37 protein-coding genes (2 of these 37 running past the window's edge) are annotated in these 57,671 nt (G+C 73.2%); 14 read left to right on the top strand and 23 right to left on the bottom strand.

Annotation, left to right across the window (positions count from 1 at the left end; genetic code table 11):
- From ABEB06_RS06595 to ABEB06_RS06580, 4 genes are all read right to left on the bottom strand, one after another.
- Nucleotides 1-1,017, bottom strand: the 5' portion of a protein-coding gene (locus ABEB06_RS06595) for a sensor histidine kinase (RefSeq protein WP_345695844.1). It extends 216 nt beyond the left edge of the window; 1,017 of the gene's 1,233 nt are visible here — the first part of the coding sequence; the start codon lies at nt 1,015-1,017; its stop codon lies off the left edge, out of view.
- 5 nt (nt 1,018-1,022) lie between these two features.
- On the bottom strand, nt 1,023-1,712 hold the full coding sequence (gene cseB, locus ABEB06_RS06590) for a two-component system response regulator CseB (RefSeq protein ID WP_345695843.1): 690 nt from the start codon (nt 1,710-1,712) through the stop codon (nt 1,023-1,025).
- A 226-nt stretch (nt 1,713-1,938) separates the two neighbouring features.
- Nucleotides 1,939-3,513: a carbohydrate-binding protein gene (locus ABEB06_RS06585; RefSeq protein WP_345695842.1), complete on the bottom strand. Its 1,575-nt coding sequence runs from the start codon at nt 3,511-3,513 to the stop codon at nt 1,939-1,941.
- Nucleotides 3,514-3,790: 277 nt separating this feature from the next.
- Nucleotides 3,791-5,092, bottom strand: coding sequence for a serine hydrolase domain-containing protein (locus ABEB06_RS06580; protein ID WP_345695841.1), 1,302 nt, complete (start codon nt 5,090-5,092; stop codon nt 3,791-3,793).
- 136 nt (nt 5,093-5,228) lie between these two features.
- On the opposite strand from ABEB06_RS06580, the gene ABEB06_RS06575 reads away from it, so the two are divergent.
- Nucleotides 5,229-6,647 carry a NarK family nitrate/nitrite MFS transporter gene (locus ABEB06_RS06575; RefSeq protein WP_345695840.1) on the top strand — a complete coding sequence of 473 codons (1,419 nt, stop codon included), beginning with the start codon at nt 5,229-5,231 and terminating at the stop codon, nt 6,645-6,647.
- A gap of 46 nt (nt 6,648-6,693) precedes the next feature.
- Here ABEB06_RS06575 and ABEB06_RS06570 read toward each other — a convergent pair whose 3' ends face one another.
- The 5 genes from ABEB06_RS06570 to ABEB06_RS06550 form a co-directional block, all read right to left on the bottom strand.
- Nucleotides 6,694-8,547 (bottom strand): IPT/TIG domain-containing protein, encoded by a 1,854-nt coding sequence (locus ABEB06_RS06570; RefSeq protein WP_345695839.1) that lies wholly within the window; start codon nt 8,545-8,547, stop codon nt 6,694-6,696.
- A 173-nt stretch (nt 8,548-8,720) separates the two neighbouring features.
- The gene (locus tag ABEB06_RS06565) at nt 8,721-9,500 is read right to left on the bottom strand and encodes a class I SAM-dependent methyltransferase (protein WP_345695838.1); all 780 of its coding nucleotides are present in this window, start codon (nt 9,498-9,500) and stop codon (nt 8,721-8,723) included.
- Nucleotides 9,501-9,590: 90 nt separating this feature from the next.
- Nucleotides 9,591-11,039, bottom strand: a complete 1,449-nt coding sequence (locus tag ABEB06_RS06560) for an MFS transporter (protein ID WP_345695837.1) — start codon at nt 11,037-11,039, stop codon at nt 9,591-9,593.
- A 76-nt stretch (nt 11,040-11,115) separates the two neighbouring features.
- Complete coding sequence (locus tag ABEB06_RS06555; protein WP_345695836.1) at nt 11,116-21,123, bottom strand: non-ribosomal peptide synthetase/type I polyketide synthase; 10,008 nt, start codon at nt 21,121-21,123, stop codon at nt 11,116-11,118.
- An 18-nt stretch (nt 21,124-21,141) separates the two neighbouring features.
- Nucleotides 21,142-22,659 carry an alpha/beta fold hydrolase gene (locus ABEB06_RS06550; RefSeq protein ID WP_345695835.1) on the bottom strand — a complete coding sequence of 506 codons (1,518 nt, stop codon included), beginning with the start codon at nt 22,657-22,659 and terminating at the stop codon, nt 21,142-21,144.
- Nucleotides 22,660-23,432: 773 nt separating this feature from the next.
- On the opposite strand from ABEB06_RS06550, the gene ABEB06_RS06545 reads away from it, so the two are divergent.
- A complete protein-coding gene (locus ABEB06_RS06545) occupies nt 23,433-24,728 on the top strand; it encodes an MFS transporter (protein WP_345695834.1) in 1,296 nt (431 codons plus the stop codon).
- 2 nt (nt 24,729-24,730) lie between these two features.
- Here ABEB06_RS06545 and ABEB06_RS06540 read toward each other — a convergent pair whose 3' ends face one another.
- Nucleotides 24,731-25,966 carry a PucR family transcriptional regulator gene (locus ABEB06_RS06540; protein WP_345695833.1) on the bottom strand — a complete coding sequence of 412 codons (1,236 nt, stop codon included), beginning with the start codon at nt 25,964-25,966 and terminating at the stop codon, nt 24,731-24,733.
- A gap of 182 nt (nt 25,967-26,148) precedes the next feature.
- On the opposite strand from ABEB06_RS06540, the gene ABEB06_RS06535 reads away from it, so the two are divergent.
- Nucleotides 26,149-26,751, top strand: coding sequence for a helix-turn-helix domain-containing protein (locus ABEB06_RS06535; RefSeq protein ID WP_345701754.1), 603 nt, complete (start codon nt 26,149-26,151; stop codon nt 26,749-26,751).
- Here ABEB06_RS06535 and ABEB06_RS06530 read toward each other — a convergent pair.
- From ABEB06_RS06530 to ABEB06_RS06510, 5 genes are read right to left on the bottom strand one after another with little or no spacing between them, the layout of a single operon-like run.
- Complete coding sequence (locus ABEB06_RS06530; protein WP_345695832.1) at nt 26,748-28,409, bottom strand: class I adenylate-forming enzyme family protein; 1,662 nt, start codon at nt 28,407-28,409, stop codon at nt 26,748-26,750. The two genes, ABEB06_RS06535 and ABEB06_RS06530, sit on opposite strands and share 4 nt — an antisense overlap.
- A 35-nt stretch (nt 28,410-28,444) precedes the next feature.
- Entirely contained in the window at nt 28,445-29,194 is a 750-nt protein-coding gene (locus ABEB06_RS06525; protein WP_345695831.1) for an SDR family NAD(P)-dependent oxidoreductase, read from the bottom strand.
- Entirely contained in the window at nt 29,191-30,261 is a 1,071-nt protein-coding gene (locus tag ABEB06_RS06520) for a phosphotransferase family protein (RefSeq protein WP_345695830.1), read from the bottom strand. The genes ABEB06_RS06525 and ABEB06_RS06520 overlap by 4 nt, the downstream gene beginning before the upstream one ends.
- 4 nt (nt 30,262-30,265) lie before the next feature.
- The gene (locus ABEB06_RS06515; RefSeq protein ID WP_345695829.1) at nt 30,266-31,447 is read right to left on the bottom strand and encodes an acyl-CoA dehydrogenase family protein; all 1,182 of its coding nucleotides are present in this window, start codon (nt 31,445-31,447) and stop codon (nt 30,266-30,268) included.
- Nucleotides 31,440-32,909: an APC family permease gene (locus ABEB06_RS06510; protein ID WP_345695828.1), complete on the bottom strand. Its 1,470-nt coding sequence runs from the start codon at nt 32,907-32,909 to the stop codon at nt 31,440-31,442. Before ABEB06_RS06510 ends, ABEB06_RS06515 begins: the two co-directional genes overlap by 8 nt.
- A gap of 234 nt (nt 32,910-33,143) precedes the next feature.
- Between ABEB06_RS06510 and ABEB06_RS06505 the strand changes: the two genes are divergently transcribed.
- The 9 genes from ABEB06_RS06505 (at nt 33,144) to ABEB06_RS06465 (ending at nt 44,548) form a co-directional block, all read left to right on the top strand.
- Nucleotides 33,144-34,679 carry a flavin-containing monooxygenase gene (locus tag ABEB06_RS06505; protein WP_345695827.1) on the top strand — a complete coding sequence of 512 codons (1,536 nt, stop codon included), beginning with the start codon at nt 33,144-33,146 and terminating at the stop codon, nt 34,677-34,679.
- Nucleotides 34,672-35,607 (top strand): alpha/beta fold hydrolase, encoded by a 936-nt coding sequence (locus ABEB06_RS06500; protein ID WP_345695826.1) that lies wholly within the window; start codon nt 34,672-34,674, stop codon nt 35,605-35,607. Before ABEB06_RS06505 ends, ABEB06_RS06500 begins: the two co-directional genes overlap by 8 nt.
- Nucleotides 35,591-36,985 (top strand): flavin monoamine oxidase family protein, encoded by a 1,395-nt coding sequence (locus ABEB06_RS06495; protein ID WP_345695825.1) that lies wholly within the window; start codon nt 35,591-35,593, stop codon nt 36,983-36,985. The genes ABEB06_RS06500 and ABEB06_RS06495 overlap by 17 nt, the downstream gene beginning before the upstream one ends.
- Complete coding sequence (locus ABEB06_RS06490) at nt 36,982-37,686, top strand: transporter (RefSeq protein WP_345695824.1); 705 nt, start codon at nt 36,982-36,984, stop codon at nt 37,684-37,686. The genes ABEB06_RS06495 and ABEB06_RS06490 overlap by 4 nt, the downstream gene beginning before the upstream one ends.
- Nucleotides 37,687-37,712: 26 nt before the next feature.
- Nucleotides 37,713-39,104 (top strand): NAD-dependent succinate-semialdehyde dehydrogenase, encoded by a 1,392-nt coding sequence (locus ABEB06_RS06485; RefSeq protein ID WP_345695823.1) that lies wholly within the window; start codon nt 37,713-37,715, stop codon nt 39,102-39,104.
- Nucleotides 39,101-40,216 (top strand): Zn-dependent alcohol dehydrogenase, encoded by a 1,116-nt coding sequence (locus tag ABEB06_RS06480; protein WP_345695822.1) that lies wholly within the window; start codon nt 39,101-39,103, stop codon nt 40,214-40,216. Before ABEB06_RS06485 ends, ABEB06_RS06480 begins: the two co-directional genes overlap by 4 nt.
- A 17-nt stretch (nt 40,217-40,233) precedes the next feature.
- Complete coding sequence (locus ABEB06_RS06475; RefSeq protein WP_345695821.1) at nt 40,234-41,490, top strand: aspartate aminotransferase family protein; 1,257 nt, start codon at nt 40,234-40,236, stop codon at nt 41,488-41,490.
- A gap of 70 nt (nt 41,491-41,560) precedes the next feature.
- On the top strand, nt 41,561-42,910 hold the full coding sequence (locus ABEB06_RS06470; protein WP_345695820.1) for an NAD(P)/FAD-dependent oxidoreductase: 1,350 nt from the start codon (nt 41,561-41,563) through the stop codon (nt 42,908-42,910).
- A 72-nt stretch (nt 42,911-42,982) separates the two neighbouring features.
- The gene (locus ABEB06_RS06465; protein ID WP_345695819.1) at nt 42,983-44,548 is read left to right on the top strand and encodes a long-chain-fatty-acid--CoA ligase; all 1,566 of its coding nucleotides are present in this window, start codon (nt 42,983-42,985) and stop codon (nt 44,546-44,548) included.
- Nucleotides 44,549-44,579: 31 nt separating this feature from the next.
- Here the strand turns inward: ABEB06_RS06465 and ABEB06_RS06460 are convergent, their stop codons facing one another.
- Complete coding sequence (locus tag ABEB06_RS06460; RefSeq protein ID WP_345695818.1) at nt 44,580-46,982, bottom strand: SpoIIE family protein phosphatase; 2,403 nt, start codon at nt 46,980-46,982, stop codon at nt 44,580-44,582.
- Nucleotides 46,983-47,530: 548 nt separating this feature from the next.
- Here ABEB06_RS06460 and ABEB06_RS06455 point away from each other — a divergent pair.
- Entirely contained in the window at nt 47,531-48,436 is a 906-nt protein-coding gene (locus ABEB06_RS06455; RefSeq protein ID WP_345695817.1) for a tyrosine-type recombinase/integrase, read from the top strand.
- 343 nt (nt 48,437-48,779) lie between these two features.
- A complete protein-coding gene (locus ABEB06_RS06450) occupies nt 48,780-49,313 on the top strand; it encodes a phospholipase D-like domain-containing protein (RefSeq protein WP_345695816.1) in 534 nt (177 codons plus the stop codon).
- A gap of 84 nt (nt 49,314-49,397) precedes the next feature.
- Here ABEB06_RS06450 and ABEB06_RS06445 read toward each other — a convergent pair whose 3' ends face one another.
- From ABEB06_RS06445 to ABEB06_RS06415, 7 genes are all read right to left on the bottom strand, one after another.
- Nucleotides 49,398-50,153 carry an ABC transporter permease gene (locus tag ABEB06_RS06445; protein ID WP_345695815.1) on the bottom strand — a complete coding sequence of 252 codons (756 nt, stop codon included), beginning with the start codon at nt 50,151-50,153 and terminating at the stop codon, nt 49,398-49,400.
- Nucleotides 50,154-50,162: 9 nt separating this feature from the next.
- Nucleotides 50,163-51,104: an ABC transporter ATP-binding protein gene (locus tag ABEB06_RS06440; RefSeq protein WP_345695814.1), complete on the bottom strand. Its 942-nt coding sequence runs from the start codon at nt 51,102-51,104 to the stop codon at nt 50,163-50,165.
- Nucleotides 51,101-51,811, bottom strand: coding sequence for a helix-turn-helix transcriptional regulator (locus ABEB06_RS06435; protein ID WP_345695813.1), 711 nt, complete (start codon nt 51,809-51,811; stop codon nt 51,101-51,103). The genes ABEB06_RS06440 and ABEB06_RS06435 overlap by 4 nt, the downstream gene beginning before the upstream one ends.
- Nucleotides 51,812-51,951: 140 nt before the next feature.
- On the bottom strand, nt 51,952-52,899 hold the full coding sequence (locus ABEB06_RS06430; RefSeq protein WP_345695812.1) for a thiopeptide-type bacteriocin biosynthesis protein: 948 nt from the start codon (nt 52,897-52,899) through the stop codon (nt 51,952-51,954).
- On the bottom strand, nt 52,896-54,515 hold the full coding sequence (locus ABEB06_RS06425; RefSeq protein ID WP_345695811.1) for a hypothetical protein: 1,620 nt from the start codon (nt 54,513-54,515) through the stop codon (nt 52,896-52,898). Before ABEB06_RS06425 ends, ABEB06_RS06430 begins: the two co-directional genes overlap by 4 nt.
- Nucleotides 54,512-56,443 (bottom strand): TOMM precursor leader peptide-binding protein, encoded by a 1,932-nt coding sequence (locus ABEB06_RS06420; protein ID WP_345695810.1) that lies wholly within the window; start codon nt 56,441-56,443, stop codon nt 54,512-54,514. The genes ABEB06_RS06425 and ABEB06_RS06420 overlap by 4 nt, the downstream gene beginning before the upstream one ends.
- Nucleotides 56,440-57,671: the 3' portion of a hypothetical protein gene (locus ABEB06_RS06415; RefSeq protein ID WP_345695809.1), read on the bottom strand. Its footprint extends 424 nt past the window's final position; the window shows 1,232 of its 1,656 coding nt (coding positions 425-1,656); the start codon falls outside the window, past its right edge; the stop codon is at nt 56,440-56,442. Before ABEB06_RS06415 ends, ABEB06_RS06420 begins: the two co-directional genes overlap by 4 nt.

Below are 57,671 nucleotides of genomic sequence, written 5' to 3'. Positions count from 1 at the left end.
GTCCGTGACGGTGACGCGGACGGGCGCGGCGCCGTGCCGGTGGGCGTTGAGGACGAGGTTGGTGACGATCCGTTCGAGTCGGCGCGGGTCGGTCTCCACGGTGTCGGAGGTCGCGGCGGTGTCGAGTTCGGTGTCCAGGCCGGTGCGGGCGAGCGCCTCGGCGACGACGGCGCCGAGCGGTACGCGGGCGCGGACCGGCTGCTCGGAGCCGGCGTCGAGGCGGGAGATCTCCAGCAGGTCCTCGACCAGGGCGCGCAGGTCGCGGACGCGGGCGCGCAGCAGGTCCTCGGTCTCGCCGGGTGGCAGCAGGTCGGCGGCGACGAGCAGGCCGCCGACGGGGGTGCGCAGTTCGTGGGCCACGTCGGCGGTGAACCGGCGTTCGGTGCGCAGGCGGTGGGAGAGGCTGTCGGCCATCTTGTCGACGGTGGCGGCGATGTCGGTGACCTCGTCGCGGCCGCCGACCTGGCCGGTGCGGGCGTCGAGGTCGCCGGCCGAGATGAGGAGGGCGGTCTCCGAGACGTGCCGCAGGCGGCGGGCGAGGAGTCCGGCGCCGTACGCGGCGAGCGGGACGGCAACGGCGAGCGCGAGCAGGGAGGCCACCGCCATGGCGAGGTCGAGGCGGGGCAGGTCGGAGAGTTCCGGGCCGAGGTTGACCTGGACGGCGAGGACGGGGCTGCCCGGTCCGCCGGTGCGCTGGGCGGCCCAGACGGTGGGGCCGGCGTTGCCCTCCACCCGACTGTCGTACGCGGTGTGCCGGTTGCCGTCGGCGGGGTCGCGGAGCGCGGCGGGCAGGTCGGGCGGGTCGAGTTCGGCGCCGTCGGCGAGGGTGCCGGTGCGGCGGTAGACGTCCATGGCGGAGTAGACGGTGTTGAAGGCGCGCGCTTCGGCGCGGCTGCGGATGTCGTGCGCGGTCCACAGGTGGACGAGCACGCCGACCGCCGCCGCGACCAGGCAGGCGGTGGCGGCGGCCAGGGCGGCGATCTTCCAGCGGAGCGAGGCACGGGCGGGGCGGCGCATGCGGCTCAGCGCCGGAACTTGTAGCCGAAGCCGCGGACCGTCTCGATCCGGTCGCGGCCGATCTTGCGGCGCAGGCGCTGGACGCACAGGTCGACCACCCGGCTGTCGCCGTCCCACCCGTACTCCCACACGTTGCGCAGCAGGGTGTGCCGCTCCAGGACCACGCCCGGGTGGGTGGTGAACTCCAGCAGCAGCTTCAGCTCGGTCGGGGTCAGGGCGACCGGGGCTCCGGCGAGCGTGACCTCCAGGCCGACCGGGTCGATGCGCAGGTCGCCGAAGGCGAGGCCCTCGTCGGCAGCGGGTTCGGGCGCGGGCGACCAGGTGGCCCGGCGCAGCAGGGAACGGATCCGGGCGACCAGGACGTAGGTGTCGACGGGCTTGACGACGTAGTCGTCCGCACCGGCTTCGAGTCCCGCGACGACGTCCAGCCCGTCGCCGCGCGCCGACATCATCAGGACGGGCACCAGGCTGGTCTCCCGTACCCGGCGGCACAGGCCGATGCCGTCCAGGCCGGGCAGCATCACGTCGAGGACGAGCAGGTCGTACGTGCCGTCGCGGAAGCGTTCGAGACCGGTCAGCCCGTCGGCGGCGGCCGTCACCCGGTAGCCGTACCGCTCCAGCGCGACGGCGAAGGAGTGGCGCATCAGTTCGTCGTCCTCCACCAGCAGCACGCGGACGGGGTGAGGCGAGGACACGGGCGGCAACTCCTGGCGGCGGGCGGGCGGGCACGGGCGGATTCGGGACGGCTCGGGCACCGCCGGAGGGCCGGTGACCTGCTGTGAACCATACGGCAGGGGTCCGCCTGAGCGGCCGTGTCGCGCCGGTCCGGCGGTGGTTCGACGTCCGATGGAGCGTCCGCGGATACGTGACCGATACAGGCCCGGCCCGCCCCCGTGGGCGGGCCGGGCGCCGGGCGACGGGCTAGAGGGTGACGGCCTTGCCGCCGATGGTGACGGCGAGGTGGCCGTCGGAGGCGAAGGACCAGGCGAGGGCGCCCGTGTAGGGGGCGCAGCGGGAGCCGTTGGAGCCGGCCCAGAACTGGTTGGTGGAGTCGGCGTCGCCGATGGTCTTGTCGTTGGAGCCGCTGACGGTGAAGCGGCAGGAGGTGTTGGAGCGGAACACCGAGGTGCCCGCGTCCCACGAGTAGTTGCGCTGGGCGTTGTCGATGCTGAGGTTGTTGGAGACCGCCATCGTGCCGGGGTTGCTGTTCCAGGTGAAGCCGTGCTTGCCGTTGTGGAACGCGATGCTGCGGCGGACGGTGTGGTTGACGGCGATGTCGTCGCCGCCGAGCTTGTAGCCGTTGCGGTCGCCGTTGGCGTTGACGGTGCCGTTGGAGAGGGTGCCGTTGTTGTAGGAGAGGGAGTCCTCGATGGTGACGGGGCCGATCGGGCCGGTGTCGGTCTTGGTGTAGAGGTCCCAGCCGTCGTCGATGTTGTTGTGGGAGACGGCGTAGCGGAAGACGTTGCCGGGGCCGACGGTGAGCTTGGCGGCGAAGCCGTCCGCGTCCTCGCCGTCGGAGTCGGCGTTGTCGTGGGACTCGGCGCTGAGGACGAGGTTGTTGGACGGCCACTGGGCGGTGGGGGTGGTGGAGGAGATCCGGCCGAGCTGCAGGCCGGAGTCGCGGTTGTAGCGGGTGACGGTCCGTTCGATGACGTTGTTGCTGCCGCCGACGTAGATGCCGTTGTCGCCGGCGCGTTCGACGGTGATGCCGTACACGTGCCAGTAGTTGCCGTTGACGGTGAGGCCGCGGTTGGCCGGGTCCTCGGTCATGGCGGAGAAGTTGAGCACCGGGGTCTCGCCGGGGTAGGCGGAGAGCGTGGTGCGGGCGGAGGCGGTGCCGTTGTTGCCGGCCGGGATGGTGATGCCCTGGGTGTAGGCGTAGGTGCCGCCGCGCAGGTAGATGGTGCCGCCGGGGGTGATGCGGGCGATCGCCGAGGTGAGCGTGGTGGGGGCGGACTGGGTGCCGGCGGCGCCGTCGGTGCCGCCCGGCGCGACGTAGAGGGCGTTCGCGGTGGGCGGGGTGGTGGTGGACGTCTCGACGTCGAGGTAGTCGAGGTTGGGCAGGCCGGCCGCGGTGGTGGGGGTGAACCGGATCGTGTTGCTGCCCGAACGGACCGGCACGGTCAGGGTCTTGGTGGTCCAGCCGGTCCAGCTGCCGGTGCTCTCGAAGCTCACCGTGGCGGTGGTGGTGCCGTTGACGACCAGGTCGGCGGGACGGGCGGTGGTGGTGCCGTTGGCGAACCGGACCTGCAGGGTCGCGGTGCCGGCGGCGGCCGCGGTGACGGTGAACTGGGCGTGGGCGCCGGTGGCGTTGGTGCCGTTGCAGAAGCCGGCGCCGGAGAAGCCTGTCCAGTCGGAGTCGACGGTGCCGGTGCAGACGGCGGGGGAGGCCTCGGCCTCGTAGCGCGTGGTCGCGGCCTGGGCCGGGCCGGTCGACAGCACGGTCACGGTGCCGGCCAGCAGGGCGGCGGATGCTATGACGGACCTCAGGTGCACGTTCGTCTCCAGGTGGGGTGGGGGTGAAACGAGCGGGAGGAGCAACTGCCCGGCAGAGGCTGGCGGGATCCATGATTCATGGATGTGAACTCCGCCTGAGGGTGGGCTTCTGACGGGCCGAAAGGTTGCGCGCTCAAGGACAGTAGGGGGCGTTTTCGGGTGCGTCAATAGACTGTCATGTGATTGCTGTTCGCATATGTGAACCGAGAGAGGGTGGAGCGGCCGAGAATGCGACGGCGCCCCGGACGCGGGGGTCCGGGGCGCCGTGACTGCGGACTCATGCGGCCGGTTCGACGTCGTCCTGGTCGGATGCCGCGCCGTACACGTTGTCCGGGCTGATCAGCTGGGTGATCGCGCGGCCGAACAGGGTGCTGGGATTCTCTCCGCCCGACTGGATGTCGGTGTTGGTCAGGATGACCACGCTTGCCTTCAGGCTCGGCAGGTAGATGGTCAGGCTCTGGTAGCCCGGCAGGGACCCCGCGTGCCCGATCCAGCCGTGGTTGATGTCGATGCCCAGGCCGTAGAAGTCGCCGGGGGCACCGGTGGGGAGGGCGTCGAGGCGCTCCGCCTGGGTCTCCGGCTTGAGGAGCCTGCCCGTCGCCACGTTCTCGGCCCATGCGTGCATGTCGTCGAGGTTCGAGATCATGGCGCCCGCCGCCCAGCCCCAGCTCGGGTTCCAGTGCGTCGCGTCCGTCTCGGCGCCGGTCGCCGTCAGGTCGGTGTACCCGTGGGCGTACGGCCGGGGGAGCTCCGCGGCCTTCGGGAGGAAGGTGTGGGGCAGGTGGCTCGGCTTGGTGATCATCTCCTTGAACGCGCGCTGCAGGGAGTGGTGGGTGAGCTTCTCGACCACCAGGCCGAGCAGGACCGTATTGGTGTTGGAGTAGTCGAACTGCGTTCCCGGCGCGAATTTGTTCTCGTGCGAGAATGCGACCTGAAGGAGTTCTTCGGGCTTCCACTGCCGGTACGGATCGTCCAGGAAGGCCTGCTTCTGCCACTCCGGGTCCTGCGTGTAGGAGAACAGGCCGCTGCGCATGTTGGCGAGCTGGCGCAGCGTGATGTGGTCGCCGTCCGGAACCCCGGGGATGTAGCGGGAGATCGGATCGTCCAGGCCGACCTCGCCGCGGTCCACCAGCTGCAGCAGCGCCGTGACGGTGAAGGTCTTGGTCTCGCTGCCGATGCGCATGTTCAGGTCGGAGCGCATCGGGTCGCAGTCGCTCTTGTCCGCGACGCCGAACGCGCGTACGTAGCTGAGCTGCCCGGGGATCCACACGCCCGCGATCACGCCGGGGGCCCCTGCGCTCTGCAGGGTCGCCTGAATGGCGCGGTCGAGCTCCTCGACCACGACCGGCGACCCCGACACCGCTTCCGGTGCCGGATTTGCCTCCGAGGAGGGACGCGCCGACCGGGCGTTCTGCGAAACGGCCGATGCTCCGGCCGGCGTTACCGCCACGGCAATGGCCAGACACGCGCACGCGAATGTCGCGGCGGCTTGCGCAATTACTCGGCGAATATGATTTTTCACCGTTTTCTTATACAACCCGGTGCGGATGCCGATCTGCCGCCACGCCCGCAGCCCCACCCTGCGTCCCCCGGTCGGCGAGGGGCGTGGGTGTCGGGACTTTGGGCCGGTGCATTGGCGACGCAGGACTCTCGGTGGGCCGCAGATCGAGGAGCAGGGTGGAGAGGTCTGGACCACTCGACTCCAGGGACGCACCATGAGTTCCACGCTCGACCGCGCAGCACGCCGCCCCGCCGACGGCGGCCCCGATCCGGCTCAGTACCGGCCCGGCCGGACCGTCACCGACTGGGACCCGGAGGACCCGGTCTTCTGGCGGTCGGTCGGCCGCCGGGTGGCGACCAGGAACCTGTGGATCGCGGTGCCCGCGCTGCTGGTGGCCTTCGTGGTCTGGCAGGTCTGGTCGGTCACCGCGACGAGTCTGACGGACGTCGGGTTCGGCCTGACCACCTCGCAGCTGTTCTGGCTGACCGCCATCCCCGGCCTGACCGGCGGCACCGCCCGGATCCTCTACACCTTCCTGGGCCCGCGGATCGGCCAGCGCCGGTTCACCGCGCTCTCCACCCTCGTGCTGGTCGCTCCGCTGCTGTGGCTCGGCATCGCGATCCAGGACACCTCGACCCCGTACGCCGTGCTCGCGGTCATCGCCGCGCTGTGCGGCTTCGGCGGCGCCAACTTCTCGTCCTCACTGGCCAACATCGGCTTCTTCTTCCCCAAGCGGGAGAAGGGCAGCGCCACCGGCATCAACGGCGGCCTGGGCAACCTCGGCGTCTCGGTGGTGCAGCTGCTCACGCCGGTGCTGATCACCTCGTCCGTGCTGGCGATCGGCTCGGCCCAGCACAAGGCCGACGGAACGCCGGTGTACCTGCAGAACGCGGCGTTCGTGTGGATCCCGGTGCTGGTGCTGCTGGCCGCGGTCAGCTGGTTCGGGCAGAACGACCTCAAGGTCGCCTCCACGCCGTTCCACCGCCAGAAGGTGATCTTCAAGCGCAAGCAGACCTGGGTGATGACCTGGCTGTACGTCGGCACCTTCGGCTCGTTCATCGGCTTCGCCGCCGCACTGCCGCTGCTGATCAAGACCGCCTTCCCCGCGTACTCGGTGGCCGCCTATGCCTGGATGGGCCCCGCGCTCGGCGCGCTCGCCCGCTGGGGCGGCGGCTGGATCGCCGACCGGCTCGGCGGTGCGAGGGTCACCCTGATCTCCTTCGCGGGCATGGCGCTGTCGATCGTCGGGGTGATCGCCTTCCTGCCGTCCGGCGGCGACGGCGGGTCCTTCTACGGTTTCTTCGCCTGCTTCCTCGCCGCGTTCTTCTTCTCCGGCATCGGCAACGGCTCCACCTTCCGGCAGATCCCGGTGATCTTCCGCAGCCGCCACCTGCGGGGCCTGGCGGAGGGGACGGCGGCGCACGACCAGGCGCTGAAGCAGGCCGAGACGGAGTCCGGCGCGGTCACCGGGTTCACGGCGGGGGTCGCGGCCTACGGGTTCTTCTTCATCCCCGCGATGTTCGCCAACTTCGCGGTCACCAGCGCCATGTGGGGCTTCGTGGTGTTCTACGCGAGCTGTCTGGTGGTGACCTGGTGGTACTACGCCCGGAAGGGCGCCGCGTACCCGAGCTGAGCGGACCGGGCGGCCGCCGCCGGAGACCGGTGGCGGCCGCCGGAGGTCAGCCGACGCGGATCAGCGCCGCCTTGGCGGTGGCGGGTTCGAGGGTGGGGCTGCCGCTCCACGTGGCGGTGTAGCCGAGGTTGAGCAGGACGGCGACGACGGGGCAGGGGCCGGTGCAGGTGGCGGTGCCGGCCGCGTTGGTGACGGCGGTGCACACCGTGGTGGTGCCGACGGCGAAGGAGATCGTGGCACCGGGGACGGGCCGCCCGGTGGTGGTGTCGGTGAGCGTGGCCGACAGGTTGAGGTTGACGCTCAGCTGGCCGGGGGCGATGGACAGCAGCAGCGGGTCTGCCGTCAGCTTGCTGGTGTCCTTGGCGTAGGCGTACCGGTCGGCGGTCACCGTGGTGCTGGTGCCGCCAACCGTGGTGACCGTGATGTCGACCGGCCCCGCGGAGGGTGCGGACGGGGCGGTGGCGGTGATGGTGGTGTCGTTGACGACGGAGAACGCGGTGGCGGGCACGGTGCCGAAAGCCACCGCGGTGGCGCCGGAGAGGTGGGTGCCGGTCACCGTGACGGCGGTGCCGCCGGCGACGGGGCCGCGGTCCGGGGCCACCCCGGTGACCGAGGGGGCCGGGACCTGGTACGTGAAGGTGCCGGCCGGGACACTGCGGCCCTTGGCGGTCAGGGAGACCCCAGCGGTTCCGGCGGCGTGCGGCGGGGCGACGGCGGTGACGGTGGTGCCGTCGACGACGGTGACGCCACTGGCGGGGGTGCCGTCGAAGGTGACGGCGGTGGTGCCGGTGAGGTTGGTGCCGGTGAGGGTGACGGTGGTGCCGCCCGTGGTCGGGCCGTGGTCGGGAGCCAGGCCGGTGACGGCGGGCAGGGCGGGCCTGCCGATCGCGAGGCCGTACGGGCGGGAGCCGGTGGGGACGGTGGTGGTGACGGTGTGCGTCGCGGTGTCGATCACCGACATGGTGTCGGAGAAGGAGTTGGCGGCGTACACCCGGGTGCCGTCCGGGTCCGCGAGGACGCCGCTGGTGCCGGCGCCGACCGCGACGGTGGCCGTCACGGTGTTGGTCGCGGTGCTCAGGACCGAGACGGAGTTGCCCAGCCGGTTGCCGACGTAGACGGACGCGCCGTCCGGGGTGACGGCGATGCCCTGCGGCTGTTGGCCGACCGGGACGGTGGCCGTGACCGTGTTGGTGGCGGTGTCGATCACCGTGAGGGTGTTGTTGTTGTAGTTCGAGACGTACACGTGGCCGCCGTCCGGGCTGACGGCGAGGCCTGACGGGTCGTTGAGCGGGACGGTCGCGACCACGGCGAGGGTGGCGGTGTCGACCAGCGACACCCTGCGGGCGGTGAAGCTGCCGACGTAGAGCAGCCCGCCGTCCGGGGACACCCCGAGCGCGGTCGGGTAGCCGCCGACCGGGACGGTGGCGGTGACCGCAAGGGAGGAGGTGTCGATCACTTCCACGCCGCCGGAACCGCCGGTGTGGGCCACGTAGACGCGAGCGCCGTCCGGAGAGATGATCACCGGCGAGGGCGCATCGCCCACGGGGACGGTGGCCGCGACCGAGTTGGTGGCGGTGTCGATCACCGACACGGAGTCGCTGCCGTTGTTGACGACCCAGGCCTGCGAGCCGTCGGGGGTGAGCGCCACGCCCATCGGCGAGGAGCCGACCGCGATGGTCGCGACGGTCGCCCCGGTCGCCGAGTCCACGGCGGAGACGGAGGCGCCGGCCTGGTTGGCGACGTAGAGCAGCTGTCCCGGGCCGGCCGCGTGCGCGGGCACAGCCGGAAGCCCTGCGGCGGCCGCACCCAGGAGCGCGCTCGCCAGCGCGCCCGCCACACCTCGCCGAAGGCGGCGCAGCCGCCCGCCGGGTGCGGGTGGGTTGTCGAGGGCCAGTGGCATGGGTTCCACCTTTCGGAGGGAACTGACCGGATGTCGTCGATCCGGTTTCAATTCATCCTAGGAAAGGCTTGTTTGATGATTCGTCAGATGATCGGATCTGATTGGAGGTGGCTCTTCGGGGGTCACATGGTGACCGATCCGGACCGGCCCGAGCCTGTGGATCACCGCTCGGCTCAGCTGCGGCGGGCGAGGAAGAGGTAGGTCCGCCAGGGGAGGGTGAGCCGGCCGCCGAGCTCGGTGGTGACGGTCTCCTCCAGGTCCTTCACCAGGTCGTCGCGGACGCCGTCGGGCAGGACCAGGAGCTGGGAGGTGGTCGCGCGGTAGGACGCGAACTCGGCCGCCTCCCACTCCTGGTGCCAGTCGTAGGTGAGCAGTTCCAGGCCGTGGAAGCCGTAGTGCGCGGCGGTTCGGGCGGTCGGCCAGACCTCGGGGCCGAGCCCGCCGTCGTCCCGGGCCTCCTGGCCGTGCCGGGCGAACGCCGCCTCCACGGCCTCGTGTCCGGGCATCGCCTCCCACTGCTCGACGTTCCACAGCAGGGCCAGCAGTCCGTTGGGCGCGAGCGCCTCCGCGGCCTTGCGCCAGCACCGGTCCTGGTCGAACCAGTGCCACGCCTGCGCGCAGACCAGCCCCGAACCGCGGAACGGTGGCCGCCACTCCTCGAACGGCTCGACGTGGACGCCCAGTCCGCGGAGCCCGGCCTCCGCGTGGGCCCGCAGCATCACCGTCGCCATGCCGAGGTCCGGCTCCACGGCGGTGACCTGCACTCCGCGGGCCGCCAGCAGGCGGGTCGCCTTGCCGGTGCCCGCGCCGGGCTCGACCACGGTCGTCCCGGGCAGCCGGTCGACGATCTCCTCGATGGCCGGCGCCGGGTAGGTCGGGCGGGCGAGGTCGTACAGCGGCGCGGCCGGGCCGTAGCTGCGGGCCCGCCGGGCCCACATCTCGGGTGCGTTCACTGGGCGTTCCTTCGGGCGGGAGGCGGGAGGCGGGAAGCCGGCCGCGGGGCCGGGCCGGTGGACGGGTGGGACCGATGTGGGTGGGGCGGTCTACGGCTTGGCGGGCCGGTCCGGGCGGGGGACGAACAGGGCGGCGGCCGCCGCGCCGAGTCCGGCCAGGACGGCGGCCAGCAGGGCGATCCGCAGTCCGGCGGCGGACGGGTGCGCGGTGCCGTCCGCGGTCGTGGTGGTCATGGCCGCCAGGACCGCGCTGACCACCGCGCTGGCCACCGAGGCGCCGATCGAACGGACCAGCGTGTTCAGACCGTTGGCGGCAGCCGTCTGGGACTCGGGGGTGGCGGCGACGATCAGCGCCGGCATCGCGGCGAACGCCAGCGCCAGGCCCGCCCCGACGATCACCGCGAGGACGGTCAGCCACCAGCCGCCACCCAGCAGCGGGATCCCCGTCGCGTACCCGGCGGCGATCACCAGCGCGCCGATCACCAGCGTCGCCCGGGCGCCCCAACGCGTCGACACCGCGGGCGACATCAGCGCGACGGCCATCATGACGACACCGGCTACGGACTGCAGCAGTCCGGTCTGCACCATCGAGAAGCCCGCCCCGTACCCGGTGGCGGGCGGTGCCTGGAGGATGTGCGGCAGCACCAGCGAGATCACGAACATCGCGAAACCGACCAGCAGGGTCGCCGCGTTGGTGGCCAGCACCGGTCGGCTCGCCGAGGTGCGCAGGTCCACCAGCGGCTGGGCGGTGCGCAGCTCGTACCGCACCCACCAGGCGGCCGTGGCGGCGCCGAGCAGGGCGGCGGTCAGGGTCGGGGCGCTGGTCCAGCCCCAGCCGCGGCCCTTGGAGAGGGCGAGCAGCAGGCAGACCAGCGCGACCGTGAGCCCCAGCGCCCCCGCCCGGTCGAACCGGCCGCCGTACCGGGGGCCGCCCGGCACGTACCGGGCCGCCAGCAGCAGGTTGGCCAGGCCGAGGCCGGCCACCGCCCAGAACAGCACGTGCCAGTCGGCGTGCTGGGAGAGGAACGCCGAGAACGGGAAGCCGACGGTGGAGCCGACACCGACCGTGGCACTCATCACCGCCAGCGCCCGGCCGAGCCGCTCGCGCGGCACCTGCTCGCGCATGATGCTCAGGCCCAGCGGCAGCGCGCCCGCCCCGCACCCCTGCAGCGCCCGCCCGGCGATCAGCACCTCCGCCGAGCCGGCCAGCGCGCAGAGCACCGAACCGGCCACCATCAGCGCCAGGCACCACAGCAGCACCTGGCGCTTGCCGCGCATGTCGCCGAGGCGTCCGCTGACCGGGGTGCACACGGCCGCGACCAGGAGGGTGGCGGTGACCGTCCAGGAGGCGTTGGCCGCCGAGGTGTCGAGCAGCCTGGGGAGGGAGGGCAGCAGCGGGATGGGCACGGTGTTGACGAGTGCGGCGGTGAAGCCGCCCAGCGCCAGGACGGGGACGGCGATGCCGCTTCCGGTCGCGGCCCCGGCCGTTGGGGCGGGTGGTGTCCCGGTGCCGGCCGGTGCTCCTGCGGTGGGTGCCATGGGGACGACGACCTCCAAGGTGGTGGGGGAGGTGCCCGCCCGCCTCGGAAGGCGGGCGGGCGGATGCTCCGGGGGTTCAGGCGGTCCGTTGGGCGACGGCGCGGGCGACGGCGCGGACGGTCGGTTCGCGCATGAAGTCGCCGAGCGGGTGCTGGTACCCGAACCGGTCGCGGATCCGGCTGAGGATCCGCACGGCCTTCAGCGAGTTGCCGCCGAGCTCGAAGAAGGACCGGTCGAGCGGGACCGACTCCAGCCGCAGCTCGGTGCACCACATCAGGTGCAGGGCCTGCTCGGTCGGGTCGGCGGGGGCGTCGACGGCCGCCGGTCCAGGCTGTGCCGCGACCGGGTCCGGCAGGGCGTCCGCACGCAGCTTGCCGCTGGCGTTCACCGGCAGCCGGTCCAGCCGCACCCAGTGGTCGGGGACGAGGTAGGGCGGCAGGGCGGCGGCGAGTGCAGTGCGCAGCGGCGCGCTCCACCGGCGATCGCGGTCGCGGTCGGTGTCGGGGCCCGGGTCGGTGTCGAGGGCCGGGGCGACCACGTACGCCACCAAGTGGGCCTCGCCGTCGCCGTCGCCGTCCCGGCGGGCGAGGACGGCCGCGTCCTGGACGCCCGGCAGCTGGGCGAGTGCCCACTGCACCTCGCCGGGCTCGACCCGGTGGCCGCGGATCTTCACCTGTTCGTCGGTGCGGCCGAGGAACTCCACCGTGCCGTCGGCGCGCAGCCGGACCAGGTCGCCGGTGAGGTAGCGCCGCCCGGTGTCCGCGTCGTCGGCGAAGCGTCGTGCGGTGAGGGAGTCGTCGCCGAGGTAGCCGAGGGCCAGTCCCGGTCCGCCGAGGGCGAGTTCGCCGACCGCGCCGACCGGCACGGGCCGTCCGGCGGCGTCCACGATGTGCACGGCCGCGTTGTCGACCGGCCGGCCGATCGGGATGCGCGCCTCGTCCAGGTCGGTGACGCGGTGCGAGAGGGCGATGACCGAGGCCTCGGTGGGGCCGTACTCGTTGAACAGCGCGACCGAGGGGTGCCCGTCCAGGAAGCGTCGCAGCGCCGGGGTGGCGACCAACTGCTCCCCTGCCAGCCGGACTTCGCGCAGCGATGGGACGTCCAGACCGTGCTCGACCAGGTAGCGGAACGGGGTGCCCGCCATGTGCAGCCGCTCCACGCCGTGGCGGCGCATCGCGGCGGACAGCTCCGCGGGGTCGCCGCGCAGCTCCTCGGGGACGAGGACGAGGGCGGCGCCGGATGCGAGCGTCCCGAAGATCTCCTGGACGCTCACGTCGAAGCCGGTCGAGGTCCACTGCAGGGTGCGCAGTGCGGGCCCGCTGCGCAGTTGCCAGCGCACCAGGTTGACCGGGCCCCGGTGCGGCACCAGCACGCCCTTGGGTCGACCGGTCGAGCCGGAGGTGAAGATGCAGTACGCCGGGGACTCCGGGTCGAGGGCGCTCTGCGGCCGGGTCACGGGCTGCGAGGAGCGGTCCTCGTCCACCAGGACGGTGGGCAGTGCGTGGGCGGTCGAGTCGGCGCTGTCCGTCAGGAGCAGGGCGGCGTCGGAGGCGGACAGGCAGTGGGCGAGCCGTTCGGCGGGCAGCGAGCGGTCCAACGGCAGGTACGCGGCACCGGACTTGAGGACGGCCAGCAGCGCGACGACCAGCTCGGGACCGGCCGGCAGGCTGACACCGACCAGCGTGCCGGGACCGGCTCCGTGATCGGTGAGCGCGTGCGCGAGCCGATTGGCGGATTCCTCCAACTCCCCGTAGGTGACGGTGAATCCGTCGCCGATCAGGGCGGGTGCCTGCGGGTCGGTGTCGACGCTGCGCTCCACCAGCTGGTGCAGCAGCTCGGTGGACGCGCCGGTGTCCGCGCCCTGGAGGGCCGCGAGTGCCGCCCGGTCGGCGGCGGTCGGCGCGGTGAGCGCCGACAGCGGAGCCGGTCCGGCCTGGCGCAGCACCTGCTCCAGGTAGCCGAGGATCCGACGGACCGTCGACTCCTCGAACTTCGCGGCGTCGTACTCCACCGCGCAGCGCAGGCCCTGCTGGTGGCGGGTCAGGTAGAAGGTGAGCTCGAACGGGGCGCGGTCACTCGGCAGATCGACGGACTCGACGGCCAGCGCGGGCGGGGCGAACTCCAGCGGGGTGTGGTTCTCGTACTCCACCATCACCCCGAACAGCGGGTTGGCGCCCGCGACCCGCTCCGGGTTGAGCGCCGCCACCAGCTCGTCGAACGGCACGTCCTGGTGCTCGTACGCGTGCAGGGACCGCTCGCGCACCCGCCGGACCAGCTCGTCGAAGCCCGGGTCGCCGGCGAGGTCCATCCGCAGGACGACCGTCTCGATGAACATGCCGATCCGGTCCTCGGTGCCTTCGGGCCGGTTGGCCACGGCGGTGCCGAGCATGAAGTCGTCCTGCCCGGCGAGCCGTCCCAGCACCGTGCCGAGCCCGGCGAGCAGCACCATGAACGGCGTTGCGCCGACCGAGCGGGCGAACGCCGAGACGCTGTCGGCGAGTTCCGGTCCGAACTCGTGCAGCAGGCTGCCGCCGCGGGCGCCGGACACGCTTGCCGCGGTCGGGCGGTCGGTGGGCAGTGCCAGGACCGGCGCCCCCGACAGCTCCTTCAGCCAGAACTCCAGGCTGCGGGCGGCCGACGCCGGCTCGGCGGGCAGCTCCGCGGTGAGCGGAGCGAGACCCGTCGGCGGCTGGGGCCATGAGCGGTAATGCGCGGCCAGATCGCGGCAGAACACCTCGGTGGACGCCGAGTCGAAGACGATGTGGTGGGCCAGCAGGAACAGCACGTGCCGCTCCGGCGCCAGCCGGGCCAGCCTGAGCCGGACCAGCGGCCCGGTCGCCAGGTCCAGGACGGTCTCCCGTTCGTCGGCCAGCAGCCGGGCGAACGCCTCCTCGTCCGGCAGGCCGCTCAGGTCGACCAGCGGGCACGGCAGCGGCGCGGGCGGGAGTTCCAGTTGGTGGAGCTCGCCGCCGATCTCGCGGAACACGGTGCGCAGCTGCGGGTGGCGGGCCGCCACCCGGTCGAGCGCGCCGCGCAGCGCCTCGATGTCGAGCGGGCCGGTCAGGACGAGCGCCTTGGGCTCGTGGTAGTCGGTGCGGCCCGGGTACATGCGGTCGACCAGCCACAGTCTGCGCTGGGCGGGCGTGGCTGGTGCTCCCGCGTCCGCGCCCGACTCCGTCGGGGCCGGGGCCGCGGCCACCGGGACGGGCAGGGGCGCGGCGGTGCGCGGCCCCGGGAGTTCCCGGCTACTGGTGACCCGCGAGGGGACGAAGGTCGGGGCGGCCGACGCGGGCGGGTACGAGGGCGTCGCGGAGGCGGGCGTCAGGGGCTTCGCGGATGCGGGCGCGGGAGCGGCGGCGTGGGCGGGGACGGTACCGACCCGGTCCGGCGCGGGCCGGTGGAGGTCGCGCAGCCGGGCCAGCAGGGGGAGGGCCGTCAGCAGACGGTCGGTCGGCACGCCGAAGTCGACGAAGCAGGCGATCTCGTCCGCGCCCGCCGCGACCACCGCCTCGGCGATCGGCAGGCAGCTCTCCGGGCTGCCGATCAGCGCCCGGTCCTCGCAGTAGCGGTCGAACGCGCGGTCCAGCAGGAAATCGACGTCCTCGGGGTCGGCCTGGTCCAGCTCCGCGCCGAGTCCGAGGCTCTGGGCGAAGCCGCCGAGCAGGGACAGCGAGGAGCGCAGGTACGAGCGGAACGGCGCGGCCGCCTCCCGGCGGGCCTGCAGTGCGTCCGCGGCGAGGTAGCTGTGCATCAGGACGACCACCCGGCCGCCCGCCGGGTCGAGCCCGTGCTCGGCGCGGGTGCGGCGGTAGAGCGCGATGTTGGCGGTCAGGTCGGCCACGCTCTGGGTCATCAGGTTGGTGACGATCCCCAGCCCGCCGGCGGCGGCCCGGCGGTAGCTGTCCGGGTTGCCCACCACCGCGACGAACATCGGCGGCTGCGCCTGCACCGGACGGGGGAACAGCCCCACCTCGATCGTCGCGCCGGTGCCCGAGACGGCCTTCACCTGCTCGCCGGCCCAGAGCCTGCGAACCGTGTCGATCCCCTCGTACATCAACTCCCGGTGACGGCCGTAGTTCTGGGGCGCGAGTACGAAGTCGTCCGCGTGCCAGCCCGACGCGACGCCGATGCCGGCCCGGCCGTGCGAGAGGTTGTCCACCACCGACCACTCCTCCGCGACCCGGATCGGGTCGTGCAGCGGCAGGACCACCGAACCGGCGTTCAGCCGGATCCGGGAGGTACGGGTGGCGACCGCCGCCGCGAGGACGGACGGGTTGGGGAAGATCCCGCCGAAGGAGTCGAAGTGCCGCTCCGGCAGCCACAGTGCGTGGAAACCGCTGAAGTCCGCGAACTCGGCGGCGGCGAGGACGTGTTCGTACTTGCCGACGGCCTGCTGGTCCGGGTAGTCGCCGAAGAAGTACAGGCTGTAGTCGCAGGCGGACGGACCGGTTGGCGGACAGGCGGCGGGAACGGCGGCGCTCGGCGCGACGGGTTGCGCGACAGGTTGCGCGGCCGGGGCGGACGCGGCGGTGGGCGTTTCGGCAGATGCGGTGGTGGACGGTGTGACGGGCGCGGCGGTCGCCCAGAGCGAGAGCTGCCGGTCCATCAGGCCGGTTACCTGGGAGAACATGTCCTGAGCGACGCGCAGCTGGGTCTCGCACAGCTGGGCGAGCTCACCGCCGACGGGCTGTGCGGTGGGGGAGGAGGAGGTGGGCACGGCTGGTTCGACTCCCGAGGTACGGACGGGGGCGGCGGGCTCCGGCAGGCCGGTCGGTGCGGCCGGGTGGGCGGAGGCGGCCGGGCGGGTCGGAACGCTCGCGGGTGCGGGTGCGGGTGCGGGTGCGGGTGCGGGTGCGGGTGCGGGTGCGGCTGTGCGCGTGGGCGTCGGCGTCGGCGGGGCGGGAGGCTGGGCGCCGCGAGTGGCGAGGGCCTCGGCCAGGCGGCGCGGGGTGTCCGTCTCGTCGAAGAAGGACCGCATCGGAACGCGCACTCCCCACTCCTTCTCCACCCGGCGGGCGAGGCCCACGAGCGAGAGCGAGTCGCCGCCGAGGGCGACGAACGTCCGGTCGGCGTCCAGGGCGGCCGGGTCGAGACCGAAGCGCTCGGCCGTCAGCCGGTTCACCTGGTCGAGCAGCGCGTCCGTAGCGGGCGCGGTTGCAGGCGCGGGTGCGGCGCCCGTGGCAGGCACTGGCGCGTGCACGGGCAGGACGGCCTCCGGGCGCGGCGCCGGGACGGTGACGGTGGACCCGGACGGCACCCGCCGGGTGAACCTGGTCCGCCGGAAGGGGTACCCCGGCAGCGCGACGTTGTGCCCGCCGTCCGTGAGCCGCGCCCAGTCGAGCGGGTGGCCCGCGCAGTGGAGTTCACCGGCGGCCAGCATCAGCGCCGTGTCCTGCTGCTCGTCGCGCAGCTGGGACGAGGCCCAGGTGAGTTCCGGCAGTGCGCGTCGGCCGAGGCGGGTGAGGTCGTCCTGCGGGCCGAGTTCGAGGACCGTCGCGCAGCCGCTCGCGTGCAGCCCGGCCAGTGCCAGGTCGAAGCGGACCGGCACCCGCGCCTGCCGGACCAGGTACTCGGCGGGCGGGACGGCGCCGGCCTCCAGCCGCAGGCCGTCCGCTGCGGTGATCATCGGTACGGCCAGCGGGGCGAGTGTGCAGGCGGCGACCGCCTCGGCGAGTGGCTGCAGGACCACGTCCAGCATGCCGCTGTGGAAGGCCCGGTCGACCGGCAGTCGGCGTGCCTCCACGCCCAGCCGGTCGAGGACGTCCTCGGCGGTGCGCAGCGCGAGCGGCGTACCCGAGACGACGAACGTCCCGCCGCCGTTGCGGGCGGCGAGCTCCGCCCCGCTCTCGCGGGCCACGCGTTCGGCGACGGCCGTGTCGGCGCGGAAGGCGAGCATGCCGCCCTCCGGCACCGCGGTCTGCATCAGCTGCCCGCGCCGGGCGGCCAGCCGGACGGTGTCAGCGAGCGACAGCGCTCCGGCGGCGTACAGGGCGGAGATCTCGCCGAGGCTGTGCCCGACGACGAGCGCCGGCTGGACGCCCCAGGCCCGCCACTGCTCGGTCAGCGCGATTTGGAGCGCGACCAGGGCGGGCTGGCCGAGCGAGGTCGGCAGCGCCTCGTCCGCGATTCCGTCGGCGTCCAGCAGTGCGGCCAGCAGGCCCGGTTCACCGGTGGCGTCGCGGTGGGCGTCCTCGCAGCGGTCCAGCGTCTCGCGGACGACGGGCAGGACCGCGTACAGCTCGCGGGCCATGCCGCGGCGGGCGGAACCCTGGCCGCTGAACGCGAAGGCGATCGGACCGGGCGTGGCCGCCCCCGGGGTGCCCAGCCGGAAGAGTCGTCCTGGTCCCGTGCTCGCGCCATTGGCCAAGCCGTCCAGGGCGAGAGCGAGTTCGGCGGCGGAGGCACCGGCGACCGCCGCCCGGACGGCGAGGCGGGGCCGGCCCGCGTGGGTGGCCGCGACGTCCGCAGCGGCGGTGTCGGGAGTGCCGCGCAGGTGGGCGGAGAGCTCGGCGGCGGACCGCCGGACGGCGTCCTCGTCGCGGCCGGAGAGCGGCACCACGCGCGCACCGGGCGCCGGGGCACGGTCCCGGGTGCGGACCGGCGCCTCCTCCAGCACCGCGAAGGCGTTGGTGCCGCCGACGCCCAGCGCGTTGACCCCGGCCCGCAGGACGGTCGAGCCGCCGGGTGCGGACGGTAGCGGTCCCGCCTCGGTGGCGAGGTACAACGGGCTTCCTTCGAGGGCGAGTTCGGGGTTGGGCCGGTCGAGCGCACGGGTGGGGACCAGCTCGCGGTGGCGCAGCATCAGGATCACCTTGATCAGCGCGGCCATGCCCGCGCAGCTGTCCAGGTGGCCGATGGAGGCCTTCACCGACCCGACGGCGCAGAACCCGACGGGCCCGTCCGGGGCGTCGGTGGCGAGTGCCTTGGCGAGTGCGGCGAACTCGACCGGGTCGCCGACCGGGGTGCCGGTGCCGTGGGCCTCGACGTAGCTGAGGTCGCTGCCGCGAACTCCGGCCCGCTGCAGCGCCGTTCGGACCACCTCGACCTGGCCCTGCACACTGGGTGCGGTGAAGCCGATCTTCCGGGCGCCGTCGTTGTTCACGGCGGTGCCGGTGATCACGGCGAGCACCGGGTCGCCGTCGGCGAGGGCTGCGGCGAGCGGCTTGAGCAGGACGACGGCGACGCCGTTGCCCCCGACGGTCCCGTCAGCGTCCGCGTCGAACGGCCGACAGGCCCCGGTGGGGGAGAGGACCGACTCTGGGTGGTACCGGTAGCCAGCGCCCTGCGGGAGCTGGAGCGAGGCCGCTCCGGCCAGGACGAGGTCGGCGTCGCCCTCGCGCAGGGCCTGGACGGCGAGGTGCACGGCGACCAGCGAGGTGGAGCACGCGGTGCGCACGCCGATCGCGGGGCCGGAGAGGCCGAGCCGGTACGATACCCGGGAGGCCAGGTAGTCCGGCAGGCTGCCGAGTGCGGCCTGCATGCCGTCGGCGAGTTCGGGGTCGGGCGCGGCGGTGTCGGACTGGTAGCCCGTCAGATTCGCCCCTTCGCCCGCGTAGACGCCGATCCGCGTCCCGGCCGGGGCGTCCGCGTAGCCCGCGCTCTCCAGGGCGTGGTAGCTGCACTCCAGGAACAGGCGGTGGGCGGGGTGGGTGAGTTCGGCTTCGCGTGGGCTCATGCCGAAGAACTCGGGGTCGAACTCGTCGGCCCCGGCCAGGAATCCGCCGACCGGCACCCGGTCGGGAGAGGAGATCTCCGCTTCCGAGAGCCCGGCCGCGCGCAACTGCTCGGGGGTGAACGCGGTGAGATGGCCCGTGCCGGCCCGCAGGTTCGCCCAGTACTCCTCCGGGGTGGCGGCGCCGGGGAGGCGCAGCCCCATGCCGATCACCGCGATCGGCGCACCGGCGGGTACCGGCTCCCCCGGGGAGTCCCCGCGGGCCGCGGGCGCGGCCTCGATACCGAGGTCGGCGAGGTGGTCGGCGAGACCGGCGACGGTGGGGTGCTCGAAGAAGGTGGCGAGGGGCAGGTCGATGCCGAGCCGCTCGCCGAGCAGGCGCCGCAGCCGCACCACCGAGACCGAGCCCAGGCCGAGTTCGTAGAACGGGCGGCGGTCGTCGCCGCCCGCCGGGTCCAGGGTTACGGGGGCGAGCGCGCCCACTTCGACGCGCAGCAGGGCCCGCAGAGCTGCGGGGTCCACCGTCCGTGCTTCCGGCGAAGCCGAAGCCGCAGCTGGGGCTGAAGCCGGGGCGGGATCCAGGGGTGGGGTCGAGAGGGGAGCCGGGGCCGGAGCAGAGGCGGTAGGCGGGGTCGAAGCCGCGGTGGGGGCCGGGGCGGGGGTGGCAGTCGACGACGGCGCGGTGAGCCGGGCGGCGAGCTCGCGCCGCTGGACCTTGCCGCTGGAGGTACGCGGGAACTCCGCCGCCGCCAGCGGGACGATGTGGCGCGGGAAGAGGCCGAGACGGCGCAATACCTCGCGGCCGATCTCCGCGCGGGTCTCCTCGACCGGGCGGTCACCGGTCGGCGCGAAGAACAGGGCGAGCGCCTCCGTCCCGAGCTCCTCGTCGGGTACGCCGCACGCGGCCGCGCCACCGGCGGCGACGCCGGGCACCGCCTCGACCACGGCCTCGATGGCGTGGCACGGGTGGTTCTCGCCGTTGATGATGACGATGTCCTTCTGCCGGCCGATCATCACCGCCTGGCCGTCGCGGATGAACGCCAGGTCGCCGGTGTCCAGCCAGGGTAGGCCGCCGTCCTCGGCGGCGACGAAGGTCCGGGCGTTGGCCTCGGGGTTGGCGAGGTAGCCGGGGGTGTTGCGGATCGACCGGACCTGGAGCAGGCCGACCGTCCCCTCGTCGACGATCCGGCCGTCCGCGTCGACCACGCGCAGGCTGGCGCCCGGGGCGGGCGCGCCGACGGCGACGAAGGTGGTGCACAGGTCGTCCGGGACGTCCTCGCCCGCGGCGACGGTCGCGCCGCCGAGGCTGTCGGTGCGCAGCCGGTGCAGGCTGCCGGGGGCGCGGTAGCGGCTCCAGCTGATCGCGGTGGTGGTCTCGGTCATGCCCCAGCACGGGACGAAGCAGTCCGGGTCGACGCCGTACGGCGCGGTGGCTGCCAGGAAGCCGTCCACCACCCGGTCGGGGATCTGTTCGCCGCCGCTGACCAGGGTGCGGACGTGGGAGAGGTCCCAGGCGGGGGTGGCGCCCTCGGCCAGCACCGAGCGGATCAGCCGGAAGCCGAAGGCGGGTGCCCAGGTGTGGCGCGAGCGGTGCTCGGTGACCAGGTCGAACCAGCGCACCGGGTCGGCCAGCACCAGCTCGGTCGGCACCTGGACGTTCTCGCTGCCCAGGTACACCGGCAGGACGTGGTACAGCAGCAGGGCCGCGCTGGCGTCCACCGGCAGCCAGCTGAGCGTCGAGTCCTCCGCGCCCCAGCCCAGCGCCTGCCGGCTGCCGGGCAGGAAGTCGAGCAGCGCCTCGTGGGTCAGCGGGATGATCTTGGGGGTGCCGGTGCTGCCGGAGGAGAGCATCAGCAGGGCCGGCTCGCTCCCGGCCAAAGCGGGTGCGTCGGCCGAGTCGGAAACGTCCGACTCCCGCAGAGCGGTGGCGTCCAGGGTCCGCAGCCCGGCGGTGTCCGGGTGCCCGGCCAGGTCGGCGGCCCCGGCGGCGTCGGTGAGCACCCGGGGGTCCTCCAGCAGGCGGCAGGCACCGGCGACCCGCTCCACCGAGCGCACCCGGGCCTCGGCCTCGCGCCGCACGTCCACCGGCAGCGGCACGATCCCGCCGAGCACGCACGCCCAGAACGCCGGGAAGTAGTCGGCGAGTTCGAGCCCGTACAGGACGAGTGTGTCACCGGGCCGGCAGCCCTCGCTCCGCAGTGCGCCGAGCACCGCTCGGGCCCGGGCCAGCAGGTCGGGGTACGCCAGCGTGGTGGCCGTGCCGTCGGCGCCGACCACCACCGTGCCCCGGTCCGGGTGCCGCTCGGCGGCCCGCGTCAACACCGCTGCCAGCGTGGGCGGTTCGTCCTGCTCCCGCCGCAACGCCGGACCGTGGCAGATCGCCTGCCCGCGCTCGTCCGTTCGCTCGCTCATCGGTCCACGTCCCCCCGCTCAGCGGGTGCGGCGCCAGAAGGCGCCGTACCCGTCGATGTCCTTGATCTCGTCGTCGATGCCGTTGGCGCGGCGGTAGTCGTGGACGGCCTCGGCACAGACCTTGATCAGGTAGTCGTCCACGATCACGAAGCCCCCGACGGAGAGCTTCGGATAGAGGTTGGTGAGCGCGTCCATGGTCGACTCGTAGAGGTCGCCGTCGAGCCGCATCAGCGACAGGCTGCGCACCGGGGCGGTCGGCAGGGTGTCCTTGAACCAGCCCTGGAGAAAGCGCACTTGGTCATCCAGCAGCCCGTACGCCTCGAAGTTGCGGCGGACCTGCTCCAGCGGCACGCCCATCACGTCGTTGAGCAGGTGGGTCTCCAGCTCCGCGTCCCCGGGGTGGCCCTCGGGACCGACCACCGGCATGCCGCGGAAGGAGTCCGCGGCCCACACCCGGCGGTCCGTCACCCCGTGCGCGCGCAGCAGCCCGCGCAGGAAGATCGACGTGCCGCCGCGCCACACTCCGGTCTCGATGAAGTCGCCCGGGACGCCGTCCGCGAGGATCTGCTCGACGCAGTACTGCACGTTGTCCAGCCGGCGCAGGCCGACCATGGTGTGCGCGGTGCTCGGCCAGTCCAGCCCGGCGTGCCGGCTGATCGGGTCGTACGCGGTGTCCGGGGCCCAGTCGCTGGGCAGCGGCGGGTCCTCGTAGACGGTGTTGGTGAGCGTGCGCTTGAGCAGGTCGATGTAGAGCTCGACGCCGGTGTCCACGGCGGGCCTTCCTGTCGCGGCGCGCGCGGACGGACCGCTGGTCGGTGCGGGCAGCAGGTCCGCCCGGACCAGGTCGGCGGCGCGCGCGGCCTGTTCGGTGATGTAGAGGTGGCCGGCGTCCGGGAGTGTCCGGATGTCCACCGGCCGGCCCGCCGCCTCGCGCCAGTCGGCCGGGTCGAACGCCTCGGTGACCGGGTCGGCGCCGCCCCACAGGACGGTGACCGGGCAGTTCAGCGGTGTGGCGGGCGGCCGGTGTCGGTGGGCGTCCGTCAGGCGGGCGTCCTCGCGGACCAGACCGACGTAGTAGCCCATCGCGTCGCTGCTCGCCGCGATCTCCGGCGGGATGCTGCCGAGGCGCAGCAGGAAGTCGACCACCTGCGCGTCCGACGTCCCGGCGCCCCAGACCGGCCCGAAGCCGTGCTGCGGCGGCGGGCACGCCGAGACCACCAGCCGACGGGCCGGACGGAATCCCCGCTCCTGCAGCAGCCGCACGCCCTCGTACGCGATCAGCCCGCCCATGCTGTGGCCGAGCACCGCCCAATCGGCCCCGCCGGCACCGGCGGTGACGAACGCGGCGAAGTCCTTGGCGGCCTCCCCGATGCTCCGGTAGCCGGGTTCGGCGGCGCGGGTGCCGCGTCCGGCGTGCTCCATCGCCCGCACCTCGACCGCGCCCCCGAGCAGCGCCTGCCACGCGTTGAACGCCGCCGCCGTCCCGCCCGCGTGCGGAACGCAGAACAGCACCAGCCGGTCGCCAGGACCCCCCATGACCGTCAACCCTTCGCATCGGCGCAGCGCCCCCCGGCGCACGTGCTTGATCGGAAACGCCAATACAATGTCACATGCGCAATGTCATGCCAAGGGCCGAGTCGAGCGGAACGACTCTGAGGGGTGGGGAGAGCCCGCGGCCGGGGTGCGGGAGAGGGTGATGTGTTCTCCGGCCATGACGGCGGCGCTGCCGTCATGCGCCGACCACCGTCGATGCGCTCCGGGTGCTCGGCGAGGTCGGGGCCGGGCCCGACCGAGTGGACTCGGGCCGACGCGCCGTGGGCGTTCCGTCCGATGCCTCCGACCAGCGGCGGCGGGCGTGTTGGGCGAATCAGTCACGCATCGGCACACCTGAGGGCAGGCCCGTACCGGCACTGCGGAGGAACGTCTGCGACCGGGCCCCGTCCCCTCGGCCACCCCTGGGGCGCCGCAGGTGGATCCCCCGACGGTCTCTGGCGGGTTCGGGTGAGCGGCGCATGGTGATCGTCTCGGAGGGTCGAGCCCGTGGGTTCTCCTTCTGGCGGTCCGTCAAGGAGGAGTGGTGCGGGGCCCTATGACGAAGCTGAACGCCGGCGGTGCGACGGCCCGTGTGGTGCCGAGTGCACCGGGCGGGGCGAAGGCCGGTGCACCGTGGCGTATCCAGGGGTGGTCCGGATCGTGACAGTGGAGCACCACGATCGACCGAGAAGGACAGTGAGATGCCGGAGTTGTCGACCGCGCGGCGAAGAGCGCGCGGAGTTGCCGCCCTGGGCGTGGGGGCAGTCGCCACCGCCATGATCCGACGCAGTGCCCGCAGGCGCGGCCGGCCCGGCGGCCGTCTCGTGCGCGCCGGGCACGAGGCCGCAGGCGTGGCCGGGGTGACGGCCGCGCCGGTGGCGGAGCAGGCGGTGAAGAGCCGGTGGGTGGTCTTCCTCGCCTACGGGCTGCTGGCGGTCGCGACGCAGGCGCTGTTCGTGAACTACGCGCCGGTGACGCAGGACGCCGCGCGGCACTTCGGCGTTTCGGTGGGCGAGATCGGCTGGCTGTCCCAGGTCTTCCCGCTGGTCTACGTCCTGCTGGCGATCCCGGCCGGACTGGCGCTCGACCGGTTCCTGCGTCCGGCGCTCGTGCTGGGGGCGGTGCTGACCGCGGCCGGGGCGTTCCTGAGGCTGGTGGCCGACGACTTCACCTGGGCGTTCACCGGGCAGGTCGTCGCCGCGGTGGGGCAGCCGTTCATCCTGAACGCGATACCGGGTCTCGCCGTGGGCTACCTGGCGGAGAGGCACCGCGCCACTGGTGTCGCTGCCGCGTCCTCCGCGACGTTCGCCGGCATGGTCGTGGGCTACCTGCTCGGCGCGTGCCTGCCCGGCGAGGGCAACATCCGTACCCTCACCTTCGTGACGGCCCTGGTCGCTCTGGACGCAGGGCTGTGTCTCGTCGCGGCCCTGCGCCTGCGCCCGTACGCGGGCCACGGGTCGGTCCCGGTGACGGGTGGAACGGGCGTCAACCGGTCCTTCCGGGTGGCGTTCGGCAATCGGCACGTACGACGGCTGTGCGCGGTCGCTGTCATCCCGATGGGGACGTTCATCGCCCTCGCGACGTTCGTGCAGCCCCTGCTGGCCCCGGCGGGCGTCTCCGAGCCCACCGCCGGGCTCGTCCTCGCGCTGACGATGATCGCCGGTGTGGTCGGCTGTGCGGTCGTGCCCGTCTGGGCGGACCGGCGCGGCCGCGAGGTCGAGGTCATGGGTGCCGCGATCGCCGTCACCGCGATGGCCTGCCTGCATCTGGCCCTGGTCCCGAGCGCGCTGACAGCGTTCGTCACGCTCCTCGGGACCGGGTTCATGCTGCTTCCCGCCCTTCCCATCGGGTTGTCCTTGAGCGAGCGGCACGCGCCGGGGGCCGAGAGCACGGCGGCCGGGCTGATCTGGATGGCGGGCAACCTGGGAGGGGTCGTCCTGGCGACGGCGGTCGGACTGCTCGTCACCCGCCCCGCGCTCGCCTTCACGGCACTGCTGGGGGCCACCCTGGTCGCCCTTCCGGCCCTCCACTGGTTCCGCAGGCTCGAGCACCCGGTCGATCCCGTGGGGTGAGGTCAGTTCGAGGCGGTCGCGAGGATGCCGGGCGCGATGTCCAGCACGAGGAGCGCTGCCGCAAGATGGGCCGGGTTGTCCTCGACCTTGACCGCCGAGAGCTCGTTCGCGCGCGAGACCCGCCGCTCGACGGTGTTGCGGTGCACGTAGAGAGCGGCGGCGGCCCGGGTGGTGTTGAAGCCGCACTGCACGTAGGTGAGGAGCGCCTGCCGCAGCGCCGGGTCGGCTCCGGCCAGCGGACCGAGGGTGTTGACGACGAACCGTCGGGCGCCGGCCCGGTCCTTGGTGAGCGCGTCGATCAGCTCGACGTCGGCGTAGGCGGTGAACTGCCGGTCGGATGCGAGCCGGACGACCAGTGCCTGCGCCGCGAGGGCGTCCTGGTGGCTGGACCGGAACCCTTCGAGTCCGCGGCCGGGCCTGCCCACCGCGCCGCGGACCCCGGGTGCCGTCGCCATGGCCTGCTCCACCTGGTACAGGTCCGGGACGTCCGCACCGGAGAGCCAGACCCAGCGCGAGGCGGTGCTGCCACGTGCCACCAGGGTGCTGCGCTCCGAGGCCGGGGTGCTCACCGCCGCGACGGCCAGGTCCAGGGCGTCGACGTGCCGGGGGTCGTCGATCCATAGCACGAGACCGGTGTGCCAGCGGCCCAGCCGGTAGTGCAGGCGCCCCTCTGCGAGGTCCTGCGCCATCGGTGCTCCGCCGGCGATCAGCTGGATCAACGCGATCGCCTCGGCGTCCGCGTTGCCCATCGCCGCGGCGAGACTGGCTTCCCGCAGCGCCAGGACGGAGTCGAGGGCGTACTGGACCAATGACTTCGCCGACACGTCCAGGACGTCCACCAGGAGGTCGCGGTCGGTGAACTTCGCCGCGCACTCCTCCAGCCACCGCCGCCAGCCCATGCCCAGGGCCACGCGCCAGGCGCCGGCGAAGTCCGGCGCGATGCCGCGGGAGACGAGGTCGTTGATGTAGGCCGTGGCACGCGGGCCGATGTACGGCTCCACCCGCCGCCCCGGCTGCTGGACGTTCGCCGTCAGCCACTGCACGAGATCGGAGCGGTTGAGCTCGCGGTCCTCCTCCGCCAGGGATGCGTCGGCGAGCAGGGCGGGGTCGTTCTGGGCCACGAGGGTGGGCGGGGTGAGGGCGTCGACCATGGCGTCCGTCTCGCTCATCAGGCGCTGGCACAGGGACCTGATCGCGTCGGCGACCTCGGGGGAAGGCGGGGGCCACAGCTCGTCCATGTCTGAAGTCTGCTCCTGATCTCGAGAAGCCGGTGCACCCGGCGTGCGCCGCGGCACCGGCGGTGGGGGAGGAGGGACAGCGCCCGACATGATCTAGCCTCGTCCTACGGAGGGGCTCGTCGGAGTCGGCCGGCCACCCGCCGGCCGGGCGGCCCCGGCTCTGGGACAGGCGGTGAACGGACATCGACAGCAGCAGGACGACCGACGGGGCGCCGGAGGGCTCGCCCGCCCCCGAAGGCTCCGCAGGTCCGCGGCTGAGGGAGATCAGGGCCGGTCGAGGGTTGTCGTTGACGGAGGCCGCGCACCGGGCGGGCGTCACCAAGGGCTTCCTGAGTCAGTTGGAGCGTGGCCTCACCAGCGTGTCCGTCCCGACGCTGCTGCGGATCTGCGAGGTGCTGCAGATCGGGGTGGGAGAGCTGTTCGACTACCCGGACGAGCCGGTCGTGCAGGGTGGGAGCCGGATCGACATGGGCGGTGAGGGCGTCGTCGAGTACCTGCTGACGCCTGCCGGCACCACGGAGTTCCAGGTCTTCCGCTCGGTGATCGAGCCGGGCGGGGGAACCGGTGGCCCCTACCGGCTCGGCCCGGGAACCGTCTTCGCGCTGGGGCTGAGCGGCTCCACCCGTCTGGTCGTCGGCGGCGAGACCCGGATGCTGTCGCCCGGCGCGTCCACCTCGTTCTCCGGCGGGGTGCTGCACCAGTTCGACAACCCGGGGCCGACGGCGAGCGAGGTCCTGTGGGTGGTGTCGCCCCCGCTCCTGCGTGCCGCTCCAGAGCCGGCCTAGTCCCGTTTGCGCAGCTCCTGACGGCGGATCTTGCCGGTGGCGGTCTTGGGGAGTTCGTCGACGAGGTGGATGCGGCGCGGCCGCTTGTACGCGGCCAGGCGGCCGCGCACGAAGGCGTGGAGCTCGTCCGCGGTCGCGGTGGCCCCCGGTTTGAGGGACACGTGGGCGACGACGGCCTCGCCGCGGTAGGCGTCCGCTTCCCCGACGACGGCGGCCTCGAAGACCGCGGGGTGCTCGTAGAGGGCGTCCTCGACCTCGCGAGGCCAGACCTTGTAGCCGGACGTGTTGATCTGGTCCTTGAGCCGGTCGACCAGGTAGACCCAGCCGTCCGGGTCGAGGACGGCGACGTCGCCGGTGCGCAGGCGCCCCTGGGGGAGGGCGGCGGCGGAGCTGTCGGGCTTCTGCCAGTAGCCGGAGATCACCTGGGGTGCGGAGATCTCGAGCTCGCCGGCGGTCCCGCACGGCAGGCCGGTGCCTTCGGCGTCGACGACGCGCACGACGACGCCGGGGGTGGGCACGCCGACCGAGAGGGTGCCGTCGGCGGCGTGGAGGCGCGCGCGGCGTCCCGGGGGCACGGCGATGCCGCCCGCGGTGGTCTCGGTCATCCCCCAGACGTTGTGGAGGTAGTGGCCGAACCGCTCCTGGAACGCCTCCACGGTGGCCGGCGGTACGGGAGCGCCGCCGGAGTAGAGCAGCCGCACGCGGCGCAGGTGGTCGGCACCGGCGTGTTCGAGCGCCATCAGGGCGTTGAACGCGGTGATCGATCCGAGGGTGAAGGTGACGCCGTGCTCGGCGAACGCGTCGAGCACGACCTCGGGCCGGTAGCGGCCGACGAGCACGAGTGCCGCGTCGTTGAGGACGGCGGTGGCGGCGTTGAGGATCACGCCGGAGATGTGGAACAGCGGGGCGATGCCCAGTACGACGTCGTCGGGCCCGAGACGCACCCAGGCGCCGAAGTTCGCGGCGGAGTGCAGCACGTTGCCGTGGCTGTTCAGCGCGCCCTTGGGCGGCCCGGTGGTGCCGGAGGTGTAACAGATCAGCGCCGTGTCGTCGGCGCCGACGGCCGGCCGCCGCGGACGGTGTCCCGCGTACTGCGCCACCAGCGCCGACAGGTCCGCCAGCTCGCTGGACGCGGCGCCCCAGGCCACGCGGTCGTCGTTGCGGGTCTGCCAGTCGCGGTCGTTGACGCCGATCACCCAGGTGACGGACGAGCCGGCGAGGGCGGCCGTCATCTCGGCTGCGTCGGTGTGGGCCGCGAAGACGCCCACCGGCCGGCAGTCGTCGACCAGTCGGCGCAGTTCGCGGCCGCGGTACATCGGGTTGAGCGGCACGCCGATCGCGCCGGTCTTCCACAGGGCGAGGAGGACGACCAGGTAGTGCGGCACGCTCTGCAGGTGGATCGCGACCCGGTCGCCCCGGCCGACGCCCCGGTCCTGGAGCGCGGCCGCGAGGGCGTCCGAGGCCGCGTCGACCTGGGCGGCGGTCAGCGCGCCGTCGAAGTACCGGACGAGCACGCGGTGGGGCGCCCTCGCCACGCGCGCGTCCCAGGCCTCGGCGAGGCAGGCGTAGCGGAGTACCGGGTCGGGGTCGGTGCCGGCGGGATAGCTCGTGAGCCAGGGCCGCTCGTCGGGCAGGACTTCGGGGTTGGGCGGGGTCATCGTCGACGTACCTTCCTCATCCGGTGGGGGGCGGCTCAGGCCTGGAATCCCGAGGTCCCGGCTCGGGTCATCACGATCGGTGCCACACCGGCGGTGCGGGACAGCCGCAGCACCATGTCGACCACCTCGACCACGTCCTCGACGGCGATCATCGACGCGGCGGGCACCCGGTCCGCGATCCACGAGGTCATGTCGGTGGCGACGTAGCCCGGCGCGATCGAGGTTGCCCGGACGCCGACCGCGGACTCCTCCTGGTGGACGGCCTCCAGGTACCGCAGCAGGGCCGCCTTGCTGGCGCCGTAGACCGAGTAGCCGGCGTCGGCGTGGACACCGGTGATCGACGACAGCCCGATGATGCTGGCGCCGTGCCGCGGGTCGGCGGCGGCGCCCTTGCGGAGCAGCGGCAGTGCCCGCTGGGTCAGTCGCATCGAGGTCACCAGGTTGACCTGCAGGGTCTTGGCCATCCGGTGCGCCGGGAAGTCGGCGGCGCGAGAGACCGTGCCGACACCGGCGTTGAGGACCAGGGCGCTCATCGCGCCGAAGGCGTGCCGGTGCAGCTCGGCGAGCCGGTCGGCCGCGTCGTCGGCGGCGAGGTCGACGGCCAGCCGCGCGACGTGCGGCGCGCCGGCGGTGCGCAGCTCCTCGGCGAGTTCGGTCAGGTGGTCGGCGTTGCGGGCGGTGACCGTCAGGCCCCACCCGTGCCGGGCGAGCCGGGTGGCGATGCCCCGGCCGATGCCGCGGGAAGCGCCGGTGACCAGTGCGGTCCGGGTGGAGGAGTTCGTCATGCCGTCCCCTGCAGTGCGTCGTGCGCGAGGTCGAAGTAGCGGGCGACGGATTCGCCGGCACCGGCGTAGCCCGCGTCGCCGTCGCCGGCGCCCGCCCGGTGGCGGTGGGCGATGCCGGCGGCGATGACGCCGATCTTGAAGTAGGCCAGGGCGAGGTGGAACTCCCAGTTGCGGAGCGGGACGCCCCCGGCCCGCTCGTACCGTTCCGCGAGGCCGGACGCCTCGGGCAGCCGGGGGCTGGTCCAGGAGCTGGGCGCGCCGACGATGAGGTCGAAGACCTGGTCGCGGTAGGCGCACATCAGGGCGACGTCGGCCACCGGGTCGCCGATGGTGGACAGCTCCCAGTCGACGACCGCGGCGATCTCGGCCCTGCCGGTCGCGCGGCCGAGGCGGACCAGGGTGTTGTCGAGGCGGTAGTCGCCGTGCACGACCGAGACGTGGTGCTGGGCCGGCAGGCGTGCGCGCAGCAGCTCCGCGACCCGCTCGCCGGTCGCGGCCAGCCCGGGCGCCCCGACCAGCGTCCACTGGCCGGCCCACCGTCTGAGCTGCCGCTCGGCGTAGGCGTCCGGGCGGCCGAACCGTTCCAGTCCGACCGCGACGTGGTCGACCCGGTGCAGGGCGGCGAGCACCTCGATCAGCCGGGTGACGACGTCGTCGACCTCCGCGTCGCCGAGCGGCGCCAGTTCGGTGGCGAGACGGAGCGACCGGGCGGGGACGTGCTCGACGACGGTGAACGGCACGCCGAGCACGGACGGGTCCTCCACCAGCAGTACGGGCCGCGCCACCGGCACCTCGGTCGGGAGTAGGGCCGAGGTGACCGTGAACTCCCGCGCCACGTCGTGGGCGGACGGCGTGTGTCCGGCGCGCGGCGGGGTGCGCAGCACCCAGGTCGACGCACCGTCGGTGAGCCGGTAGGTGAGGTTGGAGCGTCCTCCGGCGATCTGTTCGGCCCGCAGGGGGCCGGCCGGTGTCGTGCCCCTCCCGCGCAGCGCCGTGGCCAGTCGGGTGAGTTCGGCGTCGGTGAGCCGCGTGCCGGGCGGGGTGGTGGCGGCCGTGTCGTCGCTCATCCGGTCACCGCCCCGCGACGGTGCGCAGTGCGCGGCGGGCGAGGGACCAGCGGTGCACCTCGGAGGGGCCGTCGTAGATCCGGAACGGCCGCAGCTCGCGGGCGATCTTGGCGACTGGCAGGTCGCGGGAGACGCCGAGGCCGCCGCACATCTGCACCGCCCGGTCGACGACCCGGTGCAGCGCCTCGGCCGCGAACGTCTTGGTGATCGAGGTCTCCCGGGAGGCGCGTTCGCCGGCGTCGAGGCGCCGGCACGCGTCGAGCAGCAGCGCCCGGGTGGCGGCGAGGTCGATCTCGCTGTCGCCGATCATCTGGTGGATCATCCCCTGGTCGGCGAGCCGCGAGCCGAAGGCCTCCCGGTCGCTGACGTAGCGCAGGGCCGTCTCGTGGGCCCGCTGCGCCGCGCCCGTCCAGCGCATCACGTGGGTCATCCGGGCGGGGCCGAGCCGGACCTGCGCGTAGCGCATGCCCTCGTCGACGCCGCCCAGGACGTCGTCGTCGGGCACGAACAGGTCGGTGAAGCGGAGTTCGCAGTGCCCGCCGAGCATGCTCCGGTCGACCGTCTCGACGTGCCGTACCACCTCGATGCCGGGTGAGTCGGCGGGGGCGAGGAACATCGTCGCGCCGCCGGCCGAGCCGGGCTCACCGCTGGTGCGGGCCATGATGATCAGGAAGCCCGCTCCGTCGGCCCCCGTGATGAACCGCTTCCGGCCCTCGATCAGCCAGCCGCCGTCGACGCGGCGCGCCGTGGTGCGCAGCATGCCGGGGTCGGATCCGGCGCCGGGTGAGGGCTCGGTCATGGCGAACGCCGAGCGGCACCGGCCCTGCACCAGGGGCGCCAGGTAGCGCTCCCGCTGGGCGGGAGAGGCGATGCGGTCGAGCAGGTGGATGTTGCCCTCGTCCGGGGCGTTGACGTTGATCGCCATCGGCCCGAACAGCGAGCGGCCCGCCGCCTCGAACACCTCGATCCGGTCGACCATGCCGAGGCCGAGCCCGCCGTGCTCCACCGGGCCGTGCGGGGCCAGCAGACCGCGCTCCCGTGCCAGGCCCTGCAGCCGGATCCGCAGCGCCTCTCCTCCGGCGGCCCGGACGTCGCCGTCGAACGCGTCGTCGACGGGGAGGACCTCCTCGGCGATGAAATCCCTCACCCGCTCGGCCAGTTCGTCCGTCGTGCTGTGCTCACTCATGGGGGACCCCCGCATCGAGTCGTTGGTAGGTGGTGGGGTGACACGTGCGCAGGACGAGTGCCTGCACCAGGCCGGCCACGGCCGACAGGGCGACGAGGCCGCCCATCACCCAGGCGCCCTCGGTGGTGCCGACGAGGAGCGGGAGGTTGGCGACGACCAGGCAGACCAGGCCCGCCAGGCCGAGGAAGGACAGCACCGGGGCGACGATCGTGCGCCACGCGGACCGCCGCTCCGCCACGCGCCGGAAGTATCCGATGACCGCGAGACTGGTGGCCGCCATCAGCACGACGATGCCGAGGGTGGAAGCGCCGGAGAACCAGGCGTAGACGTTCCCGATCGGATCGAGGCGGGAAGCGATGACGACCAGGGTGGTGGCGAACGCGGCCGCCGAAACGACCGCGGAGGAGGACGACGGGGCACGGTGCCGGGGGTGAACGACGCCCAGCGGCGCCGGGAGTGCGCCGGCTCTGGACAGCGCCAACTGGTAGCGGGTCACCACGTTGTGGAAGGCCAGCACGCAGGCGAACTGGCTGGTGATCAGGAGCACTTGCATCACGTCGAACCAGAGGGGGCCGACGTAGCGCCGCGCCAGCCCGAGGACCAGGCCCTCGGGGTCGGCCTTCGCGGCGTCGGCCACCGAGTCGACGCCGATCCCGACCACGACCGCCCAGACGGTGGCCGCGTAGAAGACGCCGATCACCGCGATCGCGAGGTACGTCGCGCGCGGGACCGTGACGTCAGGGGCCCTGGCTTCGTCGCGGAACACGGCTGTCGCCTCGAAGCCGATGAACCCGAAGAAGGCGAACATCATGCCGAGGCCCGGGGCGCCGGTGCCCAGGGTCGAGGGCAGCAGCGGCGTCGCCGACAGGCCGTGGGCGCCGCCGTGGCCCACGATCCCGAAATCCATGACCAGGAGCAGGAGCGATTCCAGCACCAGCACCACGCCGAGGACCCTGGCGCTCAGCTCGATGTCGCGGTAGCCGAGGAAGGCGACGATCCCCAGCGAGACCAGGGCCCACACCCACCACGGCGAGCCGAGGCCGGTGCACCGCTCGATGACGTTCCTCGTCGCGACGCCGACGTAGGCGTTCACCCCAACGAGGAGCAGCGTGTAGGAGAAGAGCGCGAGGGTCGCGGCCGACAGGCCCGGTATCCGGCCCAGCCCGGCCTGGACGTAGGCGTAGAAGGCGCCGGCGTTGCGCACTCGCTGGGCCATCGAGGTGAAGCCGACGGCGAAGACCAGCAGCAACGCGGTGGACAGCACGAAGAACAGTGGAATCGCGGGGCTGCCGCTCGCGGCGAAAGCGACGGGCACCGAACCGGCCACCATCCCGAGCGGCGCCGCCGCGGCAACGACCATGAACACGATCTGCGGGACACCGAGTCCGCGGTGCAGTGGATCGGCCGGGCCTGCGGCGCCCCCAGGGGGGTCGACGTGCCCTCCGGCGAAGAGATCGGCCATGTGGCCACCTTTCGACCGACGGCCCGGTACGGGCTCGCCAGGGGTGTTTAGTAGCGGTAAACGACGCAAACGTCTATCACGCAGGTGGGGGTGCCACAAGGCTTTCGGCACTGCTCGGCCGACTTGTGCACGGTGCACCGGGCCCGGTGCGAAACGGGTGCGCGCTGTCGTTCCCGCTCGTGGCCACGGTTGGCGACAGTGAGGTCACGACCCCGGGAACAGCGAGGAAACGCCATGACAACCAAGGTGCTCGACACCGTCGAGGAGTTCGACGTGGTCATCATCGGAGCGGGCATCTCCGGAATCGGTGCGGCCAGCTACTTCAGCCGGGAACTCCCCGGCAAGTCCCTGCTCGTACTCGAGGGCCGCGACAACATCGGCGGCACCTGGGACCTCTTCCGCTATCCGGGCATCCGCTCGGACTCCGATCTCCACACCTTCGGCTACGCGTTCAAGCCGTGGCGCCACGAAGCGGCGATCGCCGACGCGCCGCTGATCCGCGACTACCTCCGGGAGACGGCCGAGGAGAACGGCCTGGAGCGCCTCATCAGGTTGCGCCACCGGGTCGTCCGGGCCGAATGGTCCTCGCTCGACCGCCGGTGGACCCTCACGGTGGAGGTGGCCGACCCCGCCGGCGGGCCGAGCACGACGAGGACCGTCCGCGCCGGATGGGTGTTCGCGGCCACCGGTTACTACCGGTACGACGAGGGCTTCTCTCCCCGTTTCCCCGGACAGGAGGACTTCGAGGGCGCGGTCGTCCACCCCCAGCACTGGCCCGAGGACCTGGACTACAGCGGCAAGAAGGTCGTCGTCATCGGCAGCGGCGCGACCGCGATCACCCTGGTGCCGTCGATGGCCACCGGGCCGGGCGCCGCCCGGCACGTGACGATGCTGCAGCGGACCCCGACGTACGTGCTGGCCCTGCCGCGCGTCGACAAGCTCGCCCTGGCGCTCACCAAGGTGCTCGGAGAGGAACGCGGGTACGCCGCGACGCGGTTCAAGAACATCTGGCTCGACCGCGCGGTCGTCAAGGGACTGCGCACGTTCCCGAAGGCCGGGCGGCGGCTGATCCGGCACGAGAACCGCAAGCGGCTGCCCAAGGGGTTCGACGTCGACAAGCACTTCAACCCGCCCTACGACCCGTGGGACCAGCGGCTGTGCCTGGCCCCGGACGGCGACTTCTTCGACGCGATCAAGAACGGTCACGCGAGCGTCGTCACCGACACGATCACGCGGTTCAGCAGGCGCGGCGTCGTGCTCGGCTCGGGCGAGGAACTGGAAGCCGACGTCGTCGTCACCGCGACGGGGCTGAACCTGCAGCTCTTCGGCGGCATGCCGATCGTGGTCGACGGCCGCGAGGTCGACCTCGCGGACGCGGTCTGCTACCGCGGGATGCTGCTGAGCGGGATCCCCAACTGGGCGATGGCGATCGGCTACACCACGTCGTCGTGGACGCTCAAGGTGAGCCTGATGTGCCGTTACTTCATCGACCTCGTCCGGCACATGGACGCCCACGGGTACGACCGGGTGGTCCCGGTCGCCCAACCCGGGATGGAACGCAGGCCGGTGATGGACCTGAAGGCCGGCTACGCCAAGCGCGCCGAGAGCACGCTCCCCAAGCAGGGCCTCGAGAAGCCCTGGCGGATGGCGTTGTCCTACCCCGAGGACGCCAAGGCGCTGCGTGGACCGGTCGCCGACGACAACCTCGTGTTCGGCAGCGCCCGCTGGGTCGCGCACCCGTCCGGCGGGGGGCGAGCGACCCGTGCCTGACTCCAGCGGCGCGGCGGCCGCCGACCAGTACGCGGCCCTGCCCTCCGGGCTGACGATCTGCTTCCGCGACCACGGCGACCGGACCGACCCCGCCGTCCTGCTCGTCGCCGGCATGGGCGAGGACCTCACCTTCTGGACCGAACCGTTCTTCGCCGCCCTCGTCGCCCGCGGCTTCCGGGTCGTGGCGATCGACAACCGCGACGTCGGCCAGTCGACGTTCGTCACCGCACCGCCTCCCGCCCTCTGGCGGCAGATCGTCGCCCGCCCGCGCGGCGACGCCTACACGCTGGCCGACATGGCCCAGGACGCCGTCGGCGTCCTCGACCACCTCGGGATCGCCCGGGCCCACCTGGTCGGGCGGTCGATGGGCGGGATGATCGCGCAGACCGTCGCGGCCACGGCGCCCGAGCGCGTGCTGTCGCTGACGTCCCTCTACTCGACCACCGGGGCGAAGAAGGTCGGACAGCCGGCGCTCTCGACGATCCGGCTGCTCGCCGCCCCGCCGGCCCGGAACAGGACCGACGCGGTCCGGGCCCACCTGCGGATCACCCGGCACATCGCGGGACGGGGGTACCCCATCGACGACGCGGCCGAGGCGGCCGTCGCGGCCCGTGGCTGGGACCGCAGCGCCGGTGACCCCGCGGCCGGCGTGGCGCGCCAGGTCCAGGCGATCCAGCGCTCCGGGGACCGGACGGCCCAGTTGAGCAGGATCACCGCACCGACGCTGGTCATCAACGGTGACCGGGACCTGCTGGTCGACCCGAGCGGCGGCACCGCAACCGTGAAGGCGATCCGCTCGGCCCAGCACGTGGTCATCCCCGGCATGGGACACCACGTCCCCGAGGCCCTCGTCGGCCCCATCACCCAGTACATCTCGCAGCACGCGGCCCGCGTGGGCGAAGGAGGAAACCATGTCCGCATCTCTTGAGCGCGACTCCCGGGACGCCACGGTCGACGTCGTGGTCGTCGGCGCCGGTTTCGCCGGCCTGAGCGCCGCCGAACGGCTGACGAGCGAGGGCCGCTCGGTCCTGGTCGTGGAAGCCCGCGACCGGGTCGGCGGCCGATCGTTCTCCGGCGAGGTGGCAGGCGTGAAGGTCGACCTCGGAGCGACGTGGGTGTCACGACAGCACACCGCCATCCGGGACCTCGCGCACCGGATGGGGTGCACCACGACCGAACAGTTCGCCCAGGGGCGCAACGTGCTGTGGTTGGCAGGCCGGCGCCGCACCTACAGCGGCACCATTCCCAGGGTCTCCCCCGCGACCCTGGTGGACATGGCCCGCATGCAGGCGGCGCTGAACAAGCTGGTCGCGACCGTCGACGTGAGCGCCCCGTGGGAGACGCCCGGGGCGGGCCGTCTCGACGCCGTCTCGTTCGGCGAGTGGCTCGACCGGAAGAACGCGCTGCCTAGCACCCGGGCGCTGATGACCATCGTCAGCAAGGTGCAGTGGGGCTGCACCCCGGGCGACGTCTCCCTCCTGCACGTCCTGCGCTACATCCGCGCGGCGGGCGGGCTCGACCACATGCTGGACGTCGAGGACGGAGCGAACGAGTACCGGTTCGTCGAAACCACCCAGGAGATCGCCAAGCGGGTCGCGGAGCACCTCGGCGACCGCGTGCGCCTGGAGACACCGGTGCGCCGCATCACGCAGGACGGCAACGGCGTCACCGTCCACACCGACTCCGGCGAGATCCGCGCCGGGTACGCGATCGTCACGGCCGCCCCGGCGCACCGCGCCACCATCGCGTTCGAACCCGCCCTGCCCGAGCGGGCCGCGGGGCTCACCCGGACCTGGCGCATGGGCGTCCTCAGCAAGGCCTTCGTGGCCTACGACAAGCCCTTCTGGCGGGCCGACGGCTGCTCCGGTGAGGCGGTCACCGACACCGGGACCGTGTTCATCACCTTCGACGTGTCCCCCACCCCTGCCGGGCCGGGCGTCCTGATGACCTTCTGCGACCCCCGCGTCTTCGACGGCTTCGGCCCCGAAACCCGACGCGACCTGGTCGTCCAGCAACTCGTCGACCTCTACGGCCCGCAGGCCAGCACCCCCATCGACTACCTGGACCACCGCTGGGGAGCGGAGCCGTTCGCCCCGGGCGGCCCCCACCCGGTCGCCGGCCCCCACGCGACCGTGAGCTACGCCCAGGCGCTCACCGAGCCCCACGGGCGCATCCACTGGGCCGGCACCGAAACCGCCGGCGAGTGGGCCGGCACCATGAACGGCGCGGTCCTGACGGGCCAGCGCACCGCCGAGAACGTCGCCGCCCTCCTGTCCCGCGACGTGCGCGAGGGGGCGTCGAGATGAAGGTGGCGCTGTTCCTGCTGGCCGACCTGTGGATGATCTTCGCCGGCTACTTCTACGGCTGGGCCTTCATCCGCCGCTACGGCAACTACCTCCTCGGCCTCGAGACGATGGTGGTCGCCACCTCCGGCAGCAACTTCCTGGTCTGGTCGCTGCTGGGCGCCGACCCGGGCAGCGTCCTGTACGACGTGGCCTACTTCTTCGACGCCTTCTCCAGGTCCGTCGGCATCACGGTCATCCTGATCATGGGTCTGATGATGGTCACCCACCGCTACCGGCCGAGCCGGGGCGTCGACATCGCCGTGTTCGCAGCCGCGGCCGTGGCCGGCCTGTTCCTGCGGCCGTTCCACGGCGCGGACCTGCACACCGACCGTGCCGCATTCTGGGTCGCCGTGTTCTACGTCGTCGTCAACCTCCTCACGGCGGTCTTCCTCGGGTACTTCGTCAAGCGGCTGTGGCAGGCGGGCGCGCGGCGGCCGGCGATCTGGACGGCACTGGCCACGGCCGCCGGGACCACCATCGCGCTCCTCTACGACTTCTTCCCGCTGCCGTTCGACGATGCCGACCGCACGGTCTTCTACACCGCCGCGCTGGCCACGTGGGGCACCCAGATCTTCGTCTACTTCCGCGCCTACCGCGTGCTGCACGACCGCACCGCCGCCTCGGACGCGAACCCGGCCCGCGCAGTCGGAGCCCCCGCATGAACCCCGGACACGAAGAAGGAGTCAGGATGGCGAACAGGCACGTGTACGCGGTGGTGGACCCCGCCGACGGCACGGTGGTCAAGGAGTACCCCACCGCGACGGACCAGGCCGTCGACGGAGCGCTCGACGCGGCGGCGAAGGCCTACGCGCACTGGTCGAGGCAGACCTCCATCGGCCAGCGCGCCCGGCTGCTCGGCGCCGTCGCCGACCTGCACGAGGAGCGCAGCGCGCAGCTCGCCGCGATCATCCGGCGGGAGATGGGCAAGCCGCTGGACCAGGCCCTCGGGGAGGTCGAGTTCAGCGCCTCCATCTACCGGTACTACGCCGAGAACGCGGAGGCGTTCCTCGCCGACGAGCCGATCGAGCTCCTGGGGGGAGAGGGCACCGCTTTCATCCGCCGCCGGCCGACCGGCGTGCTCCTGGGCATCATGCCCTGGAACTACCCGTACTACCAGGTGGCCCGGTTCGCCGCACCGAACCTCGCGCTGGGCAACACCATCGTGCTCAAGCACGCCTCGCAGTGCCCGGAGTCCGCCGCAGCCCTCCAGCAGTTGTTCACCGACGCGGGCGCTCCCGAGGGCTGCTACGTCAACGTCTACGCCACCCGCCAGCAGATCGCCGCCGCCATCGCGGACCCCCGGGTGCAGGGGGTCTCCTTCACCGGTTCGGAGCGGGCCGGTGCGGAGGTCGCCGCGCAGGCCGGGCGCAGCCTCAAGAAGGTGGTGCTCGAACTGGGCGGCTCGGACCCCTTCATCGTGCTGTCCACCGACGACCTCGACACCACGGTCCAGGCGGCGGTCGAGGCCCGGTTCGAGAACACCGGCCAGGCGTGCAACGGCGCGAAGCGGTTCATCGTCGCCGACGACCTCTACGACGCCTTCCTCGACGCGTTCACCCGCAAGGTGCTCGCCATGACCGACGGCCTGGCGCCCCTGTCCTCGGTCGCCGCCGCCGAGTACCTCGAGGAACAGGTCGAGCGAGCCGTCGACCACGGAGCGACTTTCATCGCCGCACGGCAGCGCGAAGGGGCGCACTTCCCGCCCGGCGTCCTGACGGACGTGTCGCCGACCTCGCCCACGGCCGCCGAGGAGCTCTTCGGCCCCGTCGCGATCCTCCACCGGGCCCGGTCCGAGGACGAGGCGGTAGAACTGGCGAACGCGACACCGTACGGGCTGGGCTCCTACGTGTTCACGATTGACGTCGACCAGGCGGCGCGCGTCGCCGACCGGATCGACGCGGGCATGGTCTTCGTCAACGGCGTCGGCCTCGAAGGCGCGGAACTGCCCTTCGGCGGGGTCAAGCGGTCCGGGTTCGGCCGGGAACTGGGCCGGGCCGGAATCGACGAGTTCGCCAACCGGAAGCTCATCCGCACCGCTCCGACCCGTCCGGCGCAGCCCACTGGAGGAAACCCGTCATGACCATCGAGTTCGACGCCGCCGTCTTCCGGGCCCCCGGCGAACCGCTGACCATCGAGCGGGTCGCCCTCCCCTCGACGCCTCCGCCCGGCGAGGTACTCGTGCGGCTCAAGGCAAGCGGAGTGTGCCACAGCGACCTGCACGTGCTCGTGGGCGACTGGGAGGTTCCGTCGCCGATGATCCTCGGCCATGAGGGAGCCGGGATCGTCGAGAGTGTCGGCGAAGGCGTCACGACGCTGAAGAGGGGCGACCACGTCGTGCTGTCCTGGACGCCTTCCTGTCGCCGGTGCCGCTATTGCATCAGTGGCAGGCCTGTCCTCTGCGACATGGTCAGCCAGCACTCGGCGAACCACGTGTCGTTCGACGGCCGGTCCCGGATCACGTCCGCCGGCGGGGGCGACGTGCTCAGCTTCGCGGGCCTCGGAACGTTCGGCCAGTACACCCTCGTGCCGGAATCGGGCGCGATCACCATCCGGGACGACGCCCCGTTCCCGCAGTCGGCTCTGGTCGGATGCGCCGTCACGACCGGTGTCGGCGCGGCCGTCAACACCGCCGGTGTGCGTCCGAGCGACACCGTGCTGGTCCTCGGCTGCGGTGGCGTCGGCCTGAACGCGATCCAGGGTGCTCGGCTCGCCGGCGCGCGGAAGATCATCGCCGCGGACATCTCCGACGAGAAGCTGGATCAGGCGCGCATCTTCGGCGCGACCGACCTGATCAACAACGGCCGCGAGGATTTCGCGGACCGGGTGCGACAGCTCACCGACGGACGCGGTGTGGAGATCGCCATCGAGGCCATCGGGCTGCCTCGCACCATCGAGTCGGCCTACGAGGTCCTGGCTCGGGGCGGCACGGCGGTGGTTGCCGGGCAGGTGGCGGACGGCCTGAAGGTGTCCATCGATCCCTTCGTCATGTCCGATCAGGAACTCTCGCTCATCGGCTCGAACTACGGCTCCAGCAAGCCGGCTTCCGACTTCCCGTTGCTGATCGACCACTACATGAGCCACCGCATCGATCTGGACTCCCTGGTGACGAGTGTGATCGGTCTGCAGGACGTCAACGAGGCGTTCGACCAGATGAAGCGCGGCATCGGCATCCGCTCGGTGATCACGTACTGAAAGGCAGGGGTGATCTCATGGCCCTGGAATCATCACGCTCGGCCTTCGAGCGAGCCCGCCGCAGTGTCGGCGGAGGTGTGGGGTCGGGCCTGCGCGCCGCGATGCCTCCCCACCCGCTCTTCGTCCGCGAGGCGCGAGGTGCGTACGTCTGGGACCTGGACGGCGACCGATACGTCGACTACGTGATGGCCTGGGGGCCACTCGTCCTCGGTCACGGTGACCCGCGGGTGGTGTCCGCCGTGACGGAGGTCGCGACGAAGATGCAGGTCGTCGGCACCGGCCACCCCCTCGAGTACCTCGCGGCGGAAGCGGTCCTCGAAGCGGTACCGCACGGCGAACGACTGCTGTGGAGCAACACGGGGACCGAGGCGGTACAGGTGGCGCTCCGCCTCGCGCGCGCCGCCACCGGCCGGCGCCGCGTCCTCAAGTTCGCCAAGAGCTACCACGGCTGGCACGACACCGTGTTCGCCGGAATGTCCGAGGACGACTGCGACCGCCCCGCCACCCCCGGCGGACCGGGACAGTCGGCAAGCGTCCTCGACGACCTGGTCGTGGCGCGCTTCAACGACGTACAGCTGGCCGAGCGCCTGCTGAGCGAGGCCGTCGAGCGCGACATCGCGGCCGTGCTCGTCGACCCGGTGATGAGCAACGCCGGCGTCGAAGTACCCTCACCCCAGTTCCTGGCGACGCTGCGAGTGCTGTGCGATCGGCACGGTGTCGTCCTCGTCTTCGACGAGGTGATCGCGGGGTTTCGGATCGCGCGGGGCGGGGCGGCCGAGAAGTACGGCGTCCTTCCCGACCTGTCCGTCTTCGGAAAGGCGATGGCCGGCGGCTTCACCCAGAGCGCCGTCGTCGGCCGGGCCGAACTCGTCGACCAAGTCACGGCCGGCGTCGTGCACGCCGGAACCTTCAACGCCAACCCGATCGCACTGGCGGCCGTCGCCGCGACGATGAGCGCCCTGGCCGACCCCACGGTCTACGAGCAGCTCGAACGGACCTCGTCCGAGTTCGAAACCCTCGTCGGCGGCGTCCTCGGCGCGTCCCCCGACTTCGGCAGCTTCAACCGGGTCGGCTCGCTCCTCCAGTACGTCCCCGCCGGCGCGGCCACCGGACTCCACGGGACCGGCGGCCTCTGGGCCGTGATCCTCGAAGGGATGCTGCGGCAGGGCTTCCTGTTCATGCCGTCCGGCAAGGTCTTCCTCAGCACGGCGCACACCACCGGCGACATCGAGGCGACGGCCGAGGCCCTCGACCGGCTCCTGAAGACGTTGTGAGGTCCGGCTCCGGCCTTCCCGAGCGCTCGACGCCGGGCGCTCGGGCGACTGAGAAATGGAACGTACGCTCATGAACCTCGACAACGTCGAGTACAGCACCTTCACCGGCTGGATCGACCCGCCCACGGACGTCCTCCCGAGCCTCGACGGCGACCTCACGTGCGACGTCGCCGTCATCGGCGGCGGCATGGGCGGCATGGCGACGGCCCTGCGGCTCGCCGACCGCGGTCGGGACGTGGTGCTGCTGGAGGCCGAGTTCTGCGGCTACGGCGCCAGCTCCCGCAACGGAGGCCAGATCGCCTCCGTCCCGGGCGGCGACCTGCGACTGCTGAGCCTCTTCTACCCCAGGAAGGTGCCCGGCATGGTGCGGCTGGGCGAGAACTCGGCACGTTTCACCGAGGACCTCATCAGGGCCCACCACATCGACTGCGACTACGAGCCCAACGGCCTGGCCTTCGCCGCGGTGGGACGAGGACAGATGCTGCGGACGCGGACCATCGCCGCGATCCTCCGGCGCGCCGGAGGAGGTGGAACGGTCGGCACCAGCGAGGAACTCGGCATCCCCCGCACGTTCGTGGGCGGCATGCGGGAAGCCGTGGGCGGAGCCCTGAACCCCGGCAAGCTGAGCCGCGGAGTGCGTCGCGCCCTGCTTGCGTCATCGGCGCTCGTGTTCGAACGGACCAAGGTCACCGATGTCAGGCGGGACCGCGGCAGGGTGCTGGTCTCCACGCCCCGCGGCAGCGTGCGGGCGAACAAGGCCGTGCTCGCGACGAACGCGTACTCCGGCGAGTGGGCCATCACCCCCGAGCGCCTCTCGGTGCCGATGTGGCTCATCGAGATGGAGACGGAGCCGATCGCCCCGCAGCGCATTGCCGCGCTGGGCTGGACCAGCCGATCGGGGGTGATCACCCAGCACCAGATCATGGAGCACTACCGCCTCACCCCGCGCAACACCATCGTGTTCGGCGTCCGACGCATCGAACGGGGGGAGCGCTACCCGCTCCCGGCCAAGGCGCCGGACCGGGCCATGGTCGAGGAGCTCGCCGGCGCGTTCGCCACCCGCTTCCCCGGCCTCGCGGACGTCGCCGTGGAACGCGCGTGGGGCGGCTGGATCGCCATGACCTCCTCCTTCCTGCCGATCGCGGGGCAGATCGAGGACGACGTCTACTACTCGATCGCGTGCAACGGACACGGACTGTCCCAGGCACCGTACGTCGGGTCGCTCATCGCCGACCTGATTGTGGACGGATCGCGGCACGAGGATCTGGACGGCATCTGGGCGGAGGAACCGACGTTCCCACCCTTCCTGATGCTGGGTCCGCTCGGCCTGCGCACGGTATGGGCCCTCGACCGCTTCACCGACATGATCAACGGCAGCCGGCGCCGCGCCCGTCGCGCCGCCGCGTCCAGCCACGTGTGACCCCCACCCGCCCCGGGCCGGGCCGTGTGTCCCCTCCGCGCCCCGGCCCGGTCAACCTCCCCGGAAGACACCATGCTGAACCTCTCGGTCCTGCTCGAGGACTCCGCCCGCGCGTACCCCAACCGGGACGCCGTCGTCCTCGGCCCGACGCGCCTCACCTACGCCCAGGTCGACGCCGCCGCGAACCGGGTCGCCAACCTGCTCGTGGAGCGCGGGGTAAGACCGGGCGACAAGGTGGCACTCAGCTGCCCGAACGTGCCGGAGTTCCCGATCGTCTACTACGGCGTCCTCAAGGCCGGAGCCGTCGTCGTCCCGCTCAACATCCTGCTCAAGTCCCGCGAGGTGGCCTACCACCTGCGGGACGCCGACGCGAAGGCCTACTTCTGCTTCCAGGGCACGCCTGACCTGGCGATCGGCGAGGAGGGGTGGGCGGCCTTCAACGAGGTAGGGACCTGCGAGCACTTCTTCCTGATGACCGCCGACCCGGAGGCGCCTTCGCCGATCGACGGAGCACAGCAATCCGGGGGAGCGCAGACGATGCGCGCTGCGCTCGCCCGCATGTCACCGGTCTTCGACCCGGTGGCCACCGAGGCCGGCGACACCGCCGTCATCCTGTACACCTCGGGCACCACGGGCCGGCCCAAGGGTGCGGAACTCACCCACGCCAACACGATGATGAACGTGATGGCGTGCAACCGGATGTTCGGCAGCAGGCCGGCCACCGACAGTCACGCTGTCTGCCTGCCGCTGTTCCACACCTTCGGCGCCACCGTCCAGATGCACGCGGGGTTCTCGACGGCCGCGACCCTCCACCTCGTGCCGCGCTTCGACGCGGACCGGGTCGTGCGGCTGATGGAGACCGAGGAGATCACCTTCTTCGCCGGCGTGCCGACCATGTGGTGGGGCCTGCTGGGCGCGGTCACGGACGCCGTCGACGTGCACCGGATCGCCCGCAACCTTCGTGTCGGCACGTCCGGCGGCGCCGCGCTGCCGGTCGAGATCCTCGAGCGGATCGAGGAGAAGTTCGGCGTGCGGGTCCTCGAGGGCTACGGACTGTCCGAGACGTCTCCGGTCGTGACCTTCTCCGACCCCGCCGTCGGCTCGCGCCCCGGGTCCATCGGCGTCCCGGTCTGGGGCGTCGAGGTGAAGCTGGTCCGACCGGACTGGTCGGAGGTCACGGGCATCGGCGAGGTGGGAGAGGTCGCGGTGAAGGGGCACTGCGTCATGAAGGGCTACTACAAGCGGCCCGAGGCCACCGCCGAAGTGATCAGGAACGGCTGGCTCCGCACCGGTGACCTGGCCCGCAAGGACGAGGACGGCTTCTACTACATCGTCGACCGGGTCAAGGACCTGATCATCCGCGGCGGCTTCAACGTCTACCCGCGCGAGGTCGAGGAGGTGCTGATGACGCATCCCGCGATCAGCCTGGCCGCGGTCGTCGGCGTGCCCCACCCGAGCCACGGCGAGGAGGTCAAGGCCTTCGTCGTCCTGGCCCCCGGCGTCGCGACCTCCTCCGAGGAGCTGATCGCCTGGGGCCGGGATCAGTTGGCCGGCTACAAGTACCCGCGGTCCGTGGAGGTCGTCGAGCGCCTGCCGATGACGGCCACCGGCAAGATCCTCAAGCGCGAACTCGCCTGAGCCACCCGGTGCGGACAGCCGAGGAGGCGGCTCACGCAGTGCCGGCGGCCGGCAGGCTCTGCTCGGTCCAGATCGTCTTCCCGGACTGGTCGTAGCGGCTGCCCCAGCGTGCGGTGAGCTGGGCGATGATGAACAGGCCGCGGCCGCCTTCGTCGGCCCAGCGGGCCCGGCGCAGGCGGGGCTGGGTGCTGCTGGGGTCGGTGACCTCGCAGACCAGGACGTGGTCGTGGATCAAGCGCAGCCCGACCGGGCCGCCCGCGTATCGGACGGCGTTGGTGACCAGCTCGCTGACGACCAGTTCGGTGGCGAACGCCAGGTCGCCCAATCCCCATGCGTCGAGTTGACGGCGTGTCACCTCGCGTGCCTCGGCGATGACGGCGGGGTCTGCCGGGAACTCCCAGGCGGCGGTGGCGTGCGGAGGCAGCACGCGCGTGCGGGCCAGGAGCAGGGCGACGTCATCGCGCGGGGTGGGTGCACCGGCCCGGGCGACCACGGCGTGGCCGATCTCCCCGAGCGGGCGGCCCGGGCGGCAGTGCGCCGCCAGGCGGTCGCTCAGGTCCCGCAGGCCCGCTTCGGCATCGTGGTCGGCGCGCTCGACCAGCCCGTCGGTGTACAGCGCGAGGACGGTTCCGGGGGCCAGATCGATCGTAGTGGCTTCGAACGGCATGCCGCCGACGCCCAGCGGAGGGCCCGGGGAGAGCTCCTCCAGAACGCGCGGCGGGCCGTCCGGCGGGACGACGACCGGCGGCGGGTGGCCGGCGGAGGCCACGACGCAGCGGCCGGTGACGGGGTCGTACAGCGCGTACAGGCAGGTGGCCCCGATCGCGTCCTGCTCGTCGGGGCCGGCCTCGGCGGCGAGCCGGGCGACCAGGTCGTCCAGGTGGGCGAGCAGTTCGACGGGGTCGAGTTCCAGGTCGGCCAGGGTCTGGATCGCGGCGCGCAGCCGCCCCATGGTGGCCGTGGCGGCCAGGCCGTGGCCGATGACGTCGCCGACGACGAAGGCGGCCCTCAGCGAGGGCAGCGGGATCACGTCGTACCAGTCGCCGCTGACCTCGGCACCGCCACCGGCGGGCAGGTACATCCCCGCGGTGTCGGCCGCGGGCGTGTCGGTGTCGGCCGGGGGCAGCAGCCGCTGCTGGAGGGCGACGGCGGCCCGGTGCTCGCGGGTGTATCGGCGCGCGTTGTCCACGCTCAGGGCCGCCCGGGACGCGATCTCGGTCAGCAGGTCCGCGTCCTGCCGGTCGAACGGCGCGCGCCGGTCGGTGCGCCAGAGGTCGACGGAGCCGAGCAGCAGGCCGCGCGCGAACAGCGCGACGGCGATGGCCGAGTGACCGTGCTCGGGAATGACCTGGCGGAGGATCTCCGGGGTGCCGAACGCCTCGATGTAGTCCGCCCGGCCGCCGATGACGGCCTGGCCGTGCTGGTAGTCCCGCAGGACCGGGTGGTCCGGGTAGGGCGGGTTCGGTTCGCCGGGTTGCACTAGCGGGGCCGGCCACGGCCCGGTCGCCGAGGCCACCGCCACCCGGCGCATGTGGAGGTCCCCGCCACCCACGATCTTCGGGGGCTCGTCGCCCACCAGGACCGCCTCGGCGAGATCCACCGAGGCCAGGTCCGCGAAGGCCGGCACGAGGACGTCCACGAGCTCCTGGGCGGTGTGCTCGATGTCGAGGGAGGCGCCGATCCGCACCGATGCCTGGTACCGCAACTCCATTTCCCGGCGCGCCCGTTCCGCGGCGGTGGCGTCCGTCAGGAGCACGGCTACGCCGCTCGGGTGCCCTGTGGCGTCCTCCAGCCGGAGTGCGGACAGCGAGAAGTTCCAGTGCCGTTCGGGAACCTGAGGGGAGCGCATCCGCTGCTCGTGCCCGACGAGCGGCACGCCCGAATCGAGGACCTGCCGGAGCGTCGCCTCGGTCTCCGCCGCGTCGCGCGCGGACATCACTTCCGCCAGTCGGCTGCCGATCGGAAGGCCGGGTCCGCCGAACGCCTGGGGTGTGATGTTGGTCCGCACGACGGCCAGGTCCGTGCCGTGGATGCCGATACCGATCAGGTCCTGGGCGAGCAGTGCACGCAACAGCGCGGCGCCCTGCTCCCAGTCGACCACACTGTGCACGGGGCAGGCGAGGACCAGGAGCGAGGAGTCCGGCAGCGGAACCGCCTGGAAGGCGACTTCGATCGCGCCACCGGAGCGCTGCCGCAGCGCCGCCCACCCGGCACGCGGCAGCGGCGGTTCCTCGACGTCGGGCGCGGCGAACGCGGAAACGTCGACCAGCAGGTCCCCGATCGGCTGCCCGCAGACCTCCGCAGCTGTCAGGCCCACCAGGACCTCGGCCGTGCGCGACCAGTGCCGCACCGTACCCCCACGGTCGACCACGGCCGTCGCGATCTCGTCGAACACGGACCCGAAAGGCCCTCCACGCGGGGGCGGCAGCTGCATGCCTCCCACCTCCCAACACCACGACCCCCTGCGCCCCATTCTGTGCGACCCGGCCGGTGCCCGCGCCCCGAGCGCCGTCGTGCGGCAGCGTGCCGGGAGGCCGGCCTCGATCTGCTCGTACGCCGCAGGACACGTGCGGGGAAGCGAACCGGGCGAGGCGCCTTCGGTGAGCAGCCCGACCTCGGCCGAGGGCTCTCCTGACACCGTACGCCGGTGTCCGCAACGGGGGCGGTTCCACGGCTGGTGGCCGTCGTCGCCTCTTCCCGGGCTATTGAACGAGCAGGTCAGTGACGGTTTCCGCGCGGCTTCAGTGCGACGTTCGGCAGCTCCGGAGCGGGCAGACGCTCGCCCGGGTAGCCGTCGTGGACCTGGCCGAGCCGGCCGCTGTGCTGCTGTCAGTCGGTGCTCAGGGGCATGGCCGATCATCCGGGGTCAGCAAACGGTCAGCAAGCGACCCGGAGGTCAGTACCAGTGGCGCCGATCAACCTCATCCGTGGCATGGGCAGCTTCTTCAAGGAGTGCGAGCACCCCGAGAGCCGGTGGCCGCGGTGCCCGCACGAGTACAGGATCCGGTACCGCAACGCGGCCGAGCGGCAGACCGAGGAGTCGGCTTCACGACCCAGGGCAAGGCGAAGGCCCGGCTCGCCGAGGTCTACCAGGAACGCAAGCACAACCCGCACGGGCAGCACCGGATCGACCGGATCCAGAAGTACAGCCCGATGCAGTTCCGCGAGTACGCGGCGGAGTGGCGGACCTCGCAGCGCGGCCTGGGGCCGGCCTCGGTGCGCCACCTCGACTCGCTGCTCGAGCACCACCTGCTGCCGGCGTTCGCGAGCCGGCGGATGGGCACCTTCGACCACAAGGCCGTCGACGCGTTCATCATGGACATGGAGCGCAACGGCGTCGGCCTGGCCACCCAGTCGAACGTCTTCGACAAGCTCCGCGCCATCCTGCTGGACGCACACCGCCTGGGAATCTACGACGAGAACCCGGTCGAGGGCGTGGTCCCGCCGCAGTACGACCCCAAGCGCGCGGTCATCCCCTCCCCGGAGCAGCTCGCCGCGCTCAGGGGCGCGGGCGACGAGGTGCTCCAGCTGGTCGCCGACCTGATGAGCGGCTCCGGCCTGCGCAACGGCGAAGCCCTCGCGGTGAACGTCAACAACATCGTCGCCGACGACGTCTACCGCATCACCGAACAGGTCAACCAGACCACCGGCCGCTACGCCCCGTTGAAGCACCGCAAGGCCGGGGAGTACCGGGACGTGCCGCTGCCCGCCCGGGTCCGGCGATCGATCGAGGCGTATGCCGACACCTTCGGCACGGTCGACGGGTACCTCCTGCGGCATCCCCGCGACGTGGCCAGGCCCATGCCCACCTACCACCTGCAGAACCAGTGGCAGCGGCTCAAGCCCGGCGGGACGGTCGAGATACGCTCGGTTGATCCCGGTTCCTGAACTCATCGAATTCCCTGAACCCTCCCGATTTGAGGTTTCTTACCATGCGGTCATGGCCGGGCGATGAGCTTTTGAGGCGGCCCCGGCGGGGGAATCGGCAGGGCGTCGGAGCGTCCGGCGGACCGGGGCTTCTCGGCTGCGGCTGGCGGGGCGCGCGCAGTCGCAAGAGCTGTATATCCGGAGGAATAAGGGCATACCCGGCTGGTTGTGTGTACATGTCACTATTCGGCACTTGCCGCTCGACGAGTCACAATCCCCGACATTCGTTCATATGAGCGCTTCGGCTCTGCATAATTCCGGTGGAGGACTCGTGGAGACCTCCACCGGAAGCAGAGGGGGTTCCGTGATCTCGCCCGATCAGAGTGGAGAGCTTGTCGAGGCCACCTACAGCTGGGCCCGGTCGCTGGGGACGGCGTTCGGTGGAGTCGAGCAACGCAGGCCCGACGGCGACGAGCTGGCGGCCCATCAGGTGAACGCGGCCGTCCTGCAGGCCCGGCAGCGGGTGCTGCTGGTGGAGGCGGCGGACAGCGCGCCCGGCCCCCGCTGCTGGCTCGGGCTGCTGATCGCGGCGCTCGCCGAGAGCGCCCGGCGGGGCAGGGACGTGCGGCTGCTGATCGGCGGCAAGCGGCCGTGGCGTCCGGAACGGGCCGCGGAGTGGGCGGCGCTGGACGACCTGCACCGGGCGGGCGTGACCGTCCGGACGGTGCCCGGCCTCGTGCCGTCGATGCTGCTGGCCGACGCGGTGGTCCTGCTGGGCGCGGCCCGGGAGGCGCCCGGCGGTCCGGGCGACGTGCTGCAGGTGACCGAGCGGCCGACCGCGCAGGTCGCGCACCACCTGGCGGCGATGCTCTGGGAGAGCGGCGAGCCGGTGTTCTGAGCCGCCGTCGGATGGGTGAGGCAGAGGGCTCGGTGTGGTCGGGCCGGCCGGGGATGCGGTCGGCCCGAGGCGGGGGAGGCGGCGTCAGACGCGGCGGATGTCGCGGCGCAGCCGCCACACCGCGAGGGCCCCGAACAGGACCGTCCAGGTGGCCAGGCCCGCCACCGGCACCAGGACTTCGCCGCCGGAGACCGCGGCCCGGGCGAGCGCGCCCGAGCCGTACGCCGGGGTGAACGGCGCCAGATCGCGCAGGACTTGGGGCAGCACCTCCAGCGGGATGAACAGGCCGCCGAAGACCGCGAGCAGGGCGAGGCCGGGGCCGGCCAGCTGCATCACGTTCTCGGAGGGCAGCAGCAACCCGCACAGCAGGCCGAGGACCGCGAACAGCAGTGAGGGCAGCCAGGCCGCGGCGGCGGCGAGCAGCCACTCGTCCCAGCCGAGCCGCACGCCGAAGGCCGCGCCGAGCGCGAACTGGGCTGCCACCGACACGAGTCCGAGCACCATCGCGGTGATCGCCTTGACCGCGACCTGGCCGAGCGGACGCATCGGGGTGAGCCGCAGCTGTCGCTGCCAGCCGAGGGCCCGCTCGACCGCGATGCCGGCGCCGCAGCCGGCCGCGCCGACCATCGCGCCGTACGCGGCCATCGAGACCATCACCTGGGCCAGCGGTCGCCCGCCGGACGCCCGGCTGGGCAGCCCGTAGAGCAGGAAGAAGGACGTCGGCATCGCGATCACCAGCACCACCGTGCGCACGTTGCGCAGGACCCGGCGGATCTCCAGGGCGAGGACGGTCCGGTTGCAGCCGCGCAGCGGCGAGCCGACGGGGAGCGGCAGGGACACGGAGGCCTCTCAGTCCTGGGTGCGGGTGGACGGCGGGACGGCAGCGGGCGACGGCGGGACGGCCGCTGCCAGGGCGAGGAAGGCCTCCTCCAGCCCGGAGGAGCTCACCTCGATCTCGCGGGCCGCCGTACCGGCGAGGTGGCGCACCACCAGGTCGGAGTCCTGGGTGTGGACGGTGACGGTGGGGCCGCGCTGCTCGACCCGGTCGACGGACGGCAGCGCGCGCAGGGCGGCCAGGTCGGCGTCCGGCCAGTGGGCGCTAACCACCCGCCCGGCGGCGTGGCCGCGGATCTCGGCCGGGGTGCCGTCGGCGGCGATCCGGCCGGCGGCCATCACCACCACGCGCTCCGCATACTGCTCGGCCTCGTCGAGGTGGTGGGTGGCGAACAGGACGGTGGGCCGGCTCGGGATCCGGCCGACGGCGTCCCAGAACTGGCGGCGGCCGGTGACGTCCAGACCGGCGGTGGGCTCGTCGAGGACCAGCAGGCGGGGGCGGCCGAGCAGCGCCAGCGCGAAGTGCAGCCGGCGCCGTTCGCCGCCCGAGCAGGCGCCGACCCGGCGGCGGGCGACCGCCCGCAGGCCGGCCAGGTCGAGGGCCTCGCCGAGCGGCAGCGGGTCGTGGTGCAGCGAGGCGAAGTAGCGCAGCGTCTCGGTGACGGTGAGGTCGTGCAGCAGGCCGCCGTCCTGGAGGACGGCGCCGACCTCGCCGCGGGCGGCGGCCTCGGCCGGGGTGCCGCCGAGGACGGTGACGGTGCCCCGGTCGGGGGTCTGCAGGCCGAGGATCAGGTCCATCACCGTCGTCTTGCCCGCGCCGTTCGGGCCGAGCAGGGCGGTGACCTCGCCGGGCTTCAGGTCGAGGCTGATCCCGTCGACGGCGCGGACCTCGCCGAAGGTCTTGGCGACGTCGTCCAGGCGGAGACCGCTCATGGCCCCGCCGGGTGCGCTGCTCACCACGCCACCACCCGGGTGTCCTGGCCGATCCGGAAGCCCGCCTGGAAGCGGCTGACCGCGTCGGTGGCGCTCATGATGTCCGCGATGTGGCGGCGACAGGTGCGCAGGGACACGTTCAGGCTGCGGGCGATGGCCTCGTCCTTCTCGCCCTCCGCCAGCCGGCGGATGATCTCGCGCTTCAGGTTGCTCTCCAGCATCTCGTCGATCGGGTTGGCGGGCCGCAGACAGCGGGCGGACGGCCAGACCAGGTCGAAAGCGGCCGCGACGGCCTCGGCCACCACGGCGTCCCCGATCACCAGGGTGGGCGGGTCGTTCTCGGGGGTGCGGGGCAGCATCGCGGCGACCCGTCGATCCACCACCAGGACCGCGTCGAGCTGCCGGTCGAGTTCGCCGCCGGTCTCGGCGACCCGGACGTGTTCGGCGAGCGGATGGCCACCGAGCAGCTCCCGGCAGCTGTCCAGAGCCTCCGGGTCGAACAGGGCGCGGCGGTCGAAGTCGTGCCAGGCGAGCGCGAAGTCCCACAGGTCGAGAGCCGCCGCACCCGGACTGCGCTGCCAGATCACCGCGGTCCGGGCGCTGCGCAGCAGGTCGGCGAGGGTGGCGCTGACCGCGCGTCTACCGGTGGCGCTCTCGTACTGGGCGAACCGGTCCGCCGCCGCGCGGACCGTCGTGGAGGTTCGGGCAGCCGTGATTGGTGTCGGCTGCACGATTCCACTGGAGTACAGGGTCATGTGACACCTTTCTGCCTTGTGGGCATCCCCGTGTTTCACGTGCTGCTGCTCCGGCGGGTAGGCCGGCCCCTGCGGTGCGACCGGCCCCGGACGCCTCCGGGTACGGCGGGGAAAGTCTAGGTTCGGGCGACGGCTCCGGGCAGGCCTGACGTACAGTCAACTACCCCAAGGGAAAGCAAAATCATGGCGAGCTGCGCCTCCGTGGCGAGGCCCAGGCCGAGCCGGTTGTGGGCCATGTGCAGGTGCGAGGCGAGGATCTGGCGGGCCCGCCCCGGGCCGAGGTCGGCGGCGAGGGCGGCGGTAGCCACGGCGAGCCGCCGGGTGAACGGCGACCAGCGGCCCGACTCCCCGGCGGCGAGCCGCCGCAGCGCCGGGGCGCACGGCAGCAGTGCCTCGGCCTTGGCCTGGAGGGCGGCCGGGTCGGGCGGCGTGGTGTTGAGCAGGGCGCGCCAGCCTGCAGTGTTGGCGTGCAGGAACTCCTCCTGGTCGGGCCAGGCAGGCAGCGCCGCGGCGAGCAGTTCGAGCCCGTCCAGCAGGGTCCGGCCGCGCCCGGCCTGCCCTGCTCGGGCGGCGCAGGCTCGCAGGCAGACCACACTGGAGACGTGGAACAGCTGCTCGGCGGCAGCCATCGCGTCCGGCCCGCCGTAGCGCTCCACCTCCGGCTCGTACGCGGCGCGGTGGACACCTGGGGTGAGCAGCTCGCCGGCCGGGAGGCTGGAGCCGTACTCGCCGAGCGCGGCGAGCGGGGCGGCCAGCTCGGCGTAGCCGGCCGCGGTGAGGCGGCCTTCGACGGGCAGGGCGTTCTCGACCTCGGCCAGGCTGCGCGCCAGTTCTGCCTCCACGTCGTCTGCCTGATTTTCAGTCAGATCGGCTATGCGCAGGCGCAGGTGGGGGCCGCGCTGCCAGTAGCGGAGGTAGAACCAGGGGCGGGGCGTGCCGTCGGCGGACGGTCCGGCCATCCGGAGGGCGCCGGGGACGCATGCCAGCAGGACCCGGTCCAGCACCGCCGGGTCGGCGGTCGGGACGTGCAGGTGCCAGCTGTGCCAGCGCAGTTCGGCGCTCATCCGCGCAGGTCCCAGAGCGGCCCGGTGTACCGGGGGGTGCCGCAGACAGTCATGAAGACCGGGACCTCCTTGCGGTCGAGCCCCAGCAGGGGCTGCAGGTGGTGTTCGTCGTAGGAGCGGGCCGGCCGGGCGACCAGGCCGTGGGCGGCGGCGGCCAGGCACAGGCCGTGCGCGGCCCAGCCGCACCACTGCGCGGTGAGAGCAGGTGCGGCGGGGCCGAACTCCTCGACCAGGGCGGCGGGTTCGGCGCTGTGGACGTACAGCACCGAGGCGTGCCGCAGGGCGATGCCGGTGTCCGGGCCGTCGGGCCGGCCGAAGCCGGGTTCGAGGCGGGCGGGCAGGCCGGGGCCGGGCCGGTGGGCGGTGAGCCGGCCGTCGGTCAGGCGGTAGGCGCCGTCGGGGAGGCCGGCGACGCCCTGGAGGACGACGGTACGGCGGATCCGCTCGGCGATGCGCGCCAGCAGGGTGTCCGGCGGCGGGACCGCCGCCCAGGCCAGCAGGTCGCGCAGGGCGGGTTCGGCGACGGGCGCCGGGCGCAGGGCGAAACCGTACCGGCGGCCAGGCACCCGGCCCGCGGAGCGCCGCCACAGGACGTCGGCCCAGCTGGGACCGGGGGCGGTGGCGTGCGCCGGGATGCCGGTCAGCGGACCGGTGGGCGAGCTGGTCCGGCAGCGGCTGAGGGCCCGGCAGTCCTCGGCGTCCGGGTCGTCGGTGGTGAACCGGGCGGGGTCGGCGGGCGCGGGCGGCGTCCCGGGCAGTGGGTGAGCGGGTCCGAGCCGGTGGGCGGTCAGTGCGACGGACAGCGGGGCACTCCAGCGGCCCGGCCCAGCGTCGGCGAGCAGCTGCTTGGCGGGCCTGGAGTCGGCCTCGATGCGGCCGGGGACGCCGAAGGCCTCGGCGGTGACCGCCCACGCCCGCAGATTGACGCCGAGCTCCGCCTCGCAGACCGCGAACCGCAGACTGCCGTACCCGGCGGGCAGATCGGAGTAGCGCGCGGCGAGCACCAGCCGGATACGGTTGTCGGCCGACTGGCCGGGCGGCGGCGAGGTGAGGTCGACCAGGGCCCGGCGGTACGGGTCGAGGTAGCGGCGGATGCCGCCCGGGCCGCCGAGCAGGACGTGCACGGGGTGGCGGGCCCGGCCGGAGGCGGTGGCCCGATGGTCGGGGAACTGGTGATCGGGCTCGCGCCGCTGCAGGCCGAAGGCGGTGGCCAGCGCCGTGCCCAGCGGGTCGGCGGGGTGGTGCAGCGGCTCCGGGAAGGGGGTGGCGGCGAGGAGCTCGTACAGGTCGCCGGGCAGTGGCGTGCCGGTGCTGCCGCGCGCGTCCGGGGGCGGCTGGAACGCGGTGGTCGGGGCGGCGTCGTCGATGGCACGCTGCTCGCCGAGCAGCCGCTTGCCCGGCCCCTGCCGGTAGCTGAACGCGAGCGCCTCGGCCGGGCTGACGGCCGGGCCGACTGCAGGGACTGCCGACGGGCTGGCGGCGCGGCGGAGACCCGGGCTGAGAGCTGGGCCGGCCGCCGGGCCGGGCACCGGGCTGGATGCCGCGTGGGCGGTCGGGCCGGCTGCGGGGCTGGCCGCAGAGCCGTTGGTGGGGGCGGCGGCCGGGTGGGCGGTCACGGGAAGGGGTGGGGGTCGAAGGGCAGGTCGCGTTCGTCGGCGTCCAGGGTGTCGAGCAGGCGAGGCAGTCCGGCGAGGCGCTGTTGGGCGTGGCCGAAGCACATGGGGACGATGCCGGGGACCACGGCCTTGACGGCGGTCATGCCGTGCGCGGTTTGCTCGGGGGTGGACTGGTCGACGATCAGGATCTGCCGCAGCCCGGCGGCGTCGTAGAGCCCGGCGACGTGGTCGAGGGCGCCGCGGACGTCGCCTCGGGCGGCCCGTACCAGGGCGTGCGGCCAGTCCGGGAACGCCTCGGCGGGGGTGGTGGTCGGCCCGCCGAGGACGCGCTCCACGCGGGGGAGCAGCTCGGGGAAGGTGTAGCGCCGCCAGTGCTCGGCGATGGTCTGGATGGACCACGGGTCGTCGACGGTGTGTTGGTACTCGTCGGGATCCCAGGCCAGGCCGCCGCTGACCATCTGGGTGAGCTCCCACAGCGCGGCGCGGACGGCCTGCTCCGGGTCGGGGTGGCAGCCGGCGGTGCTGAAGCTGGCGGGCAGTGCGCGGCGGCGGTTGACGGCCAGCGCCCATACCGTGGGCAGTGCCAACTGGTCGGTGATGACCAGCAGGTGGACGTCGTAGCCGTGCTCGTCGGCGAGCCGGAGCATCATCCGGCTGGCGGGGTCGCGGATGGCCGCCGGGTCGAGTGCGGGCAGTGGCCGGGCGCGGTGCCAGGCGAGCAGGAAGGCGTCGCGCTCGGCGAGTTCGAGCAGGGCGTGCAGTGCGGCTTCCTCGTAGCCGGAGCCGAGGGCGCTGCCGCTGGAGGACTCCAGGAAGCAGTTGCGGCCGGCGTCCGATCCCTCGCCGTACGGGCGCAGGTCGTACCGGTAGCGGAAGAAGCCGATCTCGGCGGGGACGAGCCGGGGCGCCCCGCCGTCGAGCGGGTGGGACCAGACCCAGTCCAGCCGGGTGTCCGGGGTCCAGCGGCGCAGCCGGCTGTGCGGGGAGGCGAGTTGGGCCTCGGTGTGGTGGCCGAGGGTCGCCGGGTCGAGGGCCGGGCCGCCGAGTTCGCGGTAGGTGCGGCCAGGCAGCAGCGGGGTGTGGTGCGGGTACCCGGCGGTGCGCTCGTACGCCTCCAGGACGGAGATCGCCTCGGCCTCGCGGAAGGATCCGGCGCGGCCCATACCGGCGGGGGTGCCGGCGAGCAGTTCGGTCTCGGTGATCGGGTACGTACCGGCGGCGTGCCGGGTGGTGCGGGTGATCGGGCCGAAGCGCGGGTCGGCGAGCGAGGCGCGCATCCGGGCCGGGTCGAGGTCGAACGGGGCGACCGGACCGCGCAGCGGCAGCCGGGCGGGGGTCGGCCGGGGCGCTGTGGGCCGGGCGGGCGGCGGTGCGGTGTCGGCGAGCAACGCGGGTGGGGGGTCGCCGCAGACGGTACAGCCGTGGTCGCGGGCGACCCGGTGGCGGCTGGTCCGGCCGTCGGCGGTGACGGCGGTGGCCGTGCCGGGTTCGGCGTCGCGGGCGGCGAGGTTGGCCAGCAGGGTCTCGACGGTGGCGGCCAGCCAGGGCGGTAGGGCGCGGGCTTCGCGGGTGGCGGCGGCCGGGCGGTGCGGGGATGTCTCGCGGTCGGCGCGCTGCCGGACGAACCGCTGCTCGGGCTCCAACCGGCGGGCCCGGTCGGCTCGTTCGGCGCAGCCCGCGCAGCCGCGGTCGGTGCTGGGCGTCCACAGCGGGCCGATCAGGATCTCCTGGGCGGTGAGCCGGAGGGAGAGCAGGGCGCGGTCCTCGGCGCGGGCCCGGTCGAGGGCGGCACGCTCCCAGTCGGCGTCGTGGCCGGAGCGGGCGGCGAGCAGGATGCCGGGGCCGAGGGCGTCGGCCCAGCGCTGCCAGGGCCAGGAGGCCGGCAGTCCGGGGCCGAGCAGGGGCGCCGGGCGCAGGGCGGTGGTCATGCGCACCACACCCGTCCGGCGGTGGTGGGCAGCGGGCCGAGCACCGGGTCGTGGGTGCGGACCACGGCGCGCAGTGTGTGGCCGTGCGCGGCGAGCCGGGCGGTGAGCTGCATGAGTGCGGCCTCGGCCTGGGCGCCGGTGAGCTCCTCGGCAGGGGTGGCCGGTCCGGCGGCGGCGAGCCGGGCGCGGGTCTCCGGGTCGGCCTGGGCCTGGGCGACGGCGGCGGTCAGGGCGGCCTCCAGTGCGGCGGAGCGGTTGTCCCCCCAGGCGGCGGCGCGCAGCTCCCCGGTGGTGTCGGTGACCTCGGCGAGCTGCCAGTCGGTGCCGTCGAGCCGGCGGACCGTCAGGGTGGTGTCGCGGTGGAACCACTCGTCCAGCACGCTCCACATCGAGCGCTGCCGGGCGCTGTCCAGCTCCTCCCAGGCGACCGATGCGGGCGCGGCGAGGGCCGGCAGCAGGAGGCGCAGCGCGCCGTCCAGCAGGAAGCGGGTCGGGCTGCTGCCGGCGGCGGGGACGGAGTACGTGGGGTGCTGAGTCCCGGGCGGGCAGTCGCGGTCGGCGAGGGCGCGCAGGGCGTGCAGGACGGCGCCCAGGACGGCGGCGGCGCGGGTGCGGCCCCAGGCAGCGAGCAGGTTGCCGCCGAGCGGGCGGACGGTGGCGAGGGAGACGGGCAGCTGCGGCAGCGGGCCGTCGTCACCGGGGACGACGAGCCCGGTCCAGGGAGCGGTGAGCGGAGCGAGTGTCCCGAGGATGGCGGCGGCGTCCGGGACGGCGGTGTCGGGACGCTCGGCGGTGCCGGGACGTTCGGGGGCGTCGGCGGTGTCGTCGACGTCGGAGGGCTCGGCGCTACGGGGCGGTTCGGCCAGGACGGTCCACTCGGGGCCCGTCCGCGCGGGCGGGGGCGGGAGTTGGCTGGTCGTCAGGTGCGGGCCGTGGATCAGCAGCGGGCCGGGGCGGCCAGGGCCGCCGAGCAGGCGGTCCAGGGCGGTGTGGGCGGCCAGCGACCCGGCGAGGGTCGCGCTGAGCGGGGTGGGCGCGGCCTCGTGCGGCCGGGCGTCCAGCCAGGCGGCGATCCGCCCGGTCAGGGCGGCGGGTTCGCTGCCGTCGCCGAGCAGGGCGTAGCGGTCCTCGGTGTGGACGGTGACCGCCCAGTCGGCGGCGGAGCGCAGGGTGAGGGCTGGTCCGTCGGCGTCCTGCGCGGGCAGGTCGGTGACACCGGCGGCGCACA

This window comes from Kitasatospora terrestris, assembly GCF_039542905.1.
Taxonomy (GTDB): domain Bacteria; phylum Actinomycetota; class Actinomycetes; order Streptomycetales; family Streptomycetaceae; genus Kitasatospora; species Kitasatospora terrestris.
This window is presented reverse-complemented; position numbering and strand designations above follow the sequence as displayed.

Bases quoted from the DNA above. Each gene is read 5' to 3' on its own strand.
- ABEB06_RS06545 (WP_345695834.1), top strand. From the start codon at position 23,433: ATGATCCGACGCAGTGCCCGCAGGCGCGGCCGGCCCGGCGGCCGTCTC.
- ABEB06_RS06420 (WP_345695810.1), bottom strand. From the start codon at position 56,443: ATGACCACCGCCCTGCGCCCGGCGCCCCTGCTCGGCCCCGGACTGCCG.
- ABEB06_RS06570 (WP_345695839.1), bottom strand. From the start codon at position 8,547: ATGCCACTGGCCCTCGACAACCCACCCGCACCCGGCGGGCGGCTGCGC.
- ABEB06_RS06510 (WP_345695828.1), bottom strand. From the start codon at position 32,909: ATGGCCGATCTCTTCGCCGGAGGGCACGTCGACCCCCCTGGGGGCGCC.
- ABEB06_RS06505 (WP_345695827.1), top strand. From the start codon at position 33,144: ATGACAACCAAGGTGCTCGACACCGTCGAGGAGTTCGACGTGGTCATC.
- ABEB06_RS06430 (WP_345695812.1), bottom strand. From the start codon at position 52,899: ATGAGCGCCGAACTGCGCTGGCACAGCTGGCACCTGCACGTCCCGACC.
- ABEB06_RS06520 (WP_345695830.1), bottom strand. From the start codon at position 30,261: ATGAGCGACGACACGGCCGCCACCACCCCGCCCGGCACGCGGCTCACC.
- ABEB06_RS06495 (WP_345695825.1), top strand. From the start codon at position 35,591: ATGTCCGCATCTCTTGAGCGCGACTCCCGGGACGCCACGGTCGACGTC.
- ABEB06_RS06555 (WP_345695836.1), bottom strand. From the start codon at position 21,123: ATGAGCGAGCGAACGGACGAGCGCGGGCAGGCGATCTGCCACGGTCCG.
- ABEB06_RS06460 (WP_345695818.1), bottom strand. From the start codon at position 46,982: ATGCAGCTGCCGCCCCCGCGTGGAGGGCCTTTCGGGTCCGTGTTCGAC.
- ABEB06_RS06475 (WP_345695821.1), top strand. From the start codon at position 40,234: ATGGCCCTGGAATCATCACGCTCGGCCTTCGAGCGAGCCCGCCGCAGT.
- ABEB06_RS06480 (WP_345695822.1), top strand. From the start codon at position 39,101: ATGACCATCGAGTTCGACGCCGCCGTCTTCCGGGCCCCCGGCGAACCG.
- ABEB06_RS06465 (WP_345695819.1), top strand. From the start codon at position 42,983: ATGCTGAACCTCTCGGTCCTGCTCGAGGACTCCGCCCGCGCGTACCCC.
- ABEB06_RS06470 (WP_345695820.1), top strand. From the start codon at position 41,561: ATGAACCTCGACAACGTCGAGTACAGCACCTTCACCGGCTGGATCGAC.
- ABEB06_RS06515 (WP_345695829.1), bottom strand. From the start codon at position 31,447: ATGAGTGAGCACAGCACGACGGACGAACTGGCCGAGCGGGTGAGGGAT.
- ABEB06_RS06485 (WP_345695823.1), top strand. From the start codon at position 37,713: ATGGCGAACAGGCACGTGTACGCGGTGGTGGACCCCGCCGACGGCACG.
- ABEB06_RS06530 (WP_345695832.1), bottom strand. From the start codon at position 28,409: ATGACCCCGCCCAACCCCGAAGTCCTGCCCGACGAGCGGCCCTGGCTC.
- ABEB06_RS06560 (WP_345695837.1), bottom strand. From the start codon at position 11,039: ATGGCACCCACCGCAGGAGCACCGGCCGGCACCGGGACACCACCCGCC.
- ABEB06_RS06575 (WP_345695840.1), top strand. From the start codon at position 5,229: ATGAGTTCCACGCTCGACCGCGCAGCACGCCGCCCCGCCGACGGCGGC.
- ABEB06_RS06525 (WP_345695831.1), bottom strand. From the start codon at position 29,194: ATGACGAACTCCTCCACCCGGACCGCACTGGTCACCGGCGCTTCCCGC.
- ABEB06_RS06550 (WP_345695835.1), bottom strand. From the start codon at position 22,659: ATGGGGGGTCCTGGCGACCGGCTGGTGCTGTTCTGCGTTCCGCACGCG.
- ABEB06_RS06490 (WP_345695824.1), top strand. From the start codon at position 36,982: ATGAAGGTGGCGCTGTTCCTGCTGGCCGACCTGTGGATGATCTTCGCC.
- ABEB06_RS06540 (WP_345695833.1), bottom strand. From the start codon at position 25,966: ATGGACGAGCTGTGGCCCCCGCCTTCCCCCGAGGTCGCCGACGCGATC.